The sequence below is a fragment of the Nonomuraea sp. NPDC048882 genome, assembly GCF_040649755.1.
Taxonomy (GTDB): domain Bacteria; phylum Actinomycetota; class Actinomycetes; order Streptosporangiales; family Streptosporangiaceae; genus Nonomuraea; species Nonomuraea maheshkhaliensis.
Map to the genome: position 1 here is coordinate 1 of NZ_JBEZGB010000027.1, position 56018 is coordinate 56018.

The window sequence follows — 56018 nt, forward strand, 5'->3', positions numbered from 1 at the left end:
CCCCAGCCGCGATTACCAACCTCAGGCAAACCCCAGCAAGACGAAACCCCCGAACCCGTAGGTTCGAGGGTTTCCGATGTCCTGAGACATCACAGTGTGCCCCCTGTAGGATTCGAACCTACGCACCCGGCTCCGGAGAGGGTTGCACTTTGGATGCCTACATTGCGTTCTACCAGGCAAGAGCAGTGACCAATCACGACGTTCAGTGATCGTGGCCCATAGATGGCCCACGTCAAGCGTGAAAGCAGCCTAGAGATAGGCATGTACGCGGTTGAGCTGAGTACGCTGGGCGGCAAGCTTGAGGGCTATGGTAGATCCGGTCGGGCGATCTGATCATTCGAACTGCGTATCCTCTCGAGGATAGATGCATGTCGTCCCGTTGGCCCCACCTCTTGATTGCTGGACGCTTACCTCACCCATGTCAGCATGATCTACTGGTAGATCATGGCTAGTACCTGCAAGATGGCAGTCGCGGCAGAAATGATCTCGACCCAGTCCATCAGTCTAGTGCTCCCGATGACCGAACCTTTGCCCACGCGGGGCATCGACCAGTTGCCCAGCCGTTGTGTCCGGCGAAGCCCTGATACCCCTTCAGGATGCCACCGCTCCTGTAACGCGCTTCCCTCCATTCGGCGTTTCGGTCCCAACGCCCGCCGAGGTGTGCCGGTCCACTGCTGCTGAGGTGGCTGCGTTCCGTTGCACATGAGTTCCGTCCTGTTGGTTGATCCTGGTTTGTCCTCTTATCACGATCGCTCTTGCAGGAGCGCAAGGCCATGGGGCTGAGCACTATCCCTTCGGGGGATGGGTTGCTTTGTCGACTCACTTGCGCACGATCTCGAAGCCAGTAGATTGTGGATCCAGCAAGGGAGGCACGATGATGCTGACGCCCACCCAAGGTTCGCCTCTGCCGGCGGCCGACACAGCAAACGCATTCGCGCTACTCGTGCCTGAAGAAGTTTGGCTTCTTCCTCAGACTCGCAAAGCCTTAGTTGATCGCGACCTGACAAGTCTCTATCGATTGGCTCGTCGATATGGGTATAGCCAAACGCGTATAGCCCAGGCGGTTGGGAAAAGTCAACCGCAAGTCTCGGAAATAATGAACGCGAAGGTTCCCCACCATGCAAGCAATGTTGATGTGATCCATCGCCACGCTAACGCCTTCAGGATGCCGCTTCATGCGCGCATGCTCCTTCTTGGTATTACGGCAAGCCAGATTGAACAGGAAGCAGTCCGCATTGATAGGAGAGACGAGTTGAAGCGACGCGAGCTTCTGCGAGCTGCCTTCGCATTGTCGGCAACCGGGGCCGCGAACTGGGAAGACTTCAGTCAAAGCATGATCGCAAGAATGTCTGACCGAGATTACCTTAAGTGGTTTGCGTGGGAACTGCACCTGCGTCGAGCAATGGTCGCAAACCCTGCTTCTCTGCCAAATGATCTCGCGGAATGGGCGGTCGCTGAAGCGGCGATGCCCGTGCCAGGCTTTGTGTGTCATGATGTTCATGGGGGTTTGAAGCTGGTTGATGATGGCCTAAAGGACGTTTTGATAGCCCAGACTCTTTCGGCTGACATCGTTTTGGGAATATCCAAAAGATTCACAATGGTGCAAACAAGTCATGTCACTGACAGGATTCTCGAACGATTCGTGGCCTCCGATGATCAATATGAAACAACTTTGCGGCGTTGGATGGCAGAGTCTCCTGATGCGACTTTGCGAGTCAACAGCGCTGGCGTCCTGGCCAAGATTCAAAATTCAGAGGGAAGCGAAGCTGCGCTTAACCAGTTGGGCAAAGACGTGGCGATGCGAGAGAAATATCTAACGGCCGTGGCGCACCGAGTGTTGGGGTTGAATTGGAGCCTGGCTGAAAAACGTGTCCAGTCGCTAGAATCACCCGCAGTGTGGCAGAATCTTCCATCCGTAATGCTCAATAAATTCATCGGGGCGCTGTCGGAAGAACTCGCATCTTCAACAGATGGTGGTGCGCGTTGGTGCTCAACCGTACTCCTGTCTTCATTCCGCTCGGAATATCCGTCCCTGGTTAGCGAAGCGCTCTGTAATGCACTTGCGACTGAAACGTCAACGGAGATTCTGCGGGTCGCAGGACGTTCTTTGGCCGGCAAGAAAGTAGCCGAGTAACACCACAAGGAGGAAAGAAAATGATCAAACTCAAGGTGCTTCCCGGACAAGAGGTCCTTGCGGCGCTCACAGCGCAGCTCGCAGAAAGGAATATCAGGGAAGCTGCAATCGTCTCGTTGATCGGGGCAGCGGATGAATTCTGCATCAGTAACATGGCCAAGGCGGACGCCATGAAGGATATCCTCACGGAGTACACGGAGCCGTGTGAACTCTCCGGAACCGGTGCTGTGAGCGACGGCAAAGTACACATTCACGTTGTGCTAGGTCGAGAAGATAACTCGACTCTCTCCGGACATCTGCACTGGGCAAACGTCAAGTCCTATTTCGTCGAAGCGTATGTCATGCCGCTGGACTAAGGCGGACGTTCACTTACTCATCTTAGCGCGACTGCGAACGCAACTTCTAGTAACCTCCCAATCGCCGGGACATAATCCCTGCTTGGGTGCGTCGAGCACAACTCGCGAAACAATCAGAAGGAGGTCCCAAAATGCGGACCAATGCATCAACAAACCACGAGGATGAATTCAGCTCTCCTGTCATGCTGCGCGTCTCGGACGCTGACCGTCAGGTGATGCATGAAGAGGCAAAGAGCCGGATGGCGATGCTTCCGTCTTCGGCTCTTCCCAGGACAAAGCATGTAGAGGAGTATTTCAGTGAGGCTGAGCTCTCAGAGAAGGGCATGCCACGCAGGATCCGACGAGCTCTGTCGCGGTTAAGAAACGGCCATCTCGATGCACTCGCAATCACGGGTCTTCCTTTCGACCCGGCAAGTCACCTAGCGACTGCTACTTCCATGGGAGCTCTGCCTCCTCTAGGTTGTTTCTGGCTTGGAATGATATCTCGTCATCTCGGGCATGAATTCGGTTATGAAACCGAGAAGCAAGGAGCGCTGGTGCATAATGTCGTTCCTGCCCGCATGCACGCGGCCACTCAGTCAAATGCATCTTCGACGGTGACCCTCTCTCTCCATACTGAAATAGCGTTCCATTCCATCAGACCAGACTTCGTGGCACTGTACTGTGTCCGTAGTCCTGTGCCTGCCCCCGCCACCCGGGTAGCCCTCATAGACGAGATCATTCAGGGGTGCCCTTCATGGGTGATCGAGATTCTCTCGCAAGATCGATTCTCTATCAGCCCGCCCGACAGTTTTCTTATCTCCGGAGTTCCAGACAGGCGGGTTACGCTAACTCCGTTGCTTGGCAGCGCCGGCCGCCGAACGATTCGCTGGCACAGCTCAGTGCGAGGGCTCGACCCTGAGGCGGAGGCTGCCGCAGTGAAGTTCCGTGAAGTTGCATCATCGCTCGCGTATCCGGTGGCTCTGACTCCTGGAACGCTCCTAGTCTTCGCCAATGATCGCTGCCTCCATGGCCGAGATACTTTTCAGGCCTCATATAACCAAGCCGATCGATGGCTTCTTCGGACGTATATCCTTCGGGACATCATGCGTATAAGCCTGGGAGGGCTAGCAGTCGGAGGATCGCCAACTCCACCGATCATTAGTGCGAGGTCGGCATGACTAGCACCGCATACCTCAACTTAGACGATTACGAGGCCGCGAGCCGCCGACATCTGCCTGAGCCGATATGGACCTATCTATCAGGCGGAGCCGGGCGGGAAAGGACTATTTCTGCGAACCGTGAGGCGTTTAGCCGATGGTGCCTCCTCCCAGCGCCTCTAGATTCGCAAGCTGCAGACCCAATCGTAGCAACAGCGATTCTTGGGCAAAGCCTAGATTTTCCCGTTATCCTTGCGCCAACGAGTCCGCAGCGGCTCTTTCACCCGGACGCCGAACTTGCATCCGCGGCTGGGGCCCGCGAATCTGGCACTATCAGTATAGTAAGCACGGATAGCCAATATCCGTTACGCGATATTGGACCTGAGGGTGATTTCTGGTTCCAGCTTTATTGTTACGGCACACGAGATACAACGAAAAAACTGTTGCACAGGGCAGAGAGCGCTGGGGCGACAGCCATAGTAGTCACAGTGGACAACAGCTTCGAGGCCCGTAGGATTTCCCTGCAGAGATCAGAGTTCGGCTGCCCGGATGACGTGGAGTTTGGTATCTTACGCGAGATCGGGTATTCCGACGGCTCGGTGCCCGTGAACGCGAGATTACCGCGCCGTGTGGTGAACTGGGATGAATTAGCGTTTATACAAAGCGTAACAAGCTTGCCGATGATAGTTAAAGGTATTGCTAGACCTTCCGACGCGCGCCGCCTTGTTGACCGTGGGGTTGCTGCACTCATAGTTTCCAATCATGGCGGTCGGCAACTGGATGATTCCGTAGCAACACTAGATGCGCTGGTCGGCGTCGTTTCCGCAGTCAATTCTGCAGTCCCGGTGCTTATGGATGGGGGCGTGCGCTCAGGATTAGACGTCATAAAGGCTATGGCTCTGGGTGCGACCGCCGTTTGTATCGGCCGCCCCTATGTATGGGGCTTGAGCCTTTCGGGCGTCGGAGGCGTTCAGGGCGTACTTGGGCTCATGAAAGCTGAGCTTGTCGATGGCATGCGCCAGCTAGGCAAAGCTTCAATCCTAGATCTCGGCGAGGATCTTGTTCGCCATACCGGCTAAACAAAGATTGGTGTCGGTTGCTTCTGTTTCGAGTCGGTGGTTGCCTTCGATCGTGGAGTCGGTGCGGCCATGCACTGGTTCGAAGAGGGCCATGAGGCCGGGGTCGGTACCAGTAGTCCCGTTCCACCCCCACGTGCGCGGGTCAGAGGCGACGGGGTAGCTCATGGCGGACCTCCAAGGCGAACGACGGGACACGCATGGCAGCCGGACCAGCGTATCTCCGCGCTGACCTGACATTGAGATCTCATGCCGAGACCGATATGAGGTCCCTGCGGGTCGTCAAGAAGTACGCGAGTGGAGACTCCAGAAGGTCAGATGCATAGCAAGGTAGTGCAGCGACCGAAGCCTATTCGCTGTCACTAGCGGCCGAGTCGTCGAAGGTCAGTTCCACACGATCACCACGCAGGACCTTTCGATGCTTGCGGGGCCCCGGCACGATTTCGAAGACCGGCACGCCCTCGGGCATGCCGCCGAATTCACGCCGTTCCCCGGGCGTGGCCAAGTCTCGCCGTTCGTCTGGGGTCGGCATACGAGCAATCACTCGGGCCCCATTGGGCATGTGATACGGCTCTCGGGACGGCTCAGTGGCCACCATCGACCCCCGCTTGCGGACCGTGGTGATTCGTCCCTCGGCCCGTAGATGCGCAAGCGCATCGCGCACCGTGTCCCGGCCCACCTCGTACATCTGCGCCAACTGGGACTCCGAGGGCAACCACGCTCCTGGCTGGTAGCGGCCGGCGGTGATGTCGTCGCGGATCGCGTTGGCGACCTGGCGATACACCGGCACCCCGGAGCTGTAGTCGATCACAACACACAAGTGTCACCCGGCCATGTTGCCATGAGCCTTGTGGCCATGAGGCCCTAGAGTTAACTGGGCGAACGTCAGTCAGTCGGGATTTTTGGCTGGTGTCCATGTCCAACGCAACGCCGGAAGATCAACCACACATGACTTCCATACTCGGTATCCCGCCTGAAGACCTGCACGGCGCGTTCAGACGCTTCTACGTCTGGCGCGACCAACTCGGCGTTTGGCGGGCGAGGCCGCTGCCCAAGCTGACCGCTGACGAGGTCGCCTATGGCGTCAAGCAGGAGCTTGAGGCCGACACGCAGCTAGAACTCGCCTTCGCGTGCGCGTGGCAGCGCTGCCGCCGCAACGTCTTCCACTACCTACAGGAGTGCGCCGTTGAGCCGACGAGCGGCCATACCACCTCCTGACCCGCGTACGCCACGCTGGGAGCCGTATCTGCGTCGGCCCAGAGACCACCTTCGGATCACCGAGACCTCGTGCTGCGGCGTGCTGGAGTGGGCGAGCCAGGGCGGGCAGTTCCTCGTGCTGCGCGCCGGTTCGTCCGGACGCTATGAGGAGATCGGCAGGGGCCGCTACAACCATGCGCGTGCGGTCTGGATGGCGCTCATGGTGGCGTTCGAGAACGAGCATCGATGTGAAGACCCGGACGATGCCGCCATCGAAGGTAGGTGGGACGAGGTGCAAGAGCGCCAGGAGCGGGCCGGCTGACCTGGTTCGGATCTCCCGCCGTGGGCCGGCCATGCTGAGGAGCCACCTGGAGGGCCTCGGAGTTCTCAAAGGCAACAGGGCACTTGGGCTGGCCTGGCGTCCTGCCGAGTCCCTCGGCTCTATCGGGGGAAGACATCAGAAGAGGCGCGGAGCCGTGATGCATCGCAGGTCTTAGCCTGTCCGCCCTACCCTAGAGACGATGTGCCTCGGCGAGGGAGCGCGATGAGCAAGGCGACGGATGGTCCCACCTACGTACGGATAGCCGAGGACATCCGCCGCCGCATGCGTGACGGGGATCCGCCCGCCGGCGGCATGCTGCCCTCCGAGGCTGACCTTGCTCGTACGTACGGCGTGGCGAGAGGAACCGTTCGTCAAGCCGTCGCCGAGCTGGAGCGTGCGGGACTAGTGGCCAGCGAGGCAGGCCGTGGACGGCGAGTGGTCGGGGAGGGACCGCCAGGCGCCGGCCGTGCGGCCTCGACGCAGTACGAAACGATCGCCGAGGCGCTACGCAAGCGCATCGAGAGCGGCGAGCTTGCGCCCGGCCAGCAACTACCGGGTGAGGTAGCGGCCGCGGAAGAGTACGGCGTCTCGAAGGGAACCGTCCGGCAGGCGTTCCAACTGCTTGCCTCTGAACAGATGATCGCCTCCGTCCATGGCAAAGGGTGGTTCGTCGGCGGGCCCGGTCACGCGCGTACGCGTGCTGACGACGTTGCCGCCGCCCTCCGCCAGGACATAGCCGGCGGGAAGTTCGCCGTAGGGGCTGTGCTTCCCGGAGAGAATGCACTGGCCCAAGAGCAAGGCGTTGGTCGTATCACCGTCAGACGAGCGTTCGCGCTGCTAGAAGCGGAAGGGATAGTCGAGAAGCGCGCCGGAAGAGGCCGCGTGGTCAAGACGCAACCAAAGGGCTCCTAGTGACAGTGTTCCAGCCAGCCGCAGTCCCCTTCACCTCTCGAGAAGCGCACGAGACCCTCCAGGAGGCTTGCAGGGTCGCCGGCCTCGTGAGCGAGGACGCACGGCTGCTCCGCCTCGGCGAGAACGCCTTGTACGCTCTGCCTGCCGAACACGTCGTCGTGCGTATCGCCAGGAGCTTGGACGTGCTTGACGACGCTCGCAAAGAGGTGGCGGTGTCGGCCTGGCTCTATGAGGCGGGACTGTCGGCGGCGCGGACGACCAGCCACAGTCAGCCTCTCATCATCAGGGACAGGCCCGTGACCTTCTGGCACTTCATCGACAACGGTGGAGGTCCTGCGACTTTGACCGACCTAGCAGAGATGCTGCGGGTCCTCCATCAAATGCCGGTACCGGAAGGTCTGGCACTGCCGAGGATCGACATCCTTGGACGCGTCTCGGAGCGCATCTCTTCGGCCGATGTCCTCTCAGATGAACAACGTCAGTTCCTGCTAGCGAAGTATCGGCAGCTACGTACGGCTTATGAGGCCCTGGAATTTCCTCTTGCCGCCTGTGCGGTGCACGGGGACGCTCATTCGGACAACCTCATCAAGGCCACCGACGGCACCATAGTGCTGATCGACTTCGAGCGCTTCGCGTTCGGTCCTCCCGAGACCGACCTTGCCGTCACAGCCATCGAACACGCCCTGGGCTGGGGAACTCGTGCTGAATATGACCAGTTCGCGGAGCGCTACGGCTTTGACGTTCTGGAGTGGGAGGGTTATCCCGTACTCAGGGACATTAACGAGCTGAAAATGACGACATGGCTCATGCAGAATGTCAACGAGAACGAGGCTATCGCGCGGGAATTCCGCAATCGTCTCTCCTGTCTCCAGGACCCTGATAAGCCTCGTCGCTGGCGGGCCTTTTAGCGAGCAAGCAACGGATATTTTTCGGCGGTAAGATCATTGAACGCCTGGACGGAAATTTCGCAATCGAAGCCCACGAGATCGGCCTTGAGGTCTCGGATGTACCGCAGATAGCGCTCCGACTTGAGAGGCCCCGCGAGGTGGATAGCTTCGAGCGCGACCAAAGCAGCCTTCGCCGGTTGCCCCATATGCACATAGCTCGCTGCTTGCACCAGGCGGTCAAAGGCCAGGGTCCGTACGTACATCGGGTCGCACAGATCGACTGCTTGGCCGACGAACTGCATCGCCTGTGACGGGATCCTGAGGTCGCGATAACAGTGCGCACCTTCGCTCGCCAGTTCCGCGGCGTCGAAGTAGCGGGACCACGGCGGATCGTCTTCGGCCCTGCGCTTGCTGAAGTACTGCTCGGCCTGGAGCAAGGCGCGTGCGCACTGGGCCTCATCGCCGTTGCCTGCGTGGGCCCGCGCCTCCATGGCGTAGAACAGGGCCATCGGCGTAGCGGTGGATACGTCCTTGCAGCCCTCCTGAGCAGCGCGGGCAAGCTGGATCGCCTGGTTGTACCGGCCGAGGTAGTTGGCCTGATGGCTCATGTCGGCCAACAGCAGGCCGCCCATCATGCGGTCGCCTGACGCCTGCGCGAGGCGAAGGCCCTGGAGGAAGTACCGCTGTGCGAGCCCATGCCGTCCCAAGTCGTAGGCCGTCCAAGCGACCAGCTCGGTGATTTCGGCAGCAGCTGCATACAGCGACCTCCCTACTGCCTCTGTGAATTTGCCATCCAGCATCGGGACAACTTCGCGGTTGTAGTACTGGATAAGCGCAGAGCGTGCGTGCCCGCCGCCGAATTGGAAGCCCATGTTGGCGAAGATCTCAGTGGTTATCCGGACAGTGTGCACATCCCACACGCCCACAGATGGTCGCGCATTTTCCCTGGAGTGAAGTGGCTCTGGCCGTGACAGGAGCCATGCGATCAGGGACTCTCCCCAAGCGTCCGGTACGACCACGGAATCAAGCGCAACGGGATCGTCGGCGAGGTCTCTGCGGGTAAGGCCCAGCAGCAGGCTTCCGACCTCCGTTATCCCGCCGCCGTGCGCAAGAGTGGCCTCAAGTGTCTCCGGGGTGACGACGTCGCCGAACCCGATGTCGTCCAAGGAGAAGGTCGCGCCGGCCTTCTGGGAGAGGGCCTCGGCGATGAACCTCGCGGTCGTCGGCCGAGGCTTCACGCCATCAAGCCAGCGCTTGACGTCCACATGTGTGCAACTCAGGCTTATGCCGTCTTTCTGGCCAATTTGTCGCACTCGTGAGGCTAGTCCGGAATTCGAGCAGTCCGCGCGCCGCATGGCCTGTGCAAGCGCCACATTGGGTATCCGCGACACGTTCACCTCCGCATATCCGAGCCTGGGCAATCATGGCGCGGACACGGCTTGCGCGGCTCGAAATCAACAAATTCGGCATGGGTGTTTCTCCTGGTCGAGGGCCGGATCACCCCTAAAAAGCGCCCCCTGTGCATTCAGTCCCGGGGGTGATCACAGTGTTGCCGGAGCGCGTGACGAGGAACTCTTGAGTCAGCAGGAACGAGCGAGGCGAGACCCGCAGGAACCCAAGACAGTCGGTGCCTAGGGCTTGACTCTCAGTGACTGTACATGTTCTATGTCTCTTAGAACCTGCTCGCAGGTTCTCGAACCGAGAGGGCTCAACATGCTTGTCCGTCCGCGAAAGGTGCTCCCCACCGTCCTCATGATCTGCGCCGCCCTCTACGCCCTGAAGGACCCCGAGGGCGCGGCAACCATCGTCAAGACGGCGGCGCACCTGGTCATGAGCGCGTCCGAGTCGTTCGCGCGGTTCGTCCAGACCATCAGCAACTAACCGCAGGAAGAGAGATCCACCAGTGGCACACAACAGCAACCGCCCGATGCACCCGGCGCGCATGTCGCTCGCCGAAGTGGAAGCGACCTGGCGCGTAGACGGCGAAACGCCGCTTCCCGAATGCACCTACGACCCCGAGCTGCACACCGGCCCTCGGCTCACGATCGAGAACACCGAGGAGCGCGCTGCCCGCGAGTCCGTCGCTCGTGAGATCTGCGGCACCTGCCCGGCCCTGCTGCTCTGCGAGCTCTACACGCTGCAGACCCGGCCGGCCTCGGGCATCTGGGCGGGCCGGACGCCCGCCGAGGTCGCCGATCAGGCCCCCGAGCTGGAAGACCTGGAGGTGGCCTGATGGCAAGCCGCATCCGCGCCCGCTTCTGGGACCCGACCGGAGACCGGTACAGCATCCCTACCTACCCGTGGAAGATGGCCCCGCCGCATCTGCTCACCCTGCGCCAGCTCACCGCCGAAGGGCTGCGTCCTGGCGGTCAGGGAGTTCAGGCCCAAGTGCTGTGGTGCTCCCGCCGCTACGGCGCACCCGGCGTCCGCGCCGCCTACCTGTACGACGTGCGGTTCGCGCTGCCCAAGCGCACCGCGACCCTCGGCCAGCGCATCGCCCTTGCGAAGGCGAACGCCGCACGCCGTACCTGCCCGGAGTGCCTGACGGATGTCGGGTACGTGCTGCCGCGCCACCTCGGCATCTGCCTTGACTGCGCGGAGGAGGTAGCCGCATGAACGCCTGCCAGACCGTGTCCCGCCCCCTCACCGAGGGGGAGCGGACAGCCGTAGCCGTCACAGCCGCCGTTACCGGCGCGCTCGGCCTGCTCGGCTTCATCAACAGCTTCGAGCGTGTCGCGCACGCTGCCGGCCCCTCGTTCGGCTGGTTCGCCTGGACGGTCCCGCTCGGCATTGACCTGGGCATAGCCGTGTTCTCGGCACTCGATATCGTGCTGGCCCGTCTCGGCATGCGGGTGAGCTGGCTCCGGTTCATCCCGTGGGCACTGACCGGCGCGACGGTCTACCTCAACGTGGCCACCTACCTCAGCGCCCCCGGACCTACCGACTGGTTCGCGGTCGTCGCCCACGCGCTACTCCCACTGCTGTGGGTCATCGCGATCGAGGTGGGTGCCCATATCATCCGCAAGCGCGCCGACCTGGCCAAGCCCGACCACATGGACGGAATCCGGCGCTCACGCTGGCTACTGGCCCCGATGGCAACCGTCGCGCTCTGGCGCCGCATGGTGCTCTGGGAGGTCTGCAGCTACCCCGAGGCCCTCGGCCGCGAGCGTGAGCGCATCCTGGCCAAGACGGAGCTGCAGGACAGGTACGGCCTGCTCTGGCGCTGGAAGGCCACTCGCCGCGAGCGAGCCCTGTACCACCTCGGCGAACTCACGCCCAAGAACATCCCGGTGAAGGCGGAGGCCGTTCGTATCGATCAGGCGAACGTCCCGCCGGCCTTGCCGCCCGCGCCGCGCAAGCGCCCCACCTCCAACCGCACCCCTACCAAGAAGTCCCTGCCGCCGACGCCGAACGTGGGTGACCTCGTCCCCCTCGGACGACGAGTCGCCGCTGACCTCAAGGCACAAGGCGAACCCCTGACCCGTGACCGACTTCGAGACGCCATCCGCAGCCAAGGGCAAAGCATCTCGACCGACCGAGCCGGAGCGCTCCTGTCGCGCCTGAAGACCGAGGGTCCCAGAAACCAGACTCCGGTACGCGAGGACGAGGCTGCCTGATGAGCCTGAGCATGACTGACACGCACATGACCTCGGACAACTGCCCGAACGTGGCCGAACTCCGCGATGGACGCTGGAGCATCACCGGGTACCCCGGACGGACCTTCGACCGCAACCAGGCCATCACCGCCATGTTGCTGGCCGAACTACTGACCAGGCGCCCGTTCCCGCAGGACCGCACCGAACTGCTCGCCGCCTGTTGGCGGGCCGAACTCGGCATCACCGAAGCGGACGGACCGCACACCCCGACCGCCGCCGAAGAGCCCACAGACCGACCGGACGAGCAGCGGTCCGACCGCGCATCGTCCTTGACCAGCACATGGGGCGCGGCCTCATCCGCCAAGACAACGACCGCGCCCCAGGACCCCGAGACCAGCAAGTCAAACGAGGTGCACACATCATGACCCACCAGCAGGACAATCCCAACCACGAGGACGACAAGGACCCGGACCTGTCCGCCGTCCCGGACCAGGGGAACGGCAAGGACGCGGACATCGTTCACCTGGACGCCGCCCGCGCGGGACGTCAGCCGTCGAGTCCCGCCGACCGGTCCGAGCAGGACAGCGAGGACAGCCCCGCGAGTGCGGACGGACCGGTCCTGGAAGGCGCGGTCGTCCGCGTCGACCAACCCGGTCCGACCGCTGCGGACTGGCGGACCGCCTTGGAGGCCAAGGCGCGCAGCCGACAGCCGATCGTCCCGCTGTGGCTGCGCTCCCGCACCGAGGCGGTCGAGACCGTCAAGTGGATCGGCCTCCACTACCTGCACGTGGCCGGATACCAGGTCTGCCGCGTTCCGCTGTACGGCGGACGGCTGACCGCACGCGCCCCGCGAGGGTTCGTACGTCTGGTGGGCAGCGTCGTCAAATGGACCTTCGACCTGGAGGGCGAGCCGGTACGCCTGGCCGCCGTCCAGAAGGCCGACCCCGAGGCGTACCTGAAGCTCAGCAGGCAGCGTGATTCCCGCGTACGGCTACGCGCTTTCGTCTCCGTCTCCGCCCTCGTCACGCTGCTGATCGCGGGCGTCATCGTGGCCGATCAGACAGACCCCGTGCAGTGGATGGCGCTCGCGGTCGCCATCGCCACCCTCGGCGTGCTCGGCAAGCCCGCCGACCGTCCACTGATCAACCGCGCGGTCGTAGCGTCCACGGTGGAGAAGCTCACCAGCGACATCGTCGTACGCTCCCTGACCGTGCTCGGCATCGCCGGCATCAACCAGGCCATCGCCAAAAACCCCAAGGACGCCATCCGGTTCGTCGCCCCGATCACCCGCGACGGCCCTGGATGGCGGGCCGACATCGACCTGCCGTACGGCGTGACCGTGGCAGACGTGATGGACAAGCGCGACCGCATGGCCTCGGCGCTACGCCGCCCGCTGGGCTGCATCTGGCCCGAGGGCGACTCGACGATCCATGAGGGGCGGCTGATTCTGTGGGTGGGGGATAAGGACCTGTCCAAGACAGTCATCAAGTCCCCGCTGCTCAAGGCCAGCCTGCACGACGTCTTCAAGGGCATCCCGTTCGGCTGTGACCCGCGAGGCCGCGCCATCGTCGTCCCACTCGTCGAGCAGAACATCCTGATCGGCTCACAGCCCGGCCAGGGCAAGACCGCCTCGGTACGGGTGCTGGCCTCCGGCGCGGCCCTCGACCCCAGCGCCGAACTCTGGGTCCACGAACTCAAAGGCACCGGCGACCTCGACCCGCACGAGCAGAACTGCCACCGCTACGTCTCCGGCATCGAGGACGAGGCCATCAGCTACGCCGCTGACTCTCTGGCGCTGCTTCGCAAGGAGGTGATGCGTCGCGCCGCCGCCCTCAAGGCCCTGCCGCCCGACCTGTGCCCGGACAAGAAGGTCACCCGGCAGATCGCCGACAAACGCTCACTGGGCCTGCATCCGCTGGTCGCCATCTTCGACGAGTGCCAGAACTTGTTCGCCCACGCCGAGTTCGGCGACAAGGCGGGTGACGACGCCGAGTTCATCATCAAGCTCGGCCGCGCCCTCGGCGTGATCCTCGTACTGGCCACCCAGCGCCCGGACAAGGACAGCCTGCCCACCGGCATCAGCGCGAACGTCACTATCCGGTTCTGCCTGCGAGTCGCCGGCCAGCTCGAAAACGACATGATCCTCGGCACTTCCGCCTACAAGAACGGCATCCGCGCCACCGTCTTCCAACCCACGATTGACGCCGGTATCGGCTACCTGCTCGGCGCAACCCCGATGCCCAAGGTGGTGCGCACCGCCTACCTGGACACGCCCGCCACACAGCGCATCGCCGACCGCGCCCACGCGCTACGCGCCAGCACAGGATTGCTGAGCGGGCACGCCCTCGGCGAGACGCCCGAGCAGCACGCGCCCACCTTCGACCTACTCGCCGACATCCTCGCCGTGCTCCCGCCGTCCGAGGCGAAGGTGTGGAACGAGGCAATCGTGGATCGCCTCGCCGAACTGCGGCCCGACATCTACGGAGCCTGGGCGCGGCTGGAGGGCGGCGCGAAGACCGCCCAGCTCACGAGCGCGCTCAAGCCGTACGGCATCAAGACCATGCAGGTGTGGGGCACGCCCGAGAGCGGCGGCAAGGGCGCGAACCGCATCGGCATCACCCGCGACGACATCGTCACCGAAGTCACCCAGCGTGACAGAGGCAAGGCGTCGTAACCCAGCCGATCGCCTCTAGACCTAGAGGCAGACCCCTCTAGGTCTAGAGGTCCGCCTAGAGCCCAAAACGGCACTCGACCTGCTATCTAGCGCCTAGGCCCCGACCTGCGGAAACCCTGGAAACGGCCCTGGAGGCCCACATGGCCACCCTCATCGCCCTTCTAGTCCTCTGCCTACTGTTCGTCACTTTCAGTTACATCGGATTCTGCCTCGCCTCGCCCTGGGGCACCTGCCTGCGATGCCGCCCCGGTGGCAAGAACCGCACCTGCCGCGCCTGCGACGGCACCGGCATGCGGCCCCGCCTCGGCTGGCAGCTGTACGTCTACGCCCGCCGCCTGTACCGCGACGGCACCCACTAACCCAGTTACACGGAAGGACCCGCCATGTCCGGCGAGACCACCATCACGATCATCGGCAACCTGACCAACGACCCCGAACTGCGCTTCACCCAGACCGGTACGGCCGTCGCCACCTTCACCATCGCCTCCAGCCCGCGCACCTACAACAAGCAGCTTGAGCAGTGGGAGGACGGCGAGGCGCTGTTCATGCGCTGCTCGGCCTGGCGCGACCTCGGCGAGCACATCTGCGAGTCCCTCACCCGAGGCACCCGCGTCATCGCCTCCGGACAGCTCCGCATGCGCACCTACGACACCGACGAGGGCGAACACCGCACCGTCTTCGAGATGACCGTGGACGAGATCGGCCCGTCCCTGCGCTTCGCCACCGCCAAGCCCGCCAGAGCAGCCCGCAAGGCCCCTACCAGCCACAACAGCAGCCCGCCCGACGCATGGGCCACCACCGCCCCGACAGGCGATAAGCCGCCGTTCTAGCCACGCCGACGCATCGCCGGGATACGGCCTCGGCGACCAGCCGCCAAGCACAACCGCCGAGGCCACCCACCCCGATCACGAGGAAAGGCACTGCCAGCATGCCACCGACCAGCACCCGTTCCCACCGCCACACCCGAACGATCACGCCGCGCCCGCACCGGGAGGACCTCAACCACCTCGGCCGAGGTCGGCTCACGGTCAACGCGCGCACCGCCACCCCATTGGACGCTCTTCTCCACGCCCCTGCCGAGGGCTACCGCCTGCGGTTCCTTGCGGTCAAGGAGGCGTCCAATGGGGTGGCTTGATCTGACCCGCGCCGCCCTCCAGGCCGCCGCCCGTGGCTGGTACGTCTTCCCGCTCACCCCGCGCGGCAAGAAGCCGTTGCGCGGCTTCACCGACTGGGAACGGCACGCCACCACCGACACCGACCGCATCGCCGCCTTCTGGCCGCGCCAGCCGTACAACATCGGCATCGCCTGCGGCCCGTCCCGCCTGGTCGTGATCGACCTCGACCAGCCTAAGCCCGGCGAGCACCCGCCCGCCGGCCTCGCCCAACAGCACCCGCAGAACGGGGAACACGTCTTCCGCCTGCTGTGCGCCGAACACGCCCAGCCCTACCCCGACGACACCTTCACCGTCCGCACCCGGCGCGGCGGCACGCACCTCTACTTCACCCCGGCTGACGGCGTACGGCTGCGCAACAGCGCAGGCCACAACGGCGGACTCGGCTGGCTGATCGACACCCGCGCCTGCGGCGGCTACATCGTCGGCCCCGGCAGCCACGTCACCCAACCGGACGGCACCGGCCCTTACAAGATCACCCGCGACCCGCCACCCGCACCGCTCCCGGCCTGGCTCGCCAAGGTACTCGCACCCGCCGCACCGCCTTCGACGAGCGCCGCCGATCTGCTGACCAGCCTGCCCGATCACCGGCTCACCAAGTACGGCGAGGCCGCACTACGCGGTGAGGTCGAACGCGTTGCCACCGCCCGGCGCGGCACCCGCAACCGCGCGCTCAACACCGCCGCCTTCAACCTCGGCCAACTCGTTACACGCGGCGTGCTGCCCGCCGAGATGGTCACCACCGCTCTCCAGTTCGCCGCCGAGACCGCGAACGCCGAAGGCGACCCGAACCCCTCACGCGAGATCGCCGCCGTCATCGCCTCGGCTTGTCCGCAGGCATGAACGCCCAGCCACGCCGTAGCAGGGCCGCATGAACACCAGCCAAGGAGCACCAGCCATGAACGACCACACACCGAACGGCGCCGCTCTGCTCGACCGACTCCGCGCCGCGCTCACCCGCTACGTCATCCTGCCAAGCCCCGAGACCGCCGACGCCGTCACGCTCTGGATCGCCGCCACCCACGCCCAGCCCGCATGGGCCCACGCACCCCGCCTGGTCATCCGAGGCCCGGAGAAACGCTGCGGCAAGTCCCGGCTCCTGGACGTGGTGGAGGCCACCTGCCACGAGCCGTTCATCACCGTCAACTCCTCCAGCGCCGCCGTCTACCGCTCCATCACCGAAGACCCACCCACCATGCTCGTGGACGAAGCCGACACCATCTTCGGCCCCAAAGCCGACGGCAACGAAGACCTCCGCGGCCTGCTCAACGCCGGACACCAGCGCAACCGCCCGGCCAAGCGCTACGACGCCGCCACCAACCGCGTCGAAAGCATCCCGACCTTCGCCATGGCCGCACTCGCCGGCATCGGAGCCATGCCCGACACCATCGAAGACCGCGCCGTCGTCATCCGCATGCGCCGCCGCGCCCCCGGCGAGAACGCCGCCCCCTACCGCCACCGCCGCGACCGACCCGCACTACGCGACCTGGCCGCCGACTTGAACCTGTGGCTCCGCGCTGACCTGTCCATCTTGGAAGCGGCAGAACCCAGCATGCCGGTAGAAGACCGCGCCGCCGACACCTGGGAACCCCTCGTCATCGTCGCCGACCACGCGGGCGAGGGCTGGCCGGATCGAGCCCGCGCCGCCACGTTGACGCTCACCGCCGAGGCTGACGACAACGGCCAGACCTCGGCCCGCGTGCGCCTGCTCGTTGCCTGCCGCACCGCGTTCGGCCCCGACACCGCCCTACCCACCGCCCTCCTGCTGGAGCGCCTCAAAAGCGACCCGGAGAGTGAATGGGCCGACCACGGCCCGGCCGGACTGACCGCGATGAAGCTCGGCACGATGCTGCGCGAATACGACATCCGCTCGGCCAACATCCGCTTCCCCAACGGTCAGCAGGCCAAGGGCTACCAGCGGGCCGACTTCGCCGACTCTTGGGCGCGCTACTGCCCCGCCCTTGGACCCATCCCAGAGGCCGATGTCGTGCCGATCGACAGGGAGGCCCGTCCCAGCCGTCCCAGCCTCGTCACCGCAGGTCAGAGCGGGACGGCTCCCATCGCTGGGACGGCATGACCCGTCCCACTCAATCAAGCCGTCCCAGGCTTGACCTGCGGAAATGACCCTGGGACGGCTGGGACGGCTCACCCCCGTCCGATGACCCGCGAACACCCTCGGCGACCAGCCGCCAAGCACAACCGCCGAGGCATCACCCAGCACCGATCACGATGCCCGAAAGGCACGCACCACATGACAACGCGTCCCAAGACCCTGCTCACCATCGCCGAGGTCCTCGACGAGATCGACGTCCCGAAATCCACCTTCTATCGCTGGCTGCACACCGGCCGTGGCCCGAGGTCCCTGAAGTTCCCCAACGGCAAGCGCAAGGTCCGCCGCTGCGACCTGGACGCCTGGCTCACCACCTTCGAGCAGACCGCAGCCTAGGAGGACACCACATGGAAACCCTCGACGTAGTCATCTGGACCATCCGACAGCGCAAGGGCCGTGCCAAGCCGTACGAACTCCGCTGGAAGGTCGGCACGGAGCCCAAGTCCAAGTCGTTTCTGACCAAGGCGCTCGCCGACCACTTCCGTGCTGACCTGCTCAAGGCCGCGAAGAAGGGCGAACCCTTCGACATGGTTACCGGCCTGCCCGCTTCCATGACGAAGACCGAAGAAAAGGCCATCCTGAGCTGGTTCGACTTCTGCCGCAAGTACGTACACATGCGCTGGAAGGGCGCCGCCGCCAAGACCCGGGAAAGCATCGTAGACAGCCTCACGGTCGCCACGTTCGCGCTTCTGACGGCCGAAGCTTCCGATCTTTCTAAGAAAGAAATCAGAGCAGCCATGCAATGGGCCCTCATACCGCGCCAGGACGACGAGGCAGCCCCTCCTGGTCTCGACTACGCCGTGCGCCTGATCCGCAAGGGCACCATCAACGTTAGCGATCTGGCAGACCCGATAGTGGCGCGCAACGTCTGCGAGGAACTCATGCTCACGCGCGACGGCAAGCGGGCGGCGGCAGACACCACAGCTCGCCGACGCCGTGGTCTCAACACCGCCCTCGCATACGCAGTCGACCTCGGCGAACTGACTGAGAACCCGCTCAAGCGCGTCAAACAAAAGAGGGTGGCCAGGGATAACAGCGTCGATCGGCGGTGTGTGGTCAACCCCGCTCAAGCTCGCGAGCTGCTCGTCAGCCTCTCCTACGTCGGTAGCTGGCGTCGCGGACGAGGCCGCCGCCTTGTGGCGTTCTTCGCCACCCTCTACTTCGCCGGCCTTCGCCCGGCTGAGGCGACCGGCCTTCGGAAAACCGACTGCGTCCTGCCGGAGGAAGGATGGGGACTGCTCACCATCGAAGTCACCCGCCCAAGCAGCGGCAAGCAGTGGACTGACAACGGGACCGTTCACGACCAGCGCGGGCTCAAGCAGCGAGAGGAACGCGAGATTCGTCCCGTGCCGATCCCGCCGGAACTGATTCGCATACTGCGAGCACACCTTGAGGAGTTCGGCACGGCCCCGGATGGACGCCTGTTCCGCAACGAGCGCGGCGGAGTCCTCGGCGCATCTACCTACTCGCGAGCGTGGGAAGAGGCCCGCCGCTTCGCCCTGACCCCGCAGCAGGTCGCCTCATTCCTTGCTGGAAAGCCCTACGACCTGCGCCACGCTGCCTTGTCCACGTGGCTCAACGCGGGCGTCGATGCGACGGTGGTAGCAGAGCGTGCGGGCAACAGCGTGGAGGTCCTCCTCAAGCGGTACGCCAAGTGCCTCGATGGACGCGACAGCCAGATCAATCGTCGCATCGAAGTCGCCCTAGAAACGTGATCGACTTTCGCTAAGCGCAACGACTCATAAGTTGCAGCGACGAGGGTTGATGTGAGGCTCGCCTGGGGCCGCTTCCGCACAACTAGGCCGACATCAGCGAATACGCCGCACAGCAAGCATATGCCCTTTGTCATCAGGGTAGTGTCTACTGGGGCATGGTGAGGGTTGCATCATTTGGGGTGGTGGCGTGAGAGGAACAAGCCCGTACTCCACCGGCGGCGGTGGCACTGTACTGGAGCATCGTTATGGGGCGTTGCTCCTGAGTTGCCTTTTGACAGCAGATCCCCTCACTGAGCTGGGTGACGATGTCACGCCGTGCGAAATCTCCTTTCAAGCTAGCGCCTTTAGCCCCGTGGATGATTTAGTGGCATGTGGATACTCTCCAGATGGAAACAAGCGTTGGGTGTCGATAGGTGTTCGACGTGACCCATCACTTGTGCCCAGTGATAGGCCGTCGGTTGATCTGATTGGTTCTTATCTCCGTGTAATAAGCGAGTACGCGGATGAGGTGAACTCTGGCCGGTGGCGCCTCGCCTTAGCTGTGGCGAGCCCCAACGTGCACGTGCAGCAACTCCGCGAGCTAGCAAACATTGCGCGAGATACCCTTAGTGAGCACGCATTTCGTGCCCAGGTGGCCCTTCCTGGGCGAACGACTCAGAGTGTCCGTGATCGATTGATCAGCTTCGATAAAGTCGTTTCCGCAGCTGCAAGAAACATAGACATCGATACGGCGATAACATCCGCGGCCGAGTTGACGTGGCATTTGCTTAGATCGCTTTATGTTCGCGAGCTCCGGTTGGAGGGCAATGACACAACCGACCGAACGCATGCCGTCAGTCAGTTACGCAGAATCACTTCGGACTTCACAGTGGAGGCTGCTAATAATTTATTCAGCCGTCTCGCCGAACTTGCTGGCAGATATGCGCCATCAGCTGCGACGAAGAGCAAGGATGCGCTACTCCGCGATTTGGTAGGAGTGCCTCTTGCTGACCCCCGCGAAGCGGCCGAGGATGATACATCTATCACATCTGTGACTATAAGCGAGGCCGGGTCCGAAAGGCTCGTTATGGGGGCTGGCCCGGCGGTACGCTCAGATTATATCACCCAGGTCCAGCGAATTGCTCCGCCACAGATGCTTGGCCGCGAGGAGGAATTCTCCTATTTGGAGAAATTCTGCACTGCTCCGGACTCTCAACCATATCTATGGTGGCGAGCAGGTGCCTGGGCTGGTAAATCTGCTCTACTCTCTTCCTTCGTACTAAATCCTCCAGACGGCGTCCGAGTGGTGTCCTTCTTTATCACCGCTCGCCTTGCCGGACAAAGCGACAGAGTCGCATTCACTGAGGTGGTCCTCGAACAAGCGTTGGAGCTCATCGGTGAGCCGATGCCTCCGTTACTTACTGTTGCCACTCGTGATGCACATCTGCTGGGCGCGCTAACTCGCGCAGCTATCACCTGCCGCCAACGTGGTGAGCGACTGGTTCTAGTCGTTGACGGACTGGATGAGGACGAAGGACTGACCACAGGTCCTCATGTGCACAGCATTGCGTCCATGCTGCCCTTGTCCCCACCAGCCGACATGCGGGTGATCGTCGCCAGTAGACCGGCCCCGCCTATTCCAACGGATGTCCCTGACGGTCATCCACTTCGCGACCCAGCCATCGTCCGACCTCTAAGTGTTTCCCCCCATGCCACGGTGGTCCGTCAGGGGGCGGAGGACGAGCTAAAACGACTCCTTCGCGGTACCGCAGCCGAACAGGACCTCCTAGGCTTGTTGGCAGCTGCTGGTGGCGGTCTCAGCGCGGTGGACCTAGAGGAACTGACGGGCCTGCCGATCTGGGAGATCGAAGACTCTCTTCGAGCAGTATCCGGCCGAACGTTCACGTCCCGCGCGGGGAACTGGAGGCCGGAGGATATTGTTTACCTGCTTGGCCATGAAGAACTCCAGCAGCAGGCAGTTAATTTTCTGGGTGGCAGACGGCTAGGGGTATACCGAGACCGGTTGCATGGCTGGGCTGAAAGATATCGTCTGCAGCGTTGGCCCATCGATGCTCCAGAATACCTACTGCGCGGTTACTACAAGCTCCTGGAGTCCACAGGCGACGTCGCACGCATGGTCATGTACGCAACAGACATAAATCGTCATGATCGAATGCTCGATATCATCGGCGGTGACGGTGCTGCAATTGCTGAGGTTGCCCTGGCTCAGGAGGCGATTGCAAGTAAAGCTGAACCTGACCTGCTCGCTATGAGCCGACTTGCCGTTCATCGCATCAGGATTACCGAGCGTAATGATAATATACCGAGCAATCTCCCCGCCGTGTGGGCGATACTTGGCCGACCCAGTCGCGCCGAAGCCTTGGCCCGTTCGATAACCGATCCTGCGCGTCAGGTGCGGGCACTTTTGGCTGTAGCGCGGGAAGTGGCCGCGAACGCTGACGATCGCCGCGCCAGAATCGTGATCGTCCAAGCTGAACGCGTCATACCCACCATCTCTGAACCATATCAACAGGCACATGCATACGCGGCGGCCGCATGTGTGGTTGCTGAAGTCGCCGATCGATGGCAAGCCAGGAAACTTATCCGCCAGGCTCGGAAATTGGCTCGCCAGTTAAGCAATCCGGCTGAACAGGCTATTGTGATTGGCGCCGTTGCGCGAGCCACGGCTATTACTGGAGATTGGCGACGAGCCAAACGTATGGCTCTCTCGATTCAGGCTTGGTCCGAACGTGCACAGGCCCTGTCTGCTGTCGCTACGGAGGTCGGCAAATCCGGATACCTGAAATATGCACGGGACATGGCCTCTTCTATTTCTAGTCGGCCCTGGCGGGCTCAGGCATTCGCTGCGATCTCACGAGCAGCTAGCGACTGCGGCGATCGACACGAAGCCGCAGATCTTGCTAGAAAGGCTGAAATGATTGCGCGTTCGATCCAGAATGCACCAGTTCGGGCATGGACGCTTGTCTCCGTTGCACACGCTATGGTCGATGCTGGAGAGCGAGAGAAGGGGATGAAGGTCCTCGACCAGGTCGAAGATCTTTCTCCCTCGATCACGAAACCGAGTGATCGAGAGGCGACCTTGGTTGCTACTGCGCGCGTACGCTCGGCGTCGGGAGACCCAGGCAGTGCAGAGATGATCGCTCGTAACATCGCGAGTCGGCAGCGGCAGGCGGCGGCGCTTGCAGGTGTGGCCTCCGGTTTGGCTGCGCATGGCGATCGACGCCGGGCAGAAGAACTTGCGTCCGAGGCCGAGGTGCTTGCCCGTACCATCGCGGGTCCGTCTAGCAAGGGAAAGGCGCTTGCCACCCTTGCGCAAGCTATGGCGGCAGTGGGCGATACGGTTCAAGCAGAAGCGATTGCCAGGTTCATTCCTGAATCCACGCAGCGAGAGCGCGCACTGACTGTAGTAACTCAAGCAGTTGCGGTGGCCGGCGACCTCGACCGGGCGGAGGGGATCGCCATGTCGATGGCTAATTTACCTCAGCAGGCTAAGGCTCTTGTGCTTATTGTGGAAGTAGCGATCGCGTCCGGCGACTTTGAGCGGGCGAAAAGGTTGGCGGCATCAATCCCTGACCCCACGCAGCATAGGAAAATATTAACTTCGCTTGCGCGTACCGAGAATCGCCCCAAAAAGCGCGATGGGGATGAGGGACTTGAACGCCCTATCGTCGATGGTGCCTCTACGCCGCAGGTGGCCATTCAACATGTTCACGCGGCATTGGCCGCAACTGGCGTTGATAGCGCAGCTCTAGTCGCCCGAGAGATCAAAAATCCCTATCACCAGGCCCTAGGGTTGACTGCTGTAGCCGAAGGAGCCACGAGGGCCGGAAACCTGACACAGGTTGAGAATATTATTGGTCTGATAGATAGTCCACAGCTCAGAGCGAGAGCTATCTCTGATGTTTCTCAAGAGGCGGTCCGAGTGGGAGATATACACATCAGGCGAGAGCTCCTTAGGTCAGCTATATCTCTGGCGGATGCGATGCCTACGCCCTCTCAGCGATGCGGTGTCGTTAAGGAGATTGCCTGTCAACTTTCCAGAGCGGGTCTCGCAGATCGAGCCGAAGGTCTTGCTCGCTCCATCGACGACCCCAGCCTTCAAGACCAGGCACTTGCCGCCGTAGCGGCTGCGGTCGCTGAGGTGGGCAGGCTTGATGAAGCGCAGAGGCTAGCTCTCTCAATACAGGACACGACTACGCAGGCGAAGGCGATTGTTGGTGTCCTCAAGCATGGCGTGAATAATGGCGATCTAGACGTGGCAGAAGGGCTGGCTCGTTTGATCACGCTTTCCCGGTTTCAGGCCCAGGCGCTAAGTACTGTCGCACAAGCGTTTGTTAGGGCAGGCGACCGGAAGCGTGCTGAGGAAGTTGCGTTGTCGATTACCGAACCCGCAATGCGAGCACAGGCGCTTACGACCATGTCCATCAATCTCCCACCGGATGAAGCTCGCTCAATCCTGGCACGGGCACTCGCCGTGGGGCATTGGCAAATATGTTTGCCCGCACTTGTACGCATAGAGCCACAAGCTGCTCGTGCTATAGCCGAGGATCTACTCCATGCAACAGATCTAAGCGGTGCAACGGCTCAGCCTAGTTAGGATTTCCTAACTAGGCTGAGCCGTTGTTTACGTCGCCCGTCGTCGCCGAAGTTTATAGGCAATATCAAAGCTCGCGTGGCGATCAGGCAGCCCCTGATCTCCCTGGGATACGCGCTGTAGCCGGCGCCCTTTGAGTTAATGGCTATGAGACATCTCGGCTTGCGATAGCTCTCGCCCTCGTTTTCACCACGCTGTGGATTGGGACGATGGCCGCAAGGCTCTCAAGCGATTGCCTGACCAGAGAGCGTGGGTTGAGGGTGCTTGTGTACCTCATTGGACTGCTGAGGCCATCAAGCCGACGTCGCCATCCGCTGACGGTACGAGCCCACGAGCGAGAGGAGCAGGAGAGCGCCAGTCCTGGATCCAACCGGCATGAGCCTGAAGAGCCATCCACCGGTGCAGGGCACCGCGCCTACCCACCATGAGGCTAAACTGCGCGAGCGTGTCCGGTCACCATCCAGTACGTCACAGACGATCGCTCGCGACCTTGGCCCACGACTGGCCCACAGTCAGCGAGCGTCAACGAGAACGGGCGGGACTCCGTGAGACTGAAGGCCCGCCCGTACCTGCGATGTTTGCCCTGGTCAGCGGCTGGAACCGCTGATCAAGGTCGAGTGCCCCCTGTAGGATTCGAACCTACGCACCCGGCTCCGGAGGCCGGTGCTCTATCCCCTGAGCTAAGGGGGCGCGCCGAGTGAAAGGCTATCAGTATCCCGGCACTGCTCGGCACCAGATAAAGGTCCTTGAACACTTCCCGCGAAACCCGGCGTGACGGGGCCGCTACAGGTTAGCTTTGCGCCCGTGGGCGAGGTTCTTGGGAAAGTACTGGTCGTGGATGACGATGAGGTCATCCGGCAGCTCATCGCGGTCAACCTAAACCTGGAGGGGTTCGAGGTGTCTACCGCCACGGATGGGCAGGATTGTCTGGATCGGGTGCTCGACGTGATGCCGGATGTCATCACGCTCGATGTGATGATGCCGTTTCTGGACGGGTGGACGACGGCGCATCGGTTGCGTACCGAGGAGGCCACCAGTCACATCAAGGTCGTGCTCATCACGGCCAGGGCTCAGGATGATGACCGGACCCGAGGGTTGGGGATCGGGGTGGACGCGTACCTGACCAAGCCGTTCGATCCGGCTGAGTTGATTGAGGTCGTGCGGGATCTGGCCATGAGGGGTAGTCAGGGGCGTAGCTGATCCCTGGTTGTCGGTCTTGGCGGTCAGGTATCGGCTGTCCGTGGCTGGGGCCTGGTGGGGTGGCGCGTGCCGGGGTTGAGGGCACGCGTTCTTGGTGGATTGTTCGTACGCTGGCCGCATCGCCTCCTCTCCGCGAAAGGCTGGACAACGTGCGTAGCTCCATCTTCAACAACCTCGACTCCCAGCAGCTCCCCCCGGGCTTCGCCCTGGAGAACCACAAGATGTTGCGGGTCCAGCTTCCGCATGAGGTGCTGGCCAAGCAGGGGTCCATGGTGGCTTTCCAGGGGCAGATGGACTTCGACTACGAGGGGTCGGGCGGGCTCGGGAAGTTGTTCAAGAAGGCCATGACGGGGGAGGGCGCCTCGCTCATGCGGGTGCGGGGCGACGGGCTGCTGTATCTGGCGGACAACGCCGATGACATTCATCTGTTCTTTCTTGAGAACGAAGGGCTCACGGTCAACGGGCGTAACCTGCTGGCGTTCCAGCCGCAGCTCGGCTGGGACATCAAGCGGGTTCAGGGGGCCGGCGTGGCGGCCGGGGGGCTGTTCAACACGACGGTTACCGGGACCGGGTGGGTGGCGGTGACGACGCATGGCACTCCGGTGCTGCTCGACGCCGCGCGGATGCCGACGTTCGCCGATGGGCAGTCGGCCGTGTGCTGGAGTACGGGGCTTGAGGTCGGGATCAACCGGACGATGAAGGTGGGGGCGTTGATCGGGCGGGGGAGTGGGGAGGCTATGCAACTGGCGTTCAGGGGGCAGGGGTTTGTGTTGGTGCAGGCCAGTGAAGGGGCTCCTGTCCCAACTCCCTCCGCTTAAAGCGCTTGAGGGTGCTCAGGGCCATCCTCGGTAGACAGGTAATTAGCTAATTGCCATAATGCCTTAGTGATGGACGTCGACCTGATCAAGGCGCTGGCCAGTGACAAGCGGCTGCTGATCCTGGAGTGGTTGCGCGATCCCGTACGTCACTTTCCGCCGCAGCGCGACGGCGATCTCGTACGGGACGGCGTCTGCTCGCTGTTCATCGCCGAGAAGCTGGGTGTGAGTCAGCCGACCTGCGGCGAGCATCTCAAGGTGCTGGCCAAGGCGGGGCTGGTTCGCGGCACCAGGATCAAACAGTGGGTGTTCTACCAGCGTGACGAGGAGCGGATCGCCGCGGCGAAGGAGTTGTTGAGCGGTGAATGGTGAGCCGAACGGCGCCTACGAGCGCCTGATCGCCGACATGGATGCCGGCGGGGCGCGGTACCGGGTGATCGAGCACGCGCCCGAGGGCCGGACCGAGCTGGTCAGCGCCCTGCGCGGGCATGATGTGGCGCAAGCCGCCAAGTGCCTGATCGTGATGGTGAAGGTGGGTAAGAAGCAGACGCGTCACGTGCTGGCCGTCGTGCCCGGTGATGCCCGGCTCGATCTGCAGGCCGTCAAAGCGCTGCACGACGGTACGTACGTGTCCTTCGCCGCCAAGGAGAAGGCCGAGGAGCTGGCGGGGAGTGTGAGCGGGACGGTGTTGCCGTTCAGCTACGATCCCAGGCTTGAACTGGTCGCCGATCCGTCGTTGCTGGATCAGCCTGAGCTTTATTTCAACGCGGGGCGGCTTGATCGTTCTGTGGCGCTGGTGACCGAGGATTATGTTCGGCTGGCGGCGCCGCGGGTGGCCAACATCACGGTCCCTGGTAGCTGATCGGCGGTCGGCATGCAGGCGGCCGCGCCGAAGGTGTCGTTCCTGGTCAGGTTGAGCAGGTGGGTGCGGGGGCGGTGTTGGTGCTGGTCCAGGAGGCAAGGAAGCCGAACGTGGTCGCCGCGCCCGGCGCCAGCTGCCCGTTCCAGCCGGCGTTCCGTACCGTCACCGAGGAGCCGTTCGCGCTCAGCGTCCCGCCCCACAGCTGGGTGATCCGCTGACCGTCGGCGAACGTCCACGCCACCGTCCAGGCGCTGATCGGGGAGGGGCCGGTGTTCGTGACGGTGACCTCGGCCTGGAAGCCGCCCTGCCACTGGCCGGTGCGCTGGTACGTGGCGGCGCATCCACCAGAAGGCGGCGGTGGTGTGACCACGGTGTCGAGGGCGTCCACCAGGGGCGGGTACCACTTGTCGGACATCTTCTGGTCGCCCGCCGCGTTCGGGTGCACCCCGTCGTAGGTGTCGGTGGCGGTGCTGAAGCCCGTCCACTGGTCCACGACCGTGATCGGCGACTGCGGGGTGGTCGTGGCGGCGGCCCAGGCGGGGATGGCGTTGTTGAAGGTCACGGTCCGCTGGGCGCAGTCGGCGCAGCTGGAGGGGTTCATGGGGATGATCTTGGCGACGAGGATCCTCATGTTCGGGTTGCTCGCCCGCATCTGGTTCACCATCGTGGTGAACGCGCTGAGGATCGTCGCGGGGGCGATGTTGCTCCACACGTCGTTGGTGCCGAAGTGCATGAGCACCACGTCCGGCCGGGTGGCGGCGAGCCAGCCGGTCAGCAGACCCTGGTTCGCCACATTCGTGGCCAGGTAGCCGCCGTGGCCCTCGTTGTCGCCGTCGTGCGCCACCCCGCAGCCCTGGGGCGGCAGGGTGCCGACGAAGTCGACGTTCGTGTGGCCGGTGCTCTGGAGGCGGTTCCAGAGCAGGGCGCGCCAGCAGCCGGGGGATCCGGTGATCGAGTCGCCCAGAGGCATGATCCTGACGGGGGCTGCGCTCGCGGTGGCCGTGGTGGCGAACAGCACCGCCGCGGCCAGCGCCACTATCGCGGCCAGCACGGAGCCGATCTTGCGCATGGTCTGCTCTCCCGTCGTCAGCCTGCGCAGATCGTAGGATCGCGGGCCGTACGACGGGAAGGAAGTCACCGACGAGGGACGCTTGACCTGGGGGTACGGATGTAACTTTCAGCCGCCGACGGCGGCGGGTCAGCTGCGGACCACCGCAAGCGGGCAGGGCGTGTGGTGCAGGAGAGCCTGGCTGATCGAGCCCAAGAGCATCCCCGCCAACTGCCCATGCCCCCGCGACCCCACCACCAGCAGATCGGCCCCGGCGGCCGTCTCGCGGAGCACCTCGACCGGATGGCCGTGCACGACCTCCGTCACCACCTCGACGCCAGGGTGCCGCTCCCGGTGCTCGGTCAGCGACTCCTTGAGCCGGCGCAGCGTGTCCTGTTCGCTGCCGCGGTCGGCCGGTGGGAAGCCGCCGGCCTGCGGCCAGGCCCACGCCTGTACGGCGCGCAACCGCGCCCCGCGCAGCTCCGCCTCGGTGAAGGCGAACTCCAGTGCCTGCCCGGCGCTGGGCGAGCCGTCGGTGCCGGCGACGATCTCGCCCCGGACGGCCGGGGGACGTTCGTGGACGAGGACGACGTTCGTCCGTGCGTGCGCCGTGACGCCGTGCGCGACGGATCCGACGAGCAGGCCGCGCACGCCGCCGATGCCGCTGCTGCCGACGACCAGCAGCTCGGCGTCCTCGGACGCCTTGATCAGCGCGGTACGGGGATCGCCCGGCAGCAGGACCTGCTCCACCGGCACCTGCGGAGACTCCCGCAGGGCGCGGTCGCGGGCCGCCGCGAGCACGGTGTCGGCGCCCTCGCGCATCCACCGGGCGACCTCGGCGTAACGTACGGTGTCCTCCTCGCACACCCACTTGGGCACGGCGTGCGCCACGGTCAGCGGCGATCCGCGCAGCGCGGCCTCGGCGGCGGCCCAGCCGGCTGCCTCCAGGCCGGCGCGGGAGCCGTCCACCCCGACGATGATCACAGGTTCAGCTCCTCAGGACAGCGCGTAGCATTCGACCTCGGCGCGGCGGAACGAGATCCCGTTCGCCTGGGAGTCACGGACGCAGGCGCGCTCGGACCTGCTGAGCCGCAGCGTGCCGCAGACGGTCACGCCGGAGTAGGTGCGGCAGTCGAGCCGCCTGTCGTCGGCGCCGACGCGGTACATCTCTCTGACCGCCGCACGGCACTTGGCCTTGCCCGTGTCGGCGTAGCGGCACTGGGCGATGAGAGTGTCGTACTGTTCCTGGCTGACTTCGTGCTGGTCCATGCCGTCCCCGGCGGCTGCGGTGGCGCCGGACGCGGCCATCACGACGAGTAGTCCTGCGACAGCAGCGAATCTCTTCATGTTCCCCCTGATGGGGACCGTACCGCTCACGGCGATCGTCAAACCTCGACGCCAGGTTTCGGGTGGGGGCAGGCGTGGGTACGATCATCGCCGACCAACGCGGGAGCCCGGTGCAGACCGGGCTGAGAGGACGGCTGACAGCCGCCGACCGCCAGAACCTGCTCCGGGTAATGCCGGCGAAGGGAGTTTGCGCGATGAGCAGCGCGCGCTTTTCCAAGATCTACTCCGGTGACCTCCGCGTGCCGATGCGGCAGGTCCGGTTGTCCAACGGCTCGGTGGTGACGTTGTACGACACCTCGGGCCCCTACACCGACCCCTCCTTCGAGCCCGACCCGCGGCGTGGGCTGCCGCGCCTGCGGGAGGAGTGGATCGAGGCGCGGCGGGCGGCGGGTGAGCCGGTCACGCAGGTCGGCTGCGCCCGGCGCGGGCTGGTGACCAAGGAGATGGAGTTCGTGGCGGTGCGCGAGGGGGTGAGCCCCGAGTTCGTCCGGCAGGAGGTCGCGGCGGGCCGGGCCATCATCCCCGCGAACGTCAACCATCCCGAGTCCGAGCCGATGATCATCGGCCGGGAGTTCCTGGTCAAGATCAACGCCAACATCGGCAACTCCGCCGTCACCTCCTCGATCGAGGAGGAGGTCGAGAAGATGACCTGGGCCACCCGGTGGGGCGCCGACACGATCATGGACCTGTCGACCGGCGACGACATCCACGAGACCCGCGAGTGGATCCTGCGCAACTCGCCGGTGCCGGTCGGCACCGTGCCCATCTACCAGGCGCTGGAGAAGGTCAAGGGCCGGCCGGAGCTGCTGTCGTGGGAGGTCTACCGCGACACGCTGATCGAGCAGTGCGAGCAGGGCGTCGACTATGTGACGGTGCACGCGGGCGTGCGGCTTTCGTACGTGCCGCTCACCGCCACCCGCAAGACCGGGATCGTCTCGCGCGGCGGCTCGATCATGGCGGCCTGGTGCCTCGCGCACCACCGCGAGAGCTTCCTGTACGAGAACTTCGCCGAGATGTGCGAGATCCTGGCCCGCTACGACGTGTCGTTCTCGCTCGGCGACGGGCTGCGTCCAGGATCGATCGCGGACGCCAACGACGAGGCCCAGTTCGCCGAGCTGCGCACGCTGGGCGAGCTGACCGGCATCGCGCGCGAGCACGACGTCCAGGTGATGATCGAGGGGCCGGGCCACGTGCCCATGCACAAGATCAAGGAGAACGTCGACCTGCAGCGCGAGCTCTGCGACGACGCGCCCTTCTACACCCTGGGCCCGCTCGTGACCGACGTCGCGCCCGGCTACGACCACATCACCTCGGGCATCGGGGCCGCCATGATCGGCTGGTTCGGCACCGCCATGCTCTGCTACGTCACCCCCAAGGAGCACCTCGGCCTGCCCGACAAGGACGACGTCAAGACCGGCGTGATCACGTACAAGATCGCCGCCCATGCCGCCGACCTGGCCAAGGGGCATCCGCGGGCGCAGGAGTGGGACGACGCGCTGTCCGACGCGCGCTTCGAGTTCCGCTGGGAGGACCAGTTCGACCTCTCGCTCGACCCTGACACCGCCCGTTCCTTCCACGACGAGACGCTGCCGGCGGCGCCGGCCAAGACCGCGCACTTCTGCTCGATGTGCGGGCCCAAGTTCTGCTCGATGCGGATAAGTCACGACATCAGGCAGGCGGGGTTCGAGGAGAAGGCGGCCGAGTTCAGGCGGCTCGGCGGCAACATCTACGTGGAGTGATCCGTCCGACGTTCGGCTAACCGGGGAGCGTCTCGCCGCCGATGGGGGCCAGGACCTCGCCGGTGTAGTACGACGACAGCCGGTTGGAGGCGAAGAACACGTACGAGGGGGCGATCTCGTCGGGATCGGCGGGTCGCCCCATCGGCACCTGCTCACCGAACGACTCCACCTTCTCCTCGGGGAAGGTGGCCGGGATCAGCGGTGTCCACACCGGCCCTGGGGCGACGGCGTTGATCCTGATGCCGCGTTCGACCAGGTTCTGCGCCATGGAGTAGGTGAAGGCGTTGATCGCGCCCTTGGTGGCGGAGTAGTCGATGAGCGTCTTGTTGCCACGCAGGCCGTTGATCGACGAGGTGTTGACGATCGCGCCGCCCTTGCCCATGTGGGCGAGCGCGGCCTTCGTGACGCGGAAGTAGCTGTGGATGTTGACCGCGAACGTGTGCTCCCACTGCTCGTCGGACAGCTCCTCCAGGCCGTCCACCGGCTCCTGGTAGGCCACGTTGTTCACCAGGACGTCCAGGCCGCCCAGCTCCGACACGGCCTGCTCGACGACCGAGGCGCAGTGGGCGCGGTCGCCGAGGTCGCCGGGCAGCAGCACGCAGCGCCGCCCGGCCGCCTCGACCAGCGAGGAGGTGTGGGCGGCGTCCTCATGCTCGCTCAGGTACGCGATCGCCACGTCGGCCCCCTCCTTGGCGAAGGCCACCGCGACCGCCCGGCCGATGCCAGAGTCGCCGCCGGTGACGAGGGCCTTCTTGCCGTCCAGCAGGCCGCGGCCCACGTAGTCACGCATCTCGTCACGCGGCTGCGGCGTCATCTCGCCGCTCTTGCCCGGGTACGGCTGGCTCTGGGGTGGTGGCGTCTGCGACATGCCCTCCGGCCTGCCCTTGATCGGGTACGGCTAACGCCAGGGGCCGGTCATCTGACGAAGCCCTGCGAGCGCAGCCAGTCGCGGGCGACCAGTACAGGGACGTCGCCGTCCACGTCCACCTGGGCGTTGAGCCGGCGGATCACGTCGTCGGTGAGCTTGGCGCTGATGGGCGCGAAGATGCGGGCGATCTCCGGATGGGCCTTGGCCACCTGGCTGCGGATGGTCACGGCCGCGTTGTACTGCGGGAAGAAGTGTTTGTCGTCCTCCAGCAGCACGAGGCCGAGCGCGTCGATGCGGCCGTCCGTGGTGGTGATCATGCCGAGCGTGCACTGGCCGGCCGCGATCGCGTTGTAGAGCACGCCGGTCGACATCCGGCGTACGTTGCTCCGGGGGACGTCCTTGCCGTACTGGAGGCCGTAGCCCTTGAGCATGCCGAGGAAGCCGTCGTCGCGGCCGAAGGTCTCGTGGTCGACGCAGAACGTGCGCTGGGCGACCGGGACCTTCGTCATGTCGGAGATCGTCTTCAGGCCGTACCTCTCGGCCGTGGCGCGGGTGACGCCCATCGAGTAGCTGTTGTTCAGCGGGGCAGGCGGCAGCCAGACGATGCCGTTCTCGCGCAGGTCGAGGTCGCGTACGGCTGCGTACTGCTTCTCCGCGTCGGGGATCGCCTTCGTCTGGCCGAGGTAGGTGATCCAGCCGGTGCCGGTGTACTCCCACATCAGGTCGGCGTCGCCGCGGGTCAGCGAGGTCCGGGCGTTGACGCTGCCCTGCACGTTCGTCTGGTCGGACACGTCCGCCCCGGCGGCGGTGAGCGCGACCACCGCGATCTTGCCGAGCACGAGCTGCTCGGTGAACTCCTTGGACGTCACCCGCACCTTGATGCCTTCGAGCGAGGGGATCGGGCGGATGCTGCCCGGCTCGATCGGCGGCACGAACGACGACGCGGGGCGCAGCCCGCACGCCGTCACCGCGACGAGCACGAGCAGCGTCACCATCATGCGAGACCTCATGAGAGGCCCTTCGGTGCCAGGTAGCGCTGGGCCAGGCCGCCCAGCCAGTCGAGGATCAGCGCCAGCACCGCGATCAGCACGCATCCGGTGACGAGGATCAGGTTGCGCTGCGTGCTCACGCCCGTGGTGATCAGGTCGCCGAGCCCGCCGGAGCCGATGAACGCCGCGATGCCCGCCGTGCCGACGTTCAGCACGAGCGTGGTGCGTACGCCCGACAGGATGATCGGAGCCGCCATCGGCAGCTCCACCTTGAACAGCACCCCCGCCGCCGACATGCCGATGCCCCGCCCCGCGTCGGTCAGGCGCGGATCGACCTGGTCGAGGCCGACCATCGTGTTGCGCAGCGTCGGCAGCAGGCTGTAGGCGAACAGCGCCGCCACCGCCGTCCAGAAGCCGATCTGGAACACCACCGCCAGCAGCACCACCAGCCCCACCGCCGGGGTCGCCTGCCCCACGTTGACCAGGGCCAGCACGAACGAGGTCGCGCGGCGCAGGCCGCGCCGGGTGAGCAGCACGCCCAGCGGCAGCGCCACCACGAGCACCAGCACGGTGGAGAAGAAGACCAGCTGGATGTGCTCCCACGTGCGGCGGAACAGGAACGGCAGGTTGAGCGAGCCGCGTTCGATGCCGTCGAGCGGCGCCAACTGGGTGTAGAGGACCATCGCGACGCCCACGGCCAGGTAGGCCAGCAGGGGCAGGAAGACGTGCCACGACCGGCCGATCTCCGGCTCGGGGGTCGTGGCCTCCCTGGCGGCGGCGCTTTCGATCGTCACGGCGCTTCCGCGGCGCTTGCCGCCGTCATCCTGCGCAGGCGTCGCTCGCGTTCGCGGGCCTTGATGGCGGCGATCGCGTTCTGCACCGTGGCCAGCGAGAGCGAGCCCGCGTACGCCTGCCGCCTGCCCACCACGGGGACGTTGTCGGTGTCGGCGTTGAGCAGCTCTTCCAGGGCGTCCTGCAAGGTCATGCGGTGGCTGAGGGCGCCGGTGATCGGGTCGCCGGCCTCTCCGACCGGGCCTTCGCGGCCTTCGAGGTGGTCCAGGCCGATCCAGCGGAGCGGGCGGCGCATGCCGTCGATGATCAGCGCGTACCCGCGCCCGTCACGCTCGATCTCGGCCCGCAGCTCCTGTGCGTCGGCGTCCTCGGAGGCGTAGAGGACCTGGTCGAGCTCGATGTCGCCCACCTTGGTCAGGCGCAGCAGCCGCATGGAGGAGCCGGCGCCGAGAAACTGTTCGACGTATTCGTTCGCAGGGTTGGTGAGGATTTCGGTGGGTCTGGCGTACTGGACGATGTGGCCGGGCCGCTGCATGACCGCGATGTGGTCGCCGATCTTGAGCGCCTCGTCCACGTCGTGGGTGACGAAGACGATCGTCTTGGCCAGGTCGTCCTGGAGGCGTAGCAGCTCGTCCTGGAGGCGTTCGCGGCTGATGGGGTCGAGGGCGCCGAACGGCTCGTCCATGAGCAGGACGGGCGGGTCGGCGGCCAGCGCCCTGGCCACGCCGACGCGCTGCTGCTGGCCGCCGGACAGGCGGCGCGGGTAGGTGTCGCGGTACGTGCCGGGATCCAGGCCGACCAGCTCCAGCAGCTCGTCCACGCGTTCGGCGATGCGCCGTTTGTCCCAGCCGAGCATCTTCGGCACCTGCGCGATGTTGGCGGCCACGGTCATGTGGGGGAACAGCCCGGCCTGCTGGATCACGTAGCCGATGTGGCGGCGCAGCCGGTCGGGGTCGATGCCGCGCGAGTTCTGGCCGCCGATGAGGATGTCGCCGGACGTGGGCTCGATCAGGCGGTTGATCATGCGCATGGTGGTGGTCTTGCCGCAGCCCGAGGGGCCGAGCAGGACCACGATCTCGCCGGCCGGGATGTCGAGGTCGAGCTCGTGCACGGCCGGTTCGCGGCCTCCGGGGAACGCCTTGGTCACCTTGCGCAGCTCGATCGGCACGCCGCTGGTGGGCTGGTCAGCCATGAGCGCCTCCCATGGCGGCCCGCCGTTCGCCGGGGGTGGTGAACCGGCCGATCAGCACGAAGACGCCGTCGAAGAGCAGCGCCAGGATCGCCACCCCGATCGTCCCCGTCAGTGCGGAGTTGACCGCGTTCGCGCCGCCGAGCCGGGCCAGGCCCGAGAAGATCTGCTCACCCAGCCCGGGGCCCGAGACGTAGGCGGCGACCGCGCCGATGCCCATGGCCAGCTGTGTGGCGACCCTGATGCCGGTGAGGATGACCGGCCAGGCCAGCGGGAGCTCGATCCTGGTCAGCAGCCGGCGGCGGCTCATGCCGATGCCGCGGGCCGCGTCCACCAGCAGGGGATCGACGCCTTGCAGGCCGACGATGGTGTTGCGGATGATGGGCAGCAGCGCGTACACGACGATCGCGGTCACGCTCGGCGCCACGCCCAGGCCGAGCGGCGGGATCAGCAGGCCCAGCAGGGCCAGCGACGGGATCGTGAACAGCACGCCCGCGATGGTGGTGGCGAGGGCCGAGGGTCTGGGACGGCGGTAGGTCGCCACGCCGATGAGCACGCCCAGAATGGCCGCGATCAGGACGCATTGGGCCACCATGCTGGCGTGCTGGACCGTCTCGAAGAGGATGAGGTCCCACCGATCCTCGACGTAATCCCACAGGCTCATCCCCTAGGACTTAACCAAGCTTGTCAACCTCAAACGTCACAGACGTCACTTCTGTCGCGTGTGGTGGGGTTTGCCGAGGTGGGCTTTACGGCCTTGGGCCGGCCGATGGATCACATCAGATCGGCGGTGAAGTGCGCCATGGTGGCCAGCCAGCGGTCGGGGTCCTCGGCCTTGCGGCGGGCCAGGTCGGCGACCTCCGGGTGCGGGAAGATGTGGAAACGTTCGGCGGCCAGGCCGTCGATGACGGCCGTGGCCACGTCCGCCGGGTCGAGGATGGCTCCGGCGGCGTGCACGGCCTTCGCGGTCGGGTGGCCGGTCTCGATGCCGTGCTCCAGCATCGCCGTACGCACGCCCTGCGGGCACAGGACGCTGACCTTGACGCCCTTGGGGGCGTAGTGAACGGCCACCCACTCGGCGAACGCGATCGCCGCCGCCTTCGTCACCGCGTACGGGGCGTCGCCCGGGCAGCCGAGCAGGCCGGCGGCCGAGCAGGTGTTGAGCAGGTAGCCGCCGCCGCGGGCGACCATGGAGGGGACGGCGGCGCGGGCGGCGTACACGTGGGCCATGAGGTTGACCGAGAAGAGGCTGTTCCAGTCCTGGTCGGTGGCGTCCAGGCCGCGGCCGTCGATGATGCCGGCGTTGGAGCAGAACAGGTCCACCGGGCCGAACGGGGTGTCGACCAGGGCGGCCACGTCGGACTCCGAGGAGACGTCCGCGCGTACGGGGACGGCCCTGTCGCCGATCTCCTTGGCCACGGCGGTGGCGCCCGCCTCGTCCAGGTCGGCGACGACCACGCCGGCCGCGCCCTCCTCGGCGAACCTGAGTGCCAGCCCGCGGCCGATGCCGCTTGCGGCGCCCGTGACGACGACGACCTTGTCCCTTACCAGCATGATCGCTCCTCCGTGCCGGGGGCGGCTGCTTCGAGATTAGAACATGATTCTACTGTCGGTGGAGCGCTTTCAGATGAGAGGTTTCTCATCTGTGCCTCAGCGTGGTCTCCTCGAAGGACGACAGGGTCATGCTCATGAAACATCGGGGAGCGGTGATCCTGCTCGGTCTCGGGGTGGCGGCGGCGGGGTTCATGTCGATACAGCTGGTGCGGGCGGCCGAGGTGGGGCCGGATCTGGGCGGGCCGATCGTGGTCTCGTCCTCTCCGTCGCCGTCCTCCTCACCGGGCCGGCGTACGGGGACGCCCTCGCCCTCGTCCTCGCTGCCTGCGGACGGAAGGAGCGCGGAGCCTTCCGACGGAAGGAGCGTGCGGCCTTCGGGCGACGCCAGGGCCACGACGACGGTCACGCCTACCGCTACCCCCTCGGCTACGGCGACGGCTTCGGGTGAGGAGAGCAGGAGCGGGCGGTCCACGGTGCGCAGGTCGAGGGCCGAGCCGGTCGAGCCGCCCGCGCCCAGACCTGGGGGCGGCGACGATGATGACGACGGTGGTGGCGACGATGACGGCGATGACTGATGGGGCGGGCGCATGTGGGTGAGCGCCCGGGCCCGGATCGTGGGCTGGATGCTGTCCGTCGTGGGCCTCGCCCTGTCGGTGGCGATCTTCGCGACCTGGACCGTCCTGCTCACCCGGCTCGACGACCGGATCTCCGCCGAGCTGCGCAACGAGGTCCACAAGCTCAGGATCTACGCCGGCAGCGCGCTCGACCCCGGGTCAGGAGAGCCGGTGACCGACGTCGACGACCTGCTCACCGGCTATCTCCGTCTCAACGCCCCCGACCGCTGGGAGACCTTCTTCACCATCATCGACGGCAAGGCCAGCAAGGCCACCTTCATCCCGCCGCCCGTCCCCATCGACGGCGACGACGCCCTGGTCGCCCGGATGGCCACCGCGACCAGGGTCGTCCGCGCGGCGCTGGAGACCACGCAGGGAACGGTCCAGTACGCCGTCATCCCGGTCACCGTGGCCGGCGATCCCCGCCAGGGGCACCTCGTGGTGGCGATCTTCTACGACCTGCACCGCGACGAGATCGTCGACGCCGTGCGTGTGCTCGGGCTGTCCGCGCTGGCGGCGATGGGGCTGGCGGGGGCGGCCGGATGGTTCGTGGCGGGGCGGGTGCTGGCGCCCATCCGGCTGGTGCGGATGACGGCGGAGCAGATCAGCGACTCCACCGATCTCACCCGCCGGCTCTCGGTGCCCGGCGACGACGACGTGGCGGCGCTGGCGGGGACGTTCAACCACATGATCGACCGGCTCGAACGGGCCTTCGTCGTGCAACGGCACTTCATGGACGACGCCGGCCACGAGCTGCGTACCCCGATCACCGTCATCCGCGGCCACCTGGAGCTCATGGGCGACGACCCCGGCGAGCGGGCCGAGACCCTCGCGCTCGTCACCGACGAGCTCGACCGGATGAACCGCATCGTCGACGACCTGCTCATCCTGGCCAAGGCCGAGCAGCCGGGCTTCCTCACGCTCGACAACGTCGAGCTGGCCGATCTCACGGTCAGCGTGGTCGCCAAGGCGCGCGCGCTCGGCCCCCGCCGCTGGCGGGTCGACGAGGTGGCCGAGGCCCGCCTGCCCGCCGACCGCCACCGGCTCACGCAGGCGCTCATGCAGCTCGTGGCCAACGCCGTGCGCCACACCGCCGACGACGACCTGATCGCTGTCGGCTCCGCCGTCCGCGACGGCCGGGTCGAGCTGTGGGTACGCGACAGCGGCCCCGGCGTCCCGCCCGCCGAGCGGGAGCGGATCTTCGGCCGGTTCGTCCGCGGCGCGGGACGTGCCGGCACCTCCGACGGCGCTCCCGACGGGGCCGGCCTGGGCCTGGCCATCGTCAGATCCATCGCCCAGGCTCACGGAGGCACCGTGCAAGTGACGGACGCTCCCGGCGGCGGAGCCTGTTTTGTCATGTCCCTGCCCATGTGGGAGTTGTGGAGGCTGCATTGAACCGGATCCTGATCGCCGAGGACGAGGCCAGAATCGCGTCCTTCGTGGAGAAGGGGCTGCGGGCCAACGGCTTCGTCACGGCCGTGGTCGGCGACGGGGTCGCGGCCTACGACCTGGCCGGTGCGGGCGGGTTCGACCTGCTCATCCTCGACATCGGGCTGCCGTTGAGCGACGGGTTCACGGTGCTGCGGCGGTTGCGGAGCGCGATGGTGAACATCCCGGTGATCATCCTGACCGCCCGTGACAGCGTGAGCGACACGGTGGCGGGCCTGGAGGGCGGCGCCGACGACTACATCGCCAAGCCCTTCGCCTTCGAGGAGCTCCTGGCCAGGGTGCGGCTGCGGCTGCGGGCCGACCGCACACCCGAGGTGACCGTGCTGCGCGTCGCCGACCTCTCGCTCGACCTGCGGACCAGGCGGGTCTACGTCGGGGATCGGGCTGTGGACCTGTCCACCAGGGAGTTCGCGCTGGCGGAGATCTTCTGCCGCCACCCCGACCAGGTGCTGACGCGCGAGCAGCTGCTCAGCCACGTGTGGGGCTTCGACTTCGACCCCGGCTCCAACGTGGTCGACGTCTATGTGCGTTACCTGCGGCGCAAGATCGGCGCGGACCGGATCGAGACCGTCCGGGGCACCGGCTACCGGATGAGAGTCTCCTAATCGTCACCTCACCGCCGCCTCACCCCGCCTCGACAAGCTGTTCACCAAGAGCACCACCAGCTGTTCACCGAGGGCACTACCAAAGGAGCGGCCTTGCTGACCGGACTCGTGATGGACCTCGTGGCGATCATCGCGCTCGCCTACGGCCTCTACTATCGGCGCCATCATCGGCGTGATCTGCTGTTCGCCTACATAGCGCTCAACGTGGGCATCTTCGCGGTCGTGTCGCTGCTGCTGGTGCAGCGGGTCGACATCGCCGTCGGTTTCGGGCTGTTCGGCGTGCTGTCCATCATCCGGCTCAGATCGAGCGAGATCACGCAGCAGGAGATCGCCTACTACTTCGTCGCGATCGTGCTGGGCCTGGTCAACGGCATCGCCGGCGCGTGGCCCCTGACCGCGCTGCTGCTCGACGGGGTGCTGCTGGTGGTGATGTACCTCGCCGACCACCCCGGCCTGCTCGGCCAGACCCGCCACCAGGTGGTGACCCTCGACGTGGTGCACACCGACCCGGACGCGCTGCGACTGGACCTGGAGAGCCGGTTGCGGGGGCGGGTGCTGCACTGCGTGGTCACCCAGGTCGATTACGTCCGCGACGTGACCGTGGTGGACGTACGTTACACGGCCTCGAACGCCAAGGTGAGGGTCCGTTGATGGATGAGCCGGGTGTGCGGGCGGGGATACGGGGGCCTGGGGACGAGTAAGGCGCGCATGTCGGGACGCGGGGACGAGTAAGGCGCGAATGTGGAAGGGGGCGTGGTGATGGGTGAGTCATATGCCGATGCGCTGCTGGCCGGGGTTGCGGCCGGGGTGCCGCCGATCGGGCTGGAGGAGGTGCCGGAGCTGATGAGCCGGGTCGACTGCAAATACATCGTGACGGCGTCGACCATGGCTCGGCTCGCGGCCGAAGCGGGGGATCGGCTCTGTGTGCTGCGGATCGGCGGGCGGCGGCAGTTCCGCTACACCTCGACCTACTTCGACACCCCCGACCTGCTCACCTATCGCCAGCACCGGCAAGGCAGGCGACGCAGGTTCAAGCTCCGCACCCGGACCTACCTCGACGGGGGTGGCCGCTGGCTGGAGCTCAAGCTCAGCGGCGCGCGGGGCAGCACGGACAAACATCGCATTCCCTACGACGGGGCGCCCAGCGGGGCGCTCACGGAGGAGGCACTCGACTTCGTCCGCGACACGCTCCTCAGTGAGCTGCGGCTCATCACGCCCGAGACACTGGAGCCGGTGCTGGCCACCGACTACAGGCGGGTGACGCTCATCGACCGGTCCGGCGGGGCCCGCCTCACCTGCGACACCAGCCTGCTGTGCCACGACGGGTCGCGCAGCACTCCGGCTCGAGGTGACCTGGTTCTGCTGGAGTCGAAGTCGGCGGACGGGAAGGCGATGATCGACACGCTGCTGCGCCGGATGGGGGTGCGTCCAGTCAGCGTGAGCAAATACTGCCTCGCGGTCGCCGCACTCCGCGATTTACCGGCCAACCGCTGGCACCCCATCCTGCACCGCTACCTGGCCCACCGCCCCGCTCCCCGCCGGTCGCTCGTTGTCGGTTGAGTGCTGGGTTGGTCGTCGTGTTGTTCGGCGGTCGTCTGTTGATGGTCGGGTGCGGGCTTTGCTGTGGTGTAGGCCGACCACCCGTTCTTCGCTGAGTGTGGTGCCCACCGTTGTGTTCTTCGTCGGCCGCCCACCCTCGCCGATCGCAGGGTCACCGCCACTCACCGTCCTGCTCACCGCCCGACTCAGCGTCCTGCGCCCCGCTGGCCGCAAGGCCCGCCGTCCCGCTCTGCTCTTTGCCGGTCTCAGCGTGCAGCGTCCTGCTGGCCGTAGTGCACTGTCTGCTCGCAGCCCCGCAACCCGCCGATCGTCTGTTCTCCGTGGCAGCGCCTGCCGTCGTGATCTCCGCCGGTCGACCGCCGGTCGACCGCTGGCAGCTCGGCCTGCGCTGCTGGCCGGCTTAGCGCCTTGCTCTTCACGCGCTGCCCGTTGTCCGTTGCCCGCTGGCGACTGGCGACTGGCGACTGGCGACTGTCTGCTGCCTGCAGGGTCGCCGTCCCGCCCTCAGCCCTGCCGACCGCGGCGCCTTTGCGTCCCGCCGTTCCGCCGTCTCGCCGGTCGCCTTGGCCGAGGTCCCTCGCCTCGTTATCCGTAGTGCGGAGAGGTGGGGTGGATATCGTGAGTGGTGAGTGGATTGGCCGTTTGGAGAATTGCGGGGTGAGTGGTCTGTTTTGGGGAGTAGTTGTTGTGCTTTGCTGCTTCTCTGGTGTTGCTTGATAGGGGAGATACCGGACCGCGCCGGTCTGGGCTGGGGAAACTCGACAAGTGGGATGGCATGGTGATAGGCAGGGACTTGGGCAGTGATGATGAGTGGCGGTTGCTGCTGGATGTGCTTGCCGGCCGACGGGGGCGGGCTTGGTTGGTTGGATTGCGGAACGCGCTGCTTTCGGGGCAAAAGGGAAATATCTGATGCTTGAGCGCATTCATGAGATACCGGGTGTCTTGCTGAGTGCGGATGAGTATCTTGACGATTTCTGGCCTAATTTCCGGAAGATTGATGACGTTTTCTGGAAACTCGAACGGGTGCAGAGCTTTCGTGAGCCGAACGAGCCTGGTTGGGTCGCGATGCTGGAAGGCGACTGGGATCGGTCGATGAAGTTGATCGACGGGGGACGCGGTGTGGCGGGGGAGGGCGAGGGCCGGGTTGAGCGGTTCTCCCGGCGGCGGATAAGGATCGTGGAGCAGCCCGTCACGCCGTACGTGCAGTGGGAGATGCACGTACTCGCGCTGAGAGAGGCGGCTGCTGAGCAGGTGCGGGTGCTCGACGCCGGTGAGGTGGCCGAGCAGGAGGTCGGTCGCAGGCTGCCGGAGTTGGTCGTGCTGGGGACGGTGGCCATGTACGAGGTGACGTACGACGCGTCGGGCCGGCACAGCGGGGCGCGGCGGATCGACGATCGGGAGGTGATCGCGGCCTGCCGGGGGGAGCTCGACAAGATGTTCGCGGCGGGGGAGGAGTTCCGGGCTTACTACGAGCGGGAGATCGTGCCGTTGCCCGCTCCGCGGATGACCGTTTGAGGGGGCGGTTGGTTGCGCTGTTCGCCTGCGCCGGCCCCAAGTCCTGACCGCTCCTTGACCGCGTCCAGACCGTCAAGCCCGCCGCTCAGCCCCCGCCGCTCAGCCCCCGCCGCTCAGCCCCCGGTTCTCAGCCCTCGGGTCCTCAGCCCTCGGCCCCCGATCCTCAGCCCTCGGTCCACGACCGGGGGCTGAGCCGTGCCCGCAGCCGTGCCCGCAGTCGTGCCTCCAGATCAGGTGCCGGAGTGTTCGTCCAGGGCGGCCTCGTAGGCGCGCATCGTGGCCACGATCGTCGCTCGTTCGGCGGGGGTGAGCGCGGCCAGCACCTCCGTCCACGCGGCGGCGCTGCCGGAGAGCCACTCGGTGATCGGGGCCGCGTAGTCAGGGGCGATCGCGACGATCCTGCGGCGCCGGTCGGCGTCGTCCTCCTTCCTGGTCAGTACGCCGAGCCGGGACAGGTCACCGACCATGAGGCTGACAGTGGTGTGTGCCACCTCCAGGCGCTCGGCCAGCTGGCTCACCGTCAGCGGGCCTTCGTACTGCAGGTGGGCCAGCAGGGCGAGGTGCCGGGGGGCGAGGTCCAGCCCGCGCAGGGCGGCCGGGACCGGCAGCCGCTTCGCCCGCCCGACCAGCCGGGGCATCAACAGCAGCATCGATCGGACCGCCTGAGCCGTCGTCATACCGTCACTGGCGCTCATCTCTTCACCCTGTTACCTTTGCTATCAAATATGTTTTGCAAACAAACGGAGGTCTCGACCATGCCACATCTGACCGCACGCCTGCCCGAGAGTAAGCTGTCCGGCCGCGAGCCGGAACTGATCGCCGCGCTGACAGAGGCCGTCGTTCACGTGTACGGGGAGTGGGCTCGCGACCTGGTGGTCGTCCATCTCGACGGCGTGCCCCGGGGGCGCTGGGCCGTCGGCGGCAAGGTCGTCGACGACGCCGCGGCCGCGATCACGTTCGGCATCCGCGAGGCGGCCCTGACCCGTCCCGGCGGCAAGGAGATCGCGGCCCGGCTGGTCGCCGGGCTGACCGACGCGGTCGCCGACGTCCTCGGCGCGGAGACACGTGCCGGCACCAGCATCGACCTCGTCGCGATGCCCGAGGGCCGCTCCGGCCTCGGCGGGATCATCCCCGAATAGCCCCACCCGGAGTCTTCGCTTGGTGCGCCGTTCTAGGGAGTCGTGCCGGAGAAAGGCCGTGCCGGGTCACAGGGGGAGGTTGCCGGTGGCGGCGCTGGTGGAGCCGGTTGCCTGGTAGGCGGCGATCGTGCGTTCCGCGATGCGCATCTGATGGATCTCGTCGGCCCCGTCGGCGAAGCGGGCCCAGCGGGCGTGCTGGAACATGCTGGCCAGCGGCGTGTCCGTCGAGTAGCCGAGGGCCCCGTGCACCTGGATCGCGCGGTCGATGATGCGGTTGAGGCTGCCCGCCACGAAGTGTTTGGCCATCGACACCTCCGTACGGAAGTCCTCGCCCTTGTCGATCTTGGAGGCGGCGTGCAGGACCATGAGCTTGCACTGGTAGAGCTCCATGGCCGAGTCGGCGATCAGCCACTGGATGCCCTGCTTCTCGGCCAGCAGGGAGCCGTGGCTGTAGCGCTTGAGCGCGCGGTCGACCATCATGTCCAGGGCCGTCTCCGCCTGCGAGATCCAGCGCATGCAGTGGGCCAGGCGGGCCGGGCCGAGCCGGTACTGGCCCAGGCGGTGGCCGTTGCCGCGGCCCCCGAGGATCGCGGTGCCGGGCAGGCGCAGGTCCTTGATGACGATCTCGCTGTGACCGGTGGAGCCGTGCATGGTCTCGACCTCGCGCACGTCGTTCCAGCCGGGGTTGGGCAGGTCGACGAGGAAGGCGGTGTTGGCCCCGCGCGAGCCCTCCGGCACGTCCTGTTCCGTCCTGGCGATGAGGATGGCGAAGCTGGCCCGGCGGGCGTTGGAGATGAACCATTTGTGGCCGTTGATCACCCACTCGTCGCCGTCCTGGACCGCCTCCGTACGGATGAGCGTGGGGTCGGAGCCGGCGACTTCGGGCTCGGTCATGGCGAAGCAGGACATCTGGACGCCGTCGAGCAGCGGGCGCAGGTACTTCTCCTTCTGCGCGTCGTCCGCCCAGTGCAGCAGGGTGTGCATGTTGCCCTCGTCCGGCGCCTGGCAGTTGAGCACCCACGGGCCGATGCGGGTCTTGGCCGCCTCCGACTGCACCATGGCCAGCTCCACGTGCCCGAGGCCCATGCCGCCCCACTCCTTCGGCATGTGCGGCAGCCAGAGCCCCTCGGCCTTGGCGAGCGAGCGCAGGCGGAAGATCGTGCGGAGGTAGGCGTCGCGGTCGTCCTCCCGCACCTCCTCCATGGCGGGAACGACCGTGCCCTGGATGAAGGCGCGGACCCGCTTGCGGATCTCCTCGTGCTCGGGGGAAAGGGTGAAATCGATGGCCATGCTCACTCCTTGGGAACAGCGGGGGCAGGTGACGTCTCCGGGTAATGGCAGGCGAGCCAGTGGTCCGCGCCGATCCGCCGGATCGTGGGCTCCTCCTCGGCGCACCGCGCCGCCGCCCGCGGGCAGCGCGTACGGAAGCGGCACCCCGTCGGCGGGCTGACCGGCGACGGCGGCTCGCCGCTGATGAGCTGGTCGGCGGGCGGGAGGTCGAGGCCGCCGCCGGGGATGGAGGCGATCAGGGCCCGCGTGTACGGATGCGCCGGCCGGCCGATCAGGTCGGCGCTCGGCGCCAGCTCGCACACCTTGCCGAGATACATCACCATGATCCGGTCACTGACGTTCTTCACCACGGCCAGGTCGTGGGCGATGAAGACGAGCGTGAGCCGGTAGCGGTCCTTGAGGTCCTCCAGCAGCCCGAGGATCTGGGCCTGCACCGAGACGTCCAGCGCCGACACCGGCTCGTCGCAGATCATCACCTCGGGATCGAGGATCAGCGCCCTGGCGATCGAGATGCGCTGGCACTGCCCGCCGGAGAACTCGTGCGGCCGCCGTACCGCCGCCGTCGCCGGATCGAGCCCGACCGCCTCCAGCACCTCGTCCACCCGGTCGCCGGGCAGGTTCCACACGCGCGGGCCCTCGCCGACGATCTCGCGGACGCGGCGGCGGGGGTTGAGGGAGGAGATGGGGTCCTGGAAGATCATCTGAAGGCGGCGGCGGGTTCTGCGCAGGGCCTCGCCTCGCAGCGCGGTCAGTTCGAGTCCGTCGAGCCGTACGGAGCCGGAGCGGGGCGGCGGGAGCTGTACGAGCGCCCGCGCCGCGCTGGACTTGCCGCAGCCCGACTCGCCGACGATGCCGAGCGTCTCGCCGCGCGCCAGGTCGAAGCTCACCCCGGAGACCGCGCTGACGGTGCGGCCGCGGCCGGCGGGGAACTCCACGACCAGATCCTCCACCCGCAGCAGCACCTCGTCACGAGGACGCAGGTGAGCGCTTCCGCTACCGGCCACCGCCGTCAGCCCCTTCCGTCAGGTGAGCGCCTCCGCTATCGGCCACCGCTCTCAGCCCCTCCCGTGACTTCCGTGATTTCCGCGATGTCGGAGGACGGCGCCGTCGTCGTCCCGTCCAGGGCCCGCCCGCGCGGGTGCCAGCAGGCGTAGCGGCGACGGTCGTGCGCGTCCTCGAACAGCGGCGGCGCCTCCGCCTCGCACCGTTCGTCCGCGTACGCGCACCGCGCCCGGAACGCGCACCCCTCGGGCAGGTCCACCAGGTCGGGCGGCCGGCCGGGGATGACCCTGAGCCGATGGTGCACGGGGTCGGTCAGCCGGGGCGCCGCCTGGAGCAGCGCCTCCGTGTACGGCATCCGGGGCCGCGCGAACACCTCGGCCGCCGGCCCCCGTTCGACCACCTTGCCGGCGTACATGACGATCACCTCGTCCGCCCATCTGGCCACCACGGACAGATCGTGGCTGACCAGGACCACGGCCATGTCCCGCTCCTCGCGCTGCCGGTGCAGCAGCCGCAGCACCTGGTCCTGGATGGTCACGTCGAGCGCGGTGGTGGGCTCGTCCGCGAACAGCACGTCGGGCCGGCACGACAGCGCCATCGCGATCGTCACCCGCTGCCGCATCCCGCCGGAGAGCTGGTGGGGGTAGCGGCGCAGCATCCGTACGGGATCGGGGATGCCGACCGAGGCCAGCAGCTCCGCGGCCTCCGCGCGGGCCTGCCGGCGGGTCAGGTTCATGTGCACCCGCAGCGGCTCCATGACCTGGGTGCCGATGGTGCGCACCGGGTTCAGCGCGGTCATCGGGTCCTGGAAGACGGTGCCGAGCCGCGGCCCGAGCACCGAGCGCATCTCGGCGGCGGTGTAGGAGGTCAGGTCGTCGCCCGACAGGTACACGTTCCCGCCCCTGACCGACGTGCCGGGCAGCAGGCCCAGAACGGAACGGATCAGCATCGACTTGCCCGATCCCGACTCCCCGACGATGGCCAGCGTCCGGCCGCGCTCCAAGGTGAACGACACCCCGTCCACGGCCTTGACCAGGCCGCGCGGCGTGACGAAGTGGGTGCGCAGCTCCTCCACCTGGAGCAGGACGTCGCGGACGGGATGCGTGGTGGCGGGCAGCGCGGGGGCGGCCTGGCGTACCGGTTCGAGACCGCTCTCCCGGACGTCCGTCAACGACCGCAGCCGGTCGCCCACCAGGTTGAACGACAGCACGGTCAGGAACATGGCGATCGAGGGCGCCAGCACCACGTGGGGCGCGGTCTCCATGAGCGTGCGGCCCTCGTTGATCAGCCCGCCCCAGGTCGGGGTGGGCGCCTGGACGGACAGACCCAGGAAGGCCAGGCTGCCCTCGGCGACGACGACCACGGCCATGCCGATGAACGCGTACGACGCCGCCGGCACCGCCACGTTCGGCACGATCTCCCGCCACAGGATGCGCCGGTCGCGGGTGCCCAGCACGCGGGCGGCCAGCACGAACTCGCGCTCGGCGAAGGTGAGCGTGGCGCCCCTGATGAGCCGGACCCAGGAGGGGACGCCGAGCACACCCAGCACGATCAGCACGTTACGCAGGTTGGCACCGGCGAAGGCGACCACGGCCAGCGCGAACACCAGCGCGGGGAACGCCTGCGCCACGTCGTTGACCGCCATGATGACCGCGTCCGCGGCCTTGCGGCGGTAGCCGGCCAGGATGCCGAGCGGGGCGCCGATGCCCAGGCCGAGCAGGACGGCGCCGATGCCGACGCCGAGGGAGACGCGGGCGCCGTACACGACCCTGCTGAGCACGTCGCGGCCGAGACCGTCGGTGCCGAACGGATGCGCGGCGCTGGGACCCGACTGGGGCGGCCCGGCGAGCGTCTCGTCATAAGGGGCGAACGGCAGCAGGTCGGCCAGGAGCGCGGCCAGCAGGATCAGCCCGATCCAGCCGACCGCCAGCCAGAAGCCGAGCCCCGCCCGCCTACGCACGCCTGATCCTGGGATCGACGGCGGCGTACACCAGGTCCACCGCGAAGTTGACGACCACGTAGCCGACCGAGATCAGCACGACGCCTCCCTGAACCGTCAGGTAGTCGCGGGAAAAGATGGAGTCGACGATGAGCCGCCCGACACCGGGCAGGCCGAAGAGCGTCTCGATGATCACGGTGCCGCCGATGAGCGCGCCCAGGTTGAGGCCGACGGCGGTGATCAGGGTGATCGCGGAGGGGCGCAGCGCGTGCCGCCACATGATCCGGCGCGGGGACAGGCCGCGGGCGCGCGCCAGCGTGATGTAGTCCTCCTGGAGGGTGGCGATCAGGTCCGTACGCAGCAGCCGCGCGTACACCGCCAGTTGCCCCGCGCCCAGCGTGACCGCGGGCAGGATGACCGAGGTGAGGTTCCAGCCCAGGTCGAGGGAGATGGGCGTCCACCCGGTCGCGGGCACCACCTGCCAGGTGACCGCGAAGACGAGGATCAGCAGCACGCCCAGCACGAAGACGGGCGTGGACAGCAGCGCGAAGCTGAGCGCGGTGAGCGCCTGGTCCAGCGCGCGGCCCGCGCGGCGGGCGGCGGCCACGCCCACGGGGATCGCCAGCCCCAGCGCGATGACCTGCGCCGCGACCAGCAGTTCCAGCGTGACGGGCAGCCGTTCGGCCAGCTCGGAGCCGACGGGCATCCGGGTGATGTACGAGGTGCCGAAGTCGCCGGTGGCCAGGCCGCCGAGCCAGTCGAGGTAGCGCACCAGCAGCGGCTGGTCCAGCCCCATCTCCTGGCGGAGCTGGGCGCGGGCCTCCTCGGTCGCCGACAGACCCAGGATCTGCGTGACCGGGTCGCCGGGCAGCAGGTTGAGCAGGACGAAGGAGAGGAAGGTCACCACGACCAGCACCACCAGGAGCCGGATCAGCCGGTGGAGGACGATCACCGCTCGCTGACCCAGAGCTGGCCGAACGGGTGGTACGGGATGGGCGACCCGGTCAGCGGCAGGCCCTTCTCACCGTCGGGCAGCACGTGCTCGCCGATGCCGCGCACCTTCGTCTTGGCCACGATGGCGCCGGTGTTGAGGTGGTCGACGAAGATGTAGGGCACCAGCTCGCGCAGGCGTTCCTGCACGGTCTTGTACGCGGCCTTGCGGGCGGCCTCGTCCGGGTTCATCCGGCCGACGTCGAACGCCTTGCTCAGCGTGTCGTCCTTGAGCCTGGTCATGTTGAGCGAGACGGCGCCGATGGGCTTGGCGTAGCCCTGGTGCATCCAGATGTACTCGCCGTCGGGGTCCTGGGCGGAGAACTGCGTCCACACGGTGGCCGTGAAGTTGCCGGTGATGGCGCGGTTGATCAGGTCGGCCTGGTCGGCCTGCTTGATCGAGACCTCCATGCCGGCCTTGCGCCACATGTCCTGGGCCAGCTCGACGCCTTGCATGGTGTTGGGGTCGGGGGTGGAGATCAGCTCGAAGCGGAGCGGGCCCTTCTCCGCCTCGACCTCCTTGACCAGCGCGGACGCCTTGGCCAGGTCGTACTCGGGATAGCCGCCGGGGGCGTACCACTTGGAGTCCTTCGACCACGGGCCGTCGGCCTGCTCGGTCAGCCCGCCGCGCAGGGTCGAGATGACGGCCTTCCTGTCGGTGGCGTGGGCCATGGCCTTGCGCACCCGTACGTCGTCGAGCGGGGCCACCTCGGTGTTGAGCAGGAACATGTACTCGGCCACGGCCATGCCCTGCGCCCGGTGGATGGTGTAGGCGTCCTTGAGCGCGCCGAACTTGGTCAGGTCCTCGTCGCGGGAGGTGCCGATGGCGTCGACGCCGCCCGCTTCGAGGGTCTGGGCCCTGGTCTGGCTGTCGGGCAGGATCCGGAACTCGACCTCGTCCAGGTGGGGCAGGCCCTGGCGCCAGTAGCGCGGGTTGCGGGTGACGACCATGCGGTTGTCCGGCACGTACTCCTTGAAGAGGAACGGGCCGGTGCCGACCGGCTTGAGGCTGGCGGCCTTGGGGTCGTTCAGCGAGGCCGGCGGGACGATCATGCCGGTCTGCGTGGACAGGTAGTAGGGGAAGGCCACCCACGGCTGGTTCAGCACGACCTTGACCGTCATGGGGTCGGCCAGCTCGAACGACTTGATCGGCACGAAGACGGCCGCGGTCAGCGGCGACTTCTTCTGCGCCTCCAGGTTGGCCTTGACGATGTCACCGGTCAGGGACATGCCGTCGGAGAAGGAGATACCCGATCTGACCTTGATGGTCCACTCGTCGTAGGTGTCGTTCGGGGTGAGCGACTCGGCCAGGTACGGCTTCCAGTCGCCCTCGGCGTCCACGCTCACCAGGGCTTCGATGATCGTGCCTGCCATGCTGTAGCTCTGCGCCGCGAACTGGTCGGTGAGCGGGTTGAAGCCGTTGGCGTCCGCGCTGAGCGCGTAGACCAGGCGTCCGCCCTGCACGGGCCCTGTTACGGGCACTGTCGCGGGCGCCCCTGACTGCGGCGGCCCCGCGACCGGCCGTTGCCCGCTGCATGCCAGCAGCACCGTCGCGGCCAGCACCAACGTGGCCGGCGTCCTCCAGCGTCTCATGCACGCCCTCCTCCCGGCTGATCCCCCGAGAGCAATTTCACCGATAGTACTATCGGTGAAATTCCGCACAAGTGCCGCGGGACAATCGTTACGAGGGGAGGGGGATCGATGACGGGCACACCGCTGACCAGAAGCGAGGCCAAGGATCTGACCAGGCGCAGGCTCATCCGCGCCGCGCTGGCGATCCTGGACGAGGAGGGCGAGGCGGGCCTGTCCACGGTCAAGGTCGCCAAGGCCGCCGGCATCGCGCAGTCCAGCTTCTACGTGCACTTCAAGGACATGCAGGAGCTGCTGCGGGTGCTCGCCGACGAGGGCGGCGAGCAGTTGTTCGCGGCCATGCGCGAGGCCCGCCGCAAGGCCCGCGAGGCCCCCGACGACCTCGAACGGCACCGCGACACGTTCCGCATCCCGCTGGTCGCCATCTGCCGCCATCCCGAGCTGCTGCGCATCCAGCTCAGAGCCAGGTACGACCCCTCGTCCTCGCTGCGCGACTTCGCCGTGGCGACGGCGGCGGCCCATCGCGATCACCACGCCGCCGACCTGGCCGCGCTCGGCTACACCGCCGACGACGAACGCGACAGGCGGCGGCTGGAGATGATCGCGGAGGGCATCAACGCGGCCACCAACGCGCTGGCCATGGGGCACCTGGAGGGGCGCTACCCCGACCTGGACGAGGCCGCCGACATCCTGACCGCCCTGTCCCGCGGCGCCCTGCGGCTACTGCGCAGCACGTCGGCCAAGGCCGCCCCCACGGAGCGGCCTCAGGACGAGGCCGCGCCGGGGGACGGTGCTCAGGAAGCGGCGGCTCCAGGGGACGGGGCGGCTCCGGGGGACGGGGCGGCTCGCGGCGGGCCGTGACGCGTTCGCTCAGAGCCGCACCTCGGCGGCGAGTGCCGACGCCTCCTCCTCGCTCAGCCTGCCGTCCGCGACGATCGTGACCACCCGCCGGGTCAGCGTGCTGTCGACGATCAGCGGCGTGTCCCAGGCCAGCGCCTGCCCCACGCCCGGATACTCCTCGACCCGGACGAACCACGGGTCGTCCGCCTGGACGAAGATCAGCGTCCAGTCCCGGCCCTCCGGGGTGCGGCCCGACATGGCGATCCACGGCTCCCGGCTGCCGTGCACCGCCCGCTCGTCGCCGGGCAGCGTGCGGCGGGCGTGGGAGGTGCCGGGGGCGCGCCAGAAGAAGCCGCCGTAGCCGGCGCCCGCCCGGCCCTTCGTGGCCGAGCTCTGGATCGTCAGCGGCTCGCCGGTGAGGTTGGTCAGCGTGAACGCGAAATCCAGCGCCCAGGCGGCCCCGACCGGTGGGGAGCCCGGTGGGGAGCCCGGTGCCCAGGCTCCGAGCTGCGGCGGGTCCTGCGTCGAGGCTGTCCCGATCGGCCGGGCCGTGACCGTTCGTTCCTCGCGGGCCATCAGGCCGCCGGGCCCGATCCACTCGATCTGCTCGGCGAACCCGCCGTCCTCCAGCCGGGTGAACGCCACGTGCCGCTGCTGGCCGTGATCCGCCAGCCAGGCCGGCCCCCGGTCCTTGACGTACGTGCGCCCGCCCCAGAAGTTCGCCCCGCCGAGGTCGGAGATCGCCACGCCGACGCCCAGGTGGTGCACGTGGTCCTCGGGGCGGACCTCGGTCACCTCCACGCCGCCGAGCGTGCGCACCCCGTACAGGTAGGGGCGGGGCGAGTCGGTGGCGGGCAGGTCGGGACGCCAGTCGTAGACGGCCACCTCCCGGCCCGACACCAGCAGCTCCACCCGCGTCCACGCCGCGCCCAGCTCGGAGTAGAGCGCCAGCTCCCTGGCGCTGAGGTCGGTCAGCCCGACCACGCCGGGCAGCACCCGGCCGGTCACCTCGCCCGACTCGTCCCGGTGCACGATCTGGTGCCGTTCGGGGATCGGCACCGGTTCTGGGGCCAGCCGGATCGCGTCCAGCACGCGCGTGAACCGTTCGGTGCCGGCCAGCGGCACCAGCAGGTCCGCGCCCGTGCGCGCGTGGTCGATGAGGTTCTCCAGCAGGCCCGTCCGCTCGTGCGCGGTCGTCGTGACCGAGCCGTCGTCCAGCTCCACCGTGAGCCGGTCCTGGGTGTAGTAGAGCGTGGCGCGGCCCGCGTCGCCGTGCACGGTCACGTACGGCTCGTGCCGCGGCTGCTCGTCGGGCGCGCACAACGTCACCGCGATCGTGATCGTCAGCCCGTCCTCCAGCCGGACGCGCAGGCAGGAGGTGTCGTCCGACTCGATCGGGTTCGCGTGGTAAAGCTCGGTCTCGATCTCCGCGATCGGGGCGTCGGCGATGGCCAGCGCGGTCGCGACGGCGTGCGCGAACGGGTTCGTCAGCGCGCCGTCCATCACGTCCACGCCGTTCAGCCGGCGCCGGCCCGCCCACGGGGAGCGGGTGAAGTAGGAGGCGGGACGCGCCCAGGCGCCCGCGCCGCCGATGCCGCGCACCAGGCCGAGCGTGCCGCCCGCGATCAGCTCGCGCAGCGCCGGGACGGCCGTCGATCCGAGCGACTGGAACCCGACCTGGCAGCTCAGCCCGGTCTCCGCGACCGCCGCGGCGATCCTGCGGTGCTCGTCGGGGTTCGGCGCCGGCGGTTTCTCCAGCAGCACGTGCGAGCCGGCCCGCAGCGCGGTCACCGCGAGGTCGGCGTGGGTGTTGATCGGCGTGCAGACGACGGTGAACTCCGCGCCCGTCTTGACGATCAGCTCGCCCAGGTCGGACGACTGCGGCGGCGTGGCGAAGTCCACCTCCACGGGCCGCAGGTCGCAGATCCCGGCCAGCGTGACCAGCCCGCGCCCGCTCAGCTCGCGCAGAATGCCCAGATGGTGCTGTCCGTGTCCCTGCGCCCCGGCCAGGACGACCTTCGCCGGCGCCATCACGACCACCTCAGCCCGAGCCCGGCCCGGCCGCCGGCCCGCAGCACACCGCCGGAGATCTCCACGGGGTACGGCTCCGCCAGCAGCCCCAGCCGCCCGAACGAGGCGTCCTCCACGTCCTCCACCATCGACGGCAGCGGCAGGGCCAGGGCGAGCTGCCCCGACACCTCGCTCAGCAGGTGCGGATAGACCGGCACGCCATAGGTCCTGGCCAGCTCCGCGATCCGCAGGAACGGCGTGATGCCGCCGACCCGCACCACGTTCGGCTGGACCACGTCGCAGGCGCCCGCCGCCAGCAGGTCGCGGAAGCCGTACGTGGTGTAGACGTTCTCGCCCACCGCCACCGGCACGTCGATCGAGCGGCGCAGCTCCACGTGCCCGGCCACGTCGTCGGCGGGCAGCGGCTCCTCGATCCAGTGCAGCCCGAACTCGCGCAGCGCGGCCAGCGCCCGCCGCGCCCTGTGCAGGTCCCAGCGCTGGTTGGCGTCGATCATCAGCAGCCGATCGGGGCCGATCACCGCGCGCACCGCGGCCACCCTGGCCACGTCCTCGGCCAGGTCGGGACGGCCCACCTTGATCTTGACGCCCCGGTAGCCGGCCGCGACCCAGCGCCCGGCCTGCTCGACCAGCTCCTCCAGCGGGTAGTGCAGGTTGACGCCGCTGCCGTACACGGGAAGCTCGTCGCGCCGGCGGCCCAGCACGTCGGGCAGCGCCTCGGCGCCGCAGCGCAGGTCCCACAGCGCCAGGTCGACGCCGGCCAGCGCGACCGTGGTGATCCCGCCGGGTCCCGCCTCGCGCAGGTGTCGCCACAGGCGGTCCCACACCACCTCGGGATGGGCGGGCAGCCCGATCAGCGCCTCCCGGATGTCGTGGTCGAGCAGCGCCCGCACCGCGTGCGCGCCGATCTGCGGCGTCCACGAGAAGCCGGTGCCGGTACGCCCGTCGGCGAGCGTGACATGGGTGACGATCACGTGGTTGGCCGGCACGTCCGCGCCCCACGGGCGCGGCAGCGGGGCGGTGCGCAGCTCGGTACGCAGGTCCGCGATCGTCATGACGCCACCCGTTCCAGCCCGGTCTTGATCAGCGTCTCCAGCTCCTCCAGGTGCTCGCCGCTCACCTCCACCAGAGGCGGGCGCACGGAGCCCACGTCCAGGCCGCGCAGCCGGACGCCGGCCTTGACCAGCGAGACGGGGTAGCCGGGGACCTTGCCGCGCAGGCGTACGAGCGGGGCGTAGAACTCGGTGAGCAGCCGCTCCTCGCCGTTCAGGTAGGCCAGCGCGATCTCGGGAGCGAAGGCGAACACCGCGCTGGAGTACAGCTCGACCCCGAGCCCCCGGTAGGCGGGCATGGTCAGCTCGGCCGTGGGCAGCCCGTTGAAGAACAGGAAGTCCGGGTACGACTCGCGCACGGCCAGCACGATGCGCTGCATCCGGTCGATGTCGCCCACGCCGTCCTTGAGCCCGATCACCCCGGGCAGGCCGGCCAGCGCCACCACGGCCTCCGGTTCGAGCACCACGGAGCCGCGCTGGTAGATGATCACCGGCAGCACCTCGGCCACCGCCCGCACGTACGCCTCGAAGCCATGCCCAGGCCCCTGGGCCAGGTACGGCGGCATCAGCAGCAGCCCGTCCGCGCCCGCCTCCCTGGCTGCCCGCGCCTGGTTCAGCGCGGCGCCGAGCGGCCCGCCCGCGCCCGCGAACACCGGCACCCGGCCGGCCACGACCTCGGCGGCCACCCGTACCGCCCGCGCGTGCTCGGACTCCGACAACGCGGAGAACTCGCCCGTGCCGCAGGCCGCGAACACGCCGCCGGGGCCGTGCTCCATCCCCCGCCGCACGTGCTCGGCCAGCACCTCCTCGGCGAGCGCGCCGCCGGCGTCGAACGGGGTCACGGGAAAGAACAGCACACCGCTGAGATTCACGGAATCTCCTTGAGAATAGAAACCCCGGCCTTGTGGGCGGGACGGAAAGTCGGACAGGTGCCGCTGAATCCCCTCACGGGTGGCTGTGCGGGCCGGCCGCTTCGAGGAGGGGGGAGTCGTCCTTGAGCTCGGTACGCCAGCTTCGCTTGGGCTGCCAGCCGAGCAGGCGCTCCGCCTTGGCGGTGGAGAAGGCGGGTGTGGTGCCGGTCAGCGCGGCCGCGAACGGCTCGGTGCCGGGGACGACCTGGGGGAGCAGGTCGGCCAGCGGCTTCCTGGCCAGCGCGTCGGCCGCACCGGCGAAGAAGATCTCGCCGTTGGGCAGCTCGGGCAGCGCCTCGCCGAGCACGGCGATCATCTCGGCGGCGTCGCGGGAGTCGATGTAGTTGAACAGCGACACCCCGCCCAGCTCGGGCCGGTCGAGCCGCTCACGCACGGTGTGGCCGGCCTGTGTCGGCGCGCCCGCCCACTCCTCGGGCGGGATCACGAAGCAGGGCCGCACCGCGGCCATCTTCGTCTTCCCCGCGCGGGAGAAGGCCCGCATCGTCTGCTCGGCGGTCACCTTGGACAGGTTGTACGCGTTCCACGGCAGAACAGGATGTTCCTCGTCGATCGGCAGATAGTGCGGCGCCCACCCGCCCGGCGCACCGTACCCCATGACGGTGGGGCTGCTGGCCACCACCACGCCGGGCACGCCGAGCGCCACCGACGCCTCGCACACGTTGAACGCGAGCCGGGTGTTGACCTTGAAGATCACCGATTCCGGGAAGCTGAACGGGGTGGCGATCGCGGCGAGGTGGATCACCGACTCGGGCCGGAACCTGGCGATCACCTCGAACGTCTCACCCGTGTCGGTGAGGTCGGCCGGTAACGTGACGGCCGCCTCCGCAGGAGTGCCCGGGGCGCGGTCGACGCCGATGACCTCGTGCCCGGCCGCCGCGAGCGTGCTGACCACGCTGCGGCCGAGGCGTCCTGCGCTTCCGGTGACGAGGACTCTGCTCACCGTGAGTGGCTCCTTCAAGACTGCAAACAGTTGCACTAAACCTTCGGGTCAGCAAGGGTGAGGCGTCAAGAGGCGATTTCGTCACCGGCTCTCTAGCTGGGGGTTCCCGGCGAGTTCTGGTGGCAAGCGCTTTCACCGACTTCCAAGCGCCTGCAAGCGGTTGCGTTAGGGTGTGCGACGTGACAGTGACGATTCGTGATGTGGCCAGGGCGTCCGGGGTCCATGTGTCGACCGTGTCCCGGACCT

General features: G+C 66.9%; 56 protein-coding genes, 1 tRNA gene and 1 riboswitch (1 of these 58 running past the window's edge). Of the genes, 34 read left to right on the plus strand and 23 right to left on the minus strand.

Annotated elements, in window-relative coordinates; all coding sequences use genetic code 11:
- Positions 1-874: 874 nt before the first annotated feature.
- From AB0C27_RS50880 to AB0C27_RS50895, 4 genes are all read left to right on the plus strand, one after another.
- Positions 875-2134 carry a hypothetical protein gene (locus tag AB0C27_RS50880; RefSeq protein ID WP_357861645.1) on the plus strand — a complete coding sequence of 420 codons (1260 nt, stop codon included), beginning with the start codon at positions 875-877 and terminating at the stop codon, positions 2132-2134.
- 20 nt (positions 2135-2154) lie between these two features.
- Positions 2155-2490, plus strand: coding sequence for a PPC domain-containing DNA-binding protein (locus AB0C27_RS50885; protein WP_357861647.1), 336 nt, complete (start codon positions 2155-2157; stop codon positions 2488-2490).
- A gap of 560 nt (positions 2491-3050) precedes the next feature.
- Positions 3051-3650, plus strand: coding sequence for a TauD/TfdA family dioxygenase (locus tag AB0C27_RS50890; protein ID WP_357861834.1), 600 nt, complete (start codon positions 3051-3053; stop codon positions 3648-3650).
- Positions 3647-4708, plus strand: a complete 1062-nt coding sequence (locus tag AB0C27_RS50895) for an alpha-hydroxy acid oxidase (protein WP_357861649.1) — start codon at positions 3647-3649, stop codon at positions 4706-4708. The genes AB0C27_RS50890 and AB0C27_RS50895 overlap by 4 nt, the downstream gene beginning before the upstream one ends.
- A gap of 346 nt (positions 4709-5054) precedes the next feature.
- Here AB0C27_RS50895 and AB0C27_RS50900 read toward each other — a convergent pair whose 3' ends face one another.
- Positions 5055-5516 carry a winged helix-turn-helix domain-containing protein gene (locus AB0C27_RS50900; protein ID WP_357861651.1) on the minus strand — a complete coding sequence of 154 codons (462 nt, stop codon included), beginning with the start codon at positions 5514-5516 and terminating at the stop codon, positions 5055-5057.
- A gap of 137 nt (positions 5517-5653) precedes the next feature.
- Between AB0C27_RS50900 and AB0C27_RS50905 the strand changes: the two genes are divergently transcribed.
- The 4 genes from AB0C27_RS50905 (at position 5654) to AB0C27_RS50920 (ending at position 8044) form a co-directional block, all read left to right on the plus strand.
- Positions 5654-5923, plus strand: coding sequence for a hypothetical protein (locus AB0C27_RS50905; protein WP_357861653.1), 270 nt, complete (start codon positions 5654-5656; stop codon positions 5921-5923).
- Between the two features lie 79 nt (positions 5924-6002).
- On the plus strand, positions 6003-6224 hold the full coding sequence (locus AB0C27_RS50910) for a hypothetical protein (protein ID WP_357861655.1): 222 nt from the start codon (positions 6003-6005) through the stop codon (positions 6222-6224).
- 222 nt (positions 6225-6446) lie between these two features.
- Entirely contained in the window at positions 6447-7136 is a 690-nt protein-coding gene (locus AB0C27_RS50915; protein WP_357861657.1) for a GntR family transcriptional regulator, read from the plus strand.
- Positions 7136-8044, plus strand: coding sequence for an aminoglycoside phosphotransferase family protein (locus AB0C27_RS50920; protein WP_357861659.1), 909 nt, complete (start codon positions 7136-7138; stop codon positions 8042-8044). Before AB0C27_RS50915 ends, AB0C27_RS50920 begins: the two co-directional genes overlap by 1 nt.
- Here AB0C27_RS50920 and AB0C27_RS50925 read toward each other — a convergent pair.
- On the minus strand, positions 8041-9288 hold the full coding sequence (locus tag AB0C27_RS50925; protein ID WP_357861661.1) for a hypothetical protein: 1248 nt from the start codon (positions 9286-9288) through the stop codon (positions 8041-8043). The genes AB0C27_RS50920 and AB0C27_RS50925 overlap by 4 nt on opposite strands.
- Before the next feature lie 448 nt (positions 9289-9736).
- Between AB0C27_RS50925 and AB0C27_RS50930 the strand changes: the two genes are divergently transcribed.
- The 13 genes from AB0C27_RS50930 (at position 9737) to AB0C27_RS50990 (ending at position 23887) form a co-directional block, all read left to right on the plus strand.
- Complete coding sequence (locus AB0C27_RS50930; protein WP_357861662.1) at positions 9737-9904, plus strand: hypothetical protein; 168 nt, start codon at positions 9737-9739, stop codon at positions 9902-9904.
- A gap of 22 nt (positions 9905-9926) precedes the next feature.
- A complete protein-coding gene (locus AB0C27_RS50935; protein WP_357861664.1) occupies positions 9927-10256 on the plus strand; it encodes a WhiB family transcriptional regulator in 330 nt (109 codons plus the stop codon).
- Complete coding sequence (locus AB0C27_RS50940) at positions 10256-10639, plus strand: RRQRL motif-containing zinc-binding protein (protein ID WP_357861666.1); 384 nt, start codon at positions 10256-10258, stop codon at positions 10637-10639. The genes AB0C27_RS50935 and AB0C27_RS50940 overlap by 1 nt, the downstream gene beginning before the upstream one ends.
- On the plus strand, positions 10636-11640 hold the full coding sequence (locus AB0C27_RS50945; protein ID WP_357861668.1) for a DUF2637 domain-containing protein: 1005 nt from the start codon (positions 10636-10638) through the stop codon (positions 11638-11640). Before AB0C27_RS50940 ends, AB0C27_RS50945 begins: the two co-directional genes overlap by 4 nt.
- An 11-nt stretch (positions 11641-11651) precedes the next feature.
- Positions 11652-12044, plus strand: a complete 393-nt coding sequence (locus tag AB0C27_RS50950; protein ID WP_357861670.1) for a hypothetical protein — start codon at positions 11652-11654, stop codon at positions 12042-12044.
- Positions 12041-14293, plus strand: coding sequence for a cell division protein FtsK (locus tag AB0C27_RS50955; RefSeq protein ID WP_357861672.1), 2253 nt, complete (start codon positions 12041-12043; stop codon positions 14291-14293). The genes AB0C27_RS50950 and AB0C27_RS50955 overlap by 4 nt, the downstream gene beginning before the upstream one ends.
- A 140-nt stretch (positions 14294-14433) precedes the next feature.
- On the plus strand, positions 14434-14652 hold the full coding sequence (locus AB0C27_RS50960; protein ID WP_357861674.1) for a hypothetical protein: 219 nt from the start codon (positions 14434-14436) through the stop codon (positions 14650-14652).
- Positions 14653-14676: 24 nt separating this feature from the next.
- A complete protein-coding gene (locus AB0C27_RS50965; RefSeq protein ID WP_357861676.1) occupies positions 14677-15123 on the plus strand; it encodes a single-stranded DNA-binding protein in 447 nt (148 codons plus the stop codon).
- Positions 15124-15414: 291 nt separating this feature from the next.
- Positions 15415-16308, plus strand: coding sequence for a bifunctional DNA primase/polymerase (locus AB0C27_RS50970; protein ID WP_357861678.1), 894 nt, complete (start codon positions 15415-15417; stop codon positions 16306-16308).
- Positions 16309-16363: 55 nt separating this feature from the next.
- Positions 16364-17542 carry a DUF3631 domain-containing protein gene (locus tag AB0C27_RS50975; RefSeq protein WP_357861680.1) on the plus strand — a complete coding sequence of 393 codons (1179 nt, stop codon included), beginning with the start codon at positions 16364-16366 and terminating at the stop codon, positions 17540-17542.
- 174 nt (positions 17543-17716) lie between these two features.
- On the plus strand, positions 17717-17911 hold the full coding sequence (locus tag AB0C27_RS50980) for a helix-turn-helix domain-containing protein (RefSeq protein ID WP_357861682.1): 195 nt from the start codon (positions 17717-17719) through the stop codon (positions 17909-17911).
- An 11-nt stretch (positions 17912-17922) separates the two neighbouring features.
- Positions 17923-19290, plus strand: a complete 1368-nt coding sequence (locus AB0C27_RS50985; protein WP_357861683.1) for a site-specific integrase — start codon at positions 17923-17925, stop codon at positions 19288-19290.
- Positions 19291-20575: 1285 nt separating this feature from the next.
- Positions 20576-23887, plus strand: coding sequence for a hypothetical protein (locus AB0C27_RS50990; RefSeq protein ID WP_357861685.1), 3312 nt, complete (start codon positions 20576-20578; stop codon positions 23885-23887).
- A gap of 615 nt (positions 23888-24502) precedes the next feature.
- Here the strand turns inward: AB0C27_RS50990 and AB0C27_RS50995 are convergent.
- Positions 24503-24574: transfer RNA gene (locus tag AB0C27_RS50995), tRNA-Arg, on the minus strand.
- A 114-nt stretch (positions 24575-24688) separates the two neighbouring features.
- Here AB0C27_RS50995 and AB0C27_RS51000 point away from each other — a divergent pair.
- The 4 genes from AB0C27_RS51000 (at position 24689) to AB0C27_RS51015 (ending at position 26761) form a co-directional block, all read left to right on the plus strand.
- On the plus strand, positions 24689-25084 hold the full coding sequence (locus AB0C27_RS51000; protein ID WP_357861687.1) for a response regulator: 396 nt from the start codon (positions 24689-24691) through the stop codon (positions 25082-25084).
- Between the two features lie 149 nt (positions 25085-25233).
- Positions 25234-25902, plus strand: a complete 669-nt coding sequence (locus tag AB0C27_RS51005; protein WP_357861689.1) for an AIM24 family protein — start codon at positions 25234-25236, stop codon at positions 25900-25902.
- Between the two features lie 69 nt (positions 25903-25971).
- Positions 25972-26271: a winged helix-turn-helix domain-containing protein gene (locus tag AB0C27_RS51010; protein ID WP_357861836.1), complete on the plus strand. Its 300-nt coding sequence runs from the start codon at positions 25972-25974 to the stop codon at positions 26269-26271.
- Complete coding sequence (locus tag AB0C27_RS51015) at positions 26261-26761, plus strand: YbaK/prolyl-tRNA synthetase associated domain-containing protein (RefSeq protein WP_357861691.1); 501 nt, start codon at positions 26261-26263, stop codon at positions 26759-26761. Before AB0C27_RS51010 ends, AB0C27_RS51015 begins: the two co-directional genes overlap by 11 nt.
- 46 nt (positions 26762-26807) lie before the next feature.
- Here AB0C27_RS51015 and AB0C27_RS51020 read toward each other — a convergent pair whose 3' ends face one another.
- From AB0C27_RS51020 to AB0C27_RS51030, 3 genes are all read right to left on the minus strand, one after another.
- Complete coding sequence (locus tag AB0C27_RS51020) at positions 26808-27830, minus strand: cellulose binding domain-containing protein (RefSeq protein WP_357861693.1); 1023 nt, start codon at positions 27828-27830, stop codon at positions 26808-26810.
- Positions 27831-27959: 129 nt separating this feature from the next.
- The gene (locus AB0C27_RS51025; RefSeq protein ID WP_357861695.1) at positions 27960-28793 is read right to left on the minus strand and encodes a universal stress protein; all 834 of its coding nucleotides are present in this window, start codon (positions 28791-28793) and stop codon (positions 27960-27962) included.
- A gap of 12 nt (positions 28794-28805) precedes the next feature.
- Entirely contained in the window at positions 28806-29156 is a 351-nt protein-coding gene (locus AB0C27_RS51030) for a hypothetical protein (protein ID WP_357861697.1), read from the minus strand.
- An 89-nt stretch (positions 29157-29245) separates the two neighbouring features.
- A riboswitch (TPP riboswitch) is annotated at positions 29246-29358 on the plus strand.
- Between AB0C27_RS51030 and thiC the strand changes: the two genes are divergently transcribed.
- Positions 29351-30895 carry a phosphomethylpyrimidine synthase ThiC gene (thiC, locus tag AB0C27_RS51035; protein ID WP_357861699.1) on the plus strand — a complete coding sequence of 515 codons (1545 nt, stop codon included), beginning with the start codon at positions 29351-29353 and terminating at the stop codon, positions 30893-30895. It overlaps the preceding riboswitch by 8 nt.
- A 16-nt stretch (positions 30896-30911) precedes the next feature.
- Here the strand turns inward: thiC and AB0C27_RS51040 are convergent, their stop codons facing one another.
- The 7 genes from AB0C27_RS51040 to AB0C27_RS51070 all read right to left on the minus strand — a co-directional run bounded on the left by AB0C27_RS51040 (position 30912) and on the right by AB0C27_RS51070 (position 36693).
- Positions 30912-31763 (minus strand): SDR family oxidoreductase, encoded by an 852-nt coding sequence (locus tag AB0C27_RS51040; RefSeq protein ID WP_357861701.1) that lies wholly within the window; start codon positions 31761-31763, stop codon positions 30912-30914.
- A gap of 47 nt (positions 31764-31810) precedes the next feature.
- Entirely contained in the window at positions 31811-32773 is a 963-nt protein-coding gene (locus tag AB0C27_RS51045; RefSeq protein ID WP_357861703.1) for a glycine betaine ABC transporter substrate-binding protein, read from the minus strand.
- Entirely contained in the window at positions 32770-33546 is a 777-nt protein-coding gene (locus AB0C27_RS51050; protein ID WP_357861705.1) for an ABC transporter permease, read from the minus strand. The genes AB0C27_RS51045 and AB0C27_RS51050 overlap by 4 nt, the downstream gene beginning before the upstream one ends.
- Positions 33543-34736 (minus strand): betaine/proline/choline family ABC transporter ATP-binding protein, encoded by a 1194-nt coding sequence (locus tag AB0C27_RS51055; RefSeq protein WP_357861707.1) that lies wholly within the window; start codon positions 34734-34736, stop codon positions 33543-33545. Before AB0C27_RS51055 ends, AB0C27_RS51050 begins: the two co-directional genes overlap by 4 nt.
- Complete coding sequence (locus AB0C27_RS51060) at positions 34729-35397, minus strand: ABC transporter permease (protein WP_357861709.1); 669 nt, start codon at positions 35395-35397, stop codon at positions 34729-34731. The genes AB0C27_RS51055 and AB0C27_RS51060 overlap by 8 nt, the downstream gene beginning before the upstream one ends.
- Before the next feature lie 110 nt (positions 35398-35507).
- Positions 35508-36287 carry an SDR family oxidoreductase gene (locus AB0C27_RS51065; protein ID WP_357861710.1) on the minus strand — a complete coding sequence of 260 codons (780 nt, stop codon included), beginning with the start codon at positions 36285-36287 and terminating at the stop codon, positions 35508-35510.
- Between the two features lie 85 nt (positions 36288-36372).
- A complete protein-coding gene (locus AB0C27_RS51070) occupies positions 36373-36693 on the minus strand; it encodes a hypothetical protein (protein WP_357861711.1) in 321 nt (106 codons plus the stop codon).
- 181 nt (positions 36694-36874) lie between these two features.
- On the opposite strand from AB0C27_RS51070, the gene AB0C27_RS51075 reads away from it, so the two are divergent.
- The 5 genes from AB0C27_RS51075 (at position 36875) to AB0C27_RS51095 (ending at position 42030) form a co-directional block, all read left to right on the plus strand.
- A complete protein-coding gene (locus AB0C27_RS51075) occupies positions 36875-38296 on the plus strand; it encodes a HAMP domain-containing sensor histidine kinase (protein WP_357861713.1) in 1422 nt (473 codons plus the stop codon).
- A complete protein-coding gene (locus AB0C27_RS51080) occupies positions 38293-38955 on the plus strand; it encodes a response regulator transcription factor (protein ID WP_357861714.1) in 663 nt (220 codons plus the stop codon). Before AB0C27_RS51075 ends, AB0C27_RS51080 begins: the two co-directional genes overlap by 4 nt.
- 111 nt (positions 38956-39066) lie before the next feature.
- Entirely contained in the window at positions 39067-39606 is a 540-nt protein-coding gene (locus AB0C27_RS51085; RefSeq protein WP_357861838.1) for a DUF4956 domain-containing protein, read from the plus strand.
- A 108-nt stretch (positions 39607-39714) separates the two neighbouring features.
- Positions 39715-40515, plus strand: coding sequence for a polyphosphate polymerase domain-containing protein (locus tag AB0C27_RS51090; protein ID WP_357861716.1), 801 nt, complete (start codon positions 39715-39717; stop codon positions 40513-40515).
- A 909-nt stretch (positions 40516-41424) separates the two neighbouring features.
- Complete coding sequence (locus tag AB0C27_RS51095; RefSeq protein WP_357861718.1) at positions 41425-42030, plus strand: DUF6879 family protein; 606 nt, start codon at positions 41425-41427, stop codon at positions 42028-42030.
- Between the two features lie 230 nt (positions 42031-42260).
- On the opposite strand, the gene AB0C27_RS51100 is transcribed toward AB0C27_RS51095, so the two are convergent.
- Positions 42261-42725 carry a helix-turn-helix domain-containing protein gene (locus AB0C27_RS51100; protein WP_357861720.1) on the minus strand — a complete coding sequence of 155 codons (465 nt, stop codon included), beginning with the start codon at positions 42723-42725 and terminating at the stop codon, positions 42261-42263.
- Between the two features lie 60 nt (positions 42726-42785).
- Here AB0C27_RS51100 and AB0C27_RS51105 point away from each other — a divergent pair, with 60 nt between their 5' ends.
- Complete coding sequence (locus tag AB0C27_RS51105) at positions 42786-43169, plus strand: tautomerase family protein (protein WP_357861722.1); 384 nt, start codon at positions 42786-42788, stop codon at positions 43167-43169.
- 66 nt (positions 43170-43235) lie between these two features.
- On the opposite strand, the gene AB0C27_RS51110 is transcribed toward AB0C27_RS51105, so the two are convergent.
- From AB0C27_RS51110 to AB0C27_RS51130, 5 genes are read right to left on the minus strand one after another with little or no spacing between them, the layout of a single operon-like run.
- Positions 43236-44459, minus strand: coding sequence for an acyl-CoA dehydrogenase family protein (locus AB0C27_RS51110; protein WP_357861724.1), 1224 nt, complete (start codon positions 44457-44459; stop codon positions 43236-43238).
- 2 nt (positions 44460-44461) lie between these two features.
- Positions 44462-45463 carry an oligopeptide/dipeptide ABC transporter ATP-binding protein gene (locus tag AB0C27_RS51115; RefSeq protein WP_357861726.1) on the minus strand — a complete coding sequence of 334 codons (1002 nt, stop codon included), beginning with the start codon at positions 45461-45463 and terminating at the stop codon, positions 44462-44464.
- A gap of 35 nt (positions 45464-45498) precedes the next feature.
- Positions 45499-47421 (minus strand): dipeptide/oligopeptide/nickel ABC transporter permease/ATP-binding protein, encoded by a 1923-nt coding sequence (locus AB0C27_RS51120; RefSeq protein ID WP_357861728.1) that lies wholly within the window; start codon positions 47419-47421, stop codon positions 45499-45501.
- On the minus strand, positions 47414-48352 hold the full coding sequence (locus AB0C27_RS51125) for an ABC transporter permease (RefSeq protein WP_357861730.1): 939 nt from the start codon (positions 48350-48352) through the stop codon (positions 47414-47416). Before AB0C27_RS51125 ends, AB0C27_RS51120 begins: the two co-directional genes overlap by 8 nt.
- On the minus strand, positions 48349-49983 hold the full coding sequence (locus tag AB0C27_RS51130; RefSeq protein ID WP_357861732.1) for an ABC transporter substrate-binding protein: 1635 nt from the start codon (positions 49981-49983) through the stop codon (positions 48349-48351). Before AB0C27_RS51130 ends, AB0C27_RS51125 begins: the two co-directional genes overlap by 4 nt.
- Positions 49984-50091: 108 nt before the next feature.
- On the opposite strand from AB0C27_RS51130, the gene AB0C27_RS51135 reads away from it, so the two are divergent.
- The gene (locus AB0C27_RS51135; RefSeq protein WP_357861734.1) at positions 50092-50841 is read left to right on the plus strand and encodes a TetR family transcriptional regulator; all 750 of its coding nucleotides are present in this window, start codon (positions 50092-50094) and stop codon (positions 50839-50841) included.
- Positions 50842-50850: 9 nt separating this feature from the next.
- Here the strand turns inward: AB0C27_RS51135 and AB0C27_RS51140 are convergent, their stop codons facing one another.
- From AB0C27_RS51140 to AB0C27_RS51155, 4 genes are all read right to left on the minus strand, one after another.
- A complete protein-coding gene (locus AB0C27_RS51140) occupies positions 50851-52851 on the minus strand; it encodes a DUF6807 family protein (RefSeq protein ID WP_357861736.1) in 2001 nt (666 codons plus the stop codon).
- Positions 52851-53903, minus strand: coding sequence for a mandelate racemase/muconate lactonizing enzyme family protein (locus AB0C27_RS51145; RefSeq protein WP_357861738.1), 1053 nt, complete (start codon positions 53901-53903; stop codon positions 52851-52853). The genes AB0C27_RS51140 and AB0C27_RS51145 overlap by 1 nt, the downstream gene beginning before the upstream one ends.
- Positions 53900-54772, minus strand: coding sequence for a 5-dehydro-4-deoxyglucarate dehydratase (locus AB0C27_RS51150; RefSeq protein WP_357861740.1), 873 nt, complete (start codon positions 54770-54772; stop codon positions 53900-53902). Before AB0C27_RS51150 ends, AB0C27_RS51145 begins: the two co-directional genes overlap by 4 nt.
- Positions 54773-54845: 73 nt before the next feature.
- Positions 54846-55772, minus strand: a complete 927-nt coding sequence (locus AB0C27_RS51155; RefSeq protein ID WP_357861742.1) for an NAD(P)-dependent oxidoreductase — start codon at positions 55770-55772, stop codon at positions 54846-54848.
- 179 nt (positions 55773-55951) lie between these two features.
- Here AB0C27_RS51155 and AB0C27_RS51160 point away from each other — a divergent pair, with 179 nt between their 5' ends.
- Positions 55952-56018: the start of a LacI family DNA-binding transcriptional regulator gene (locus AB0C27_RS51160; protein ID WP_357861744.1), read on the plus strand. The gene runs 887 nt beyond the window's last position; only the first 67 of its 954 coding nucleotides appear in the window; the start codon lies at positions 55952-55954; its stop codon lies off the right edge, out of view.

Bases quoted from the DNA above. Each gene is read 5' to 3' on its own strand.
- AB0C27_RS51065 (WP_357861710.1), bottom strand. From the start codon at position 36,287: ATGCTGGTAAGGGACAAGGTCGTCGTCGTCACGGGCGCCGCAAGCGGC.
- AB0C27_RS50945 (WP_357861668.1), top strand. From the start codon at position 10,636: ATGAACGCCTGCCAGACCGTGTCCCGCCCCCTCACCGAGGGGGAGCGG.
- AB0C27_RS51130 (WP_357861732.1), bottom strand. From the start codon at position 49,983: ATGAGACGCTGGAGGACGCCGGCCACGTTGGTGCTGGCCGCGACGGTG.
- AB0C27_RS50885 (WP_357861647.1), top strand. From the start codon at position 2,155: ATGATCAAACTCAAGGTGCTTCCCGGACAAGAGGTCCTTGCGGCGCTC.
- AB0C27_RS51045 (WP_357861703.1), bottom strand. From the start codon at position 32,773: ATGAGGTCTCGCATGATGGTGACGCTGCTCGTGCTCGTCGCGGTGACG.
- AB0C27_RS50890 (WP_357861834.1), top strand. From the start codon at position 3,051: ATGCACGCGGCCACTCAGTCAAATGCATCTTCGACGGTGACCCTCTCT.
- AB0C27_RS50970 (WP_357861678.1), top strand. From the start codon at position 15,415: ATGGGGTGGCTTGATCTGACCCGCGCCGCCCTCCAGGCCGCCGCCCGT.
- AB0C27_RS50905 (WP_357861653.1), top strand. From the start codon at position 5,654: ATGACTTCCATACTCGGTATCCCGCCTGAAGACCTGCACGGCGCGTTC.
- AB0C27_RS50950 (WP_357861670.1), top strand. From the start codon at position 11,652: ATGACTGACACGCACATGACCTCGGACAACTGCCCGAACGTGGCCGAA.
- AB0C27_RS50880 (WP_357861645.1), top strand. From the start codon at position 875: ATGATGCTGACGCCCACCCAAGGTTCGCCTCTGCCGGCGGCCGACACA.
- AB0C27_RS50940 (WP_357861666.1), top strand. From the start codon at position 10,256: ATGGCAAGCCGCATCCGCGCCCGCTTCTGGGACCCGACCGGAGACCGG.
- AB0C27_RS50895 (WP_357861649.1), top strand. From the start codon at position 3,647: ATGACTAGCACCGCATACCTCAACTTAGACGATTACGAGGCCGCGAGC.
- AB0C27_RS50980 (WP_357861682.1), top strand. From the start codon at position 17,717: ATGACAACGCGTCCCAAGACCCTGCTCACCATCGCCGAGGTCCTCGAC.
- AB0C27_RS51105 (WP_357861722.1), top strand. From the start codon at position 42,786: ATGCCACATCTGACCGCACGCCTGCCCGAGAGTAAGCTGTCCGGCCGC.
- AB0C27_RS50975 (WP_357861680.1), top strand. From the start codon at position 16,364: ATGAACGACCACACACCGAACGGCGCCGCTCTGCTCGACCGACTCCGC.
- AB0C27_RS51030 (WP_357861697.1), bottom strand. From the start codon at position 29,156: ATGAAGAGATTCGCTGCTGTCGCAGGACTACTCGTCGTGATGGCCGCG.
- AB0C27_RS51085 (WP_357861838.1), top strand. From the start codon at position 39,067: ATGGACCTCGTGGCGATCATCGCGCTCGCCTACGGCCTCTACTATCGG.
- AB0C27_RS50985 (WP_357861683.1), top strand. From the start codon at position 17,923: ATGGAAACCCTCGACGTAGTCATCTGGACCATCCGACAGCGCAAGGGC.
- AB0C27_RS50930 (WP_357861662.1), top strand. From the start codon at position 9,737: ATGCTTGTCCGTCCGCGAAAGGTGCTCCCCACCGTCCTCATGATCTGC.
- AB0C27_RS51075 (WP_357861713.1), top strand. From the start codon at position 36,875: ATGTGGGTGAGCGCCCGGGCCCGGATCGTGGGCTGGATGCTGTCCGTC.
- AB0C27_RS51095 (WP_357861718.1), top strand. From the start codon at position 41,425: ATGCTTGAGCGCATTCATGAGATACCGGGTGTCTTGCTGAGTGCGGAT.
- AB0C27_RS51100 (WP_357861720.1), bottom strand. From the start codon at position 42,725: ATGAGCGCCAGTGACGGTATGACGACGGCTCAGGCGGTCCGATCGATG.
- AB0C27_RS50915 (WP_357861657.1), top strand. From the start codon at position 6,447: ATGAGCAAGGCGACGGATGGTCCCACCTACGTACGGATAGCCGAGGAC.
- AB0C27_RS51110 (WP_357861724.1), bottom strand. From the start codon at position 44,459: ATGGCCATCGATTTCACCCTTTCCCCCGAGCACGAGGAGATCCGCAAG.
- AB0C27_RS51145 (WP_357861738.1), bottom strand. From the start codon at position 53,903: ATGACGATCGCGGACCTGCGTACCGAGCTGCGCACCGCCCCGCTGCCG.
- AB0C27_RS51135 (WP_357861734.1), top strand. From the start codon at position 50,092: ATGACGGGCACACCGCTGACCAGAAGCGAGGCCAAGGATCTGACCAGG.
- AB0C27_RS50965 (WP_357861676.1), top strand. From the start codon at position 14,677: ATGTCCGGCGAGACCACCATCACGATCATCGGCAACCTGACCAACGAC.
- AB0C27_RS51140 (WP_357861736.1), bottom strand. From the start codon at position 52,851: ATGGCGCCGGCGAAGGTCGTCCTGGCCGGGGCGCAGGGACACGGACAG.
- AB0C27_RS51060 (WP_357861709.1), bottom strand. From the start codon at position 35,397: ATGAGCCTGTGGGATTACGTCGAGGATCGGTGGGACCTCATCCTCTTC.
- AB0C27_RS51055 (WP_357861707.1), bottom strand. From the start codon at position 34,736: ATGGCTGACCAGCCCACCAGCGGCGTGCCGATCGAGCTGCGCAAGGTG.
- AB0C27_RS51040 (WP_357861701.1), bottom strand. From the start codon at position 31,763: ATGTCGCAGACGCCACCACCCCAGAGCCAGCCGTACCCGGGCAAGAGC.
- AB0C27_RS51010 (WP_357861836.1), top strand. From the start codon at position 25,972: ATGGACGTCGACCTGATCAAGGCGCTGGCCAGTGACAAGCGGCTGCTG.
- AB0C27_RS50960 (WP_357861674.1), top strand. From the start codon at position 14,434: ATGGCCACCCTCATCGCCCTTCTAGTCCTCTGCCTACTGTTCGTCACT.
- AB0C27_RS51020 (WP_357861693.1), bottom strand. From the start codon at position 27,830: ATGCGCAAGATCGGCTCCGTGCTGGCCGCGATAGTGGCGCTGGCCGCG.
- thiC (WP_357861699.1), top strand. From the start codon at position 29,351: ATGAGCAGCGCGCGCTTTTCCAAGATCTACTCCGGTGACCTCCGCGTG.
- AB0C27_RS50955 (WP_357861672.1), top strand. From the start codon at position 12,041: ATGACCCACCAGCAGGACAATCCCAACCACGAGGACGACAAGGACCCG.
- AB0C27_RS51090 (WP_357861716.1), top strand. From the start codon at position 39,715: ATGGGTGAGTCATATGCCGATGCGCTGCTGGCCGGGGTTGCGGCCGGG.